Annotated in this window: 52 protein-coding genes (1 of these 52 running past the window's edge); 14 read left to right on the top strand and 38 right to left on the bottom strand. The window is 35.8% G+C overall.

Annotated elements, in window-relative coordinates:
- The 6 genes from mutL to C1638_RS10455 all read left to right on the top strand — a co-directional run.
- Positions 1–887 carry the final stretch of a DNA mismatch repair endonuclease MutL gene (mutL, locus tag C1638_RS10480; protein ID WP_109620755.1) on the top strand. The gene continues 901 nt to the left of window position 1, outside the view, so 887 of the gene's 1,788 nt are visible here — the last part of the coding sequence; its start codon lies beyond the left edge, outside the window; it ends in the stop codon at positions 885–887.
- A gap of 5 nt (positions 888–892) precedes the next feature.
- Positions 893–1,621 (top strand): rhomboid family intramembrane serine protease, encoded by a 729-nt coding sequence (locus C1638_RS10475; protein WP_109620754.1) that lies wholly within the window; start codon positions 893–895, stop codon positions 1,619–1,621.
- A gap of 9 nt (positions 1,622–1,630) precedes the next feature.
- Positions 1,631–2,620 carry an endonuclease/exonuclease/phosphatase family protein gene (locus C1638_RS10470; protein ID WP_109620753.1) on the top strand — a complete coding sequence of 330 codons (990 nt, stop codon included), beginning with the start codon at positions 1,631–1,633 and terminating at the stop codon, positions 2,618–2,620.
- Positions 2,621–2,694: 74 nt separating this feature from the next.
- Complete coding sequence (locus C1638_RS10465; RefSeq protein ID WP_109620752.1) at positions 2,695–3,666, top strand: endonuclease/exonuclease/phosphatase family protein; 972 nt, start codon at positions 2,695–2,697, stop codon at positions 3,664–3,666.
- Between the two features lie 4 nt (positions 3,667–3,670).
- A complete protein-coding gene (locus C1638_RS10460) occupies positions 3,671–4,042 on the top strand; it encodes a hypothetical protein (protein WP_109620750.1) in 372 nt (123 codons plus the stop codon).
- 24 nt (positions 4,043–4,066) lie between these two features.
- A complete protein-coding gene (locus C1638_RS10455; RefSeq protein ID WP_109620748.1) occupies positions 4,067–4,513 on the top strand; it encodes a hypothetical protein in 447 nt (148 codons plus the stop codon).
- A gap of 84 nt (positions 4,514–4,597) precedes the next feature.
- Here the strand turns inward: C1638_RS10455 and C1638_RS10450 are convergent, their stop codons facing one another.
- The 16 genes from C1638_RS10450 to mraZ all read right to left on the bottom strand — a co-directional run bounded on the left by C1638_RS10450 (position 4,598) and on the right by mraZ (position 24,001).
- Positions 4,598–6,112: a GH3 auxin-responsive promoter family protein gene (locus C1638_RS10450; RefSeq protein ID WP_109620746.1), complete on the bottom strand. Its 1,515-nt coding sequence runs from the start codon at positions 6,110–6,112 to the stop codon at positions 4,598–4,600.
- A 106-nt stretch (positions 6,113–6,218) separates the two neighbouring features.
- On the bottom strand, positions 6,219–6,629 hold the full coding sequence (locus C1638_RS10445; protein ID WP_076352812.1) for a BrxA/BrxB family bacilliredoxin: 411 nt from the start codon (positions 6,627–6,629) through the stop codon (positions 6,219–6,221).
- A gap of 456 nt (positions 6,630–7,085) precedes the next feature.
- Positions 7,086–7,532 (bottom strand): GatB/YqeY domain-containing protein, encoded by a 447-nt coding sequence (locus tag C1638_RS10440; RefSeq protein WP_109620744.1) that lies wholly within the window; start codon positions 7,530–7,532, stop codon positions 7,086–7,088.
- A 101-nt stretch (positions 7,533–7,633) separates the two neighbouring features.
- Entirely contained in the window at positions 7,634–9,547 is a 1,914-nt protein-coding gene (gene ftsZ, locus C1638_RS10435) for a cell division protein FtsZ (RefSeq protein ID WP_109620742.1), read from the bottom strand.
- A 78-nt stretch (positions 9,548–9,625) separates the two neighbouring features.
- Positions 9,626–11,011 carry a cell division protein FtsA gene (gene ftsA / locus C1638_RS10430; protein WP_109620740.1) on the bottom strand — a complete coding sequence of 462 codons (1,386 nt, stop codon included), beginning with the start codon at positions 11,009–11,011 and terminating at the stop codon, positions 9,626–9,628.
- Positions 11,012–11,099: 88 nt separating this feature from the next.
- Positions 11,100–12,077, bottom strand: a complete 978-nt coding sequence (locus tag C1638_RS10425; protein ID WP_109620738.1) for a cell division protein FtsQ/DivIB — start codon at positions 12,075–12,077, stop codon at positions 11,100–11,102.
- 65 nt (positions 12,078–12,142) lie between these two features.
- Positions 12,143–13,501, bottom strand: coding sequence for a UDP-N-acetylmuramate--L-alanine ligase (gene murC, locus C1638_RS10420; protein ID WP_109620737.1), 1,359 nt, complete (start codon positions 13,499–13,501; stop codon positions 12,143–12,145).
- A 72-nt stretch (positions 13,502–13,573) separates the two neighbouring features.
- The gene (murG, locus tag C1638_RS10415) at positions 13,574–14,671 is read right to left on the bottom strand and encodes an undecaprenyldiphospho-muramoylpentapeptide beta-N-acetylglucosaminyltransferase (protein ID WP_109620735.1); all 1,098 of its coding nucleotides are present in this window, start codon (positions 14,669–14,671) and stop codon (positions 13,574–13,576) included.
- Positions 14,672–14,702: 31 nt separating this feature from the next.
- The gene (locus C1638_RS10410) at positions 14,703–15,941 is read right to left on the bottom strand and encodes an FtsW/RodA/SpoVE family cell cycle protein (protein WP_109620733.1); all 1,239 of its coding nucleotides are present in this window, start codon (positions 15,939–15,941) and stop codon (positions 14,703–14,705) included.
- Positions 15,942–15,998: 57 nt separating this feature from the next.
- Entirely contained in the window at positions 15,999–17,324 is a 1,326-nt protein-coding gene (gene murD / locus C1638_RS10405) for a UDP-N-acetylmuramoyl-L-alanine--D-glutamate ligase (protein WP_109620731.1), read from the bottom strand.
- Positions 17,325–17,410: 86 nt separating this feature from the next.
- Positions 17,411–18,652: a phospho-N-acetylmuramoyl-pentapeptide-transferase gene (gene mraY / locus C1638_RS10400; protein ID WP_106917718.1), complete on the bottom strand. Its 1,242-nt coding sequence runs from the start codon at positions 18,650–18,652 to the stop codon at positions 17,411–17,413.
- Between the two features lie 44 nt (positions 18,653–18,696).
- The gene (locus C1638_RS10395; RefSeq protein ID WP_109620729.1) at positions 18,697–20,157 is read right to left on the bottom strand and encodes a UDP-N-acetylmuramoyl-L-alanyl-D-glutamate--2,6-diaminopimelate ligase; all 1,461 of its coding nucleotides are present in this window, start codon (positions 20,155–20,157) and stop codon (positions 18,697–18,699) included.
- A 65-nt stretch (positions 20,158–20,222) separates the two neighbouring features.
- On the bottom strand, positions 20,223–22,214 hold the full coding sequence (locus tag C1638_RS10390) for a penicillin-binding transpeptidase domain-containing protein (protein ID WP_109620728.1): 1,992 nt from the start codon (positions 22,212–22,214) through the stop codon (positions 20,223–20,225).
- Entirely contained in the window at positions 22,198–22,563 is a 366-nt protein-coding gene (locus C1638_RS10385; RefSeq protein WP_027372881.1) for an FtsL-like putative cell division protein, read from the bottom strand. The genes C1638_RS10390 and C1638_RS10385 overlap by 17 nt, the downstream gene beginning before the upstream one ends.
- A 39-nt stretch (positions 22,564–22,602) precedes the next feature.
- Positions 22,603–23,496 carry a 16S rRNA (cytosine(1402)-N(4))-methyltransferase RsmH gene (gene rsmH / locus C1638_RS10380; protein WP_109620726.1) on the bottom strand — a complete coding sequence of 298 codons (894 nt, stop codon included), beginning with the start codon at positions 23,494–23,496 and terminating at the stop codon, positions 22,603–22,605.
- A 46-nt stretch (positions 23,497–23,542) separates the two neighbouring features.
- Positions 23,543–24,001, bottom strand: coding sequence for a division/cell wall cluster transcriptional repressor MraZ (mraZ, locus tag C1638_RS10375; RefSeq protein ID WP_109620724.1), 459 nt, complete (start codon positions 23,999–24,001; stop codon positions 23,543–23,545).
- 272 nt (positions 24,002–24,273) lie between these two features.
- On the opposite strand from mraZ, the gene C1638_RS10370 reads away from it, so the two are divergent.
- The 3 genes from C1638_RS10370 to C1638_RS10360 all read left to right on the top strand — a co-directional run bounded on the left by C1638_RS10370 (position 24,274) and on the right by C1638_RS10360 (position 26,167).
- A complete protein-coding gene (locus C1638_RS10370) occupies positions 24,274–25,035 on the top strand; it encodes an alpha/beta fold hydrolase (protein WP_109620722.1) in 762 nt (253 codons plus the stop codon).
- A gap of 63 nt (positions 25,036–25,098) precedes the next feature.
- Entirely contained in the window at positions 25,099–25,725 is a 627-nt protein-coding gene (gene yihA, locus C1638_RS10365; RefSeq protein ID WP_109620720.1) for a ribosome biogenesis GTP-binding protein YihA/YsxC, read from the top strand.
- Entirely contained in the window at positions 25,715–26,167 is a 453-nt protein-coding gene (locus tag C1638_RS10360; RefSeq protein WP_109620718.1) for a GNAT family N-acetyltransferase, read from the top strand. Before yihA ends, C1638_RS10360 begins: the two co-directional genes overlap by 11 nt.
- 211 nt (positions 26,168–26,378) lie before the next feature.
- Here the strand turns inward: C1638_RS10360 and C1638_RS22330 are convergent, their stop codons facing one another.
- The 11 genes from C1638_RS22330 to C1638_RS22170 all read right to left on the bottom strand — a co-directional run bounded on the left by C1638_RS22330 (position 26,379) and on the right by C1638_RS22170 (position 34,279).
- Entirely contained in the window at positions 26,379–26,543 is a 165-nt protein-coding gene (locus C1638_RS22330) for a hypothetical protein (RefSeq protein WP_165826527.1), read from the bottom strand.
- A gap of 200 nt (positions 26,544–26,743) precedes the next feature.
- On the bottom strand, positions 26,744–26,941 hold the full coding sequence (locus C1638_RS10355; RefSeq protein WP_109620716.1) for a hypothetical protein: 198 nt from the start codon (positions 26,939–26,941) through the stop codon (positions 26,744–26,746).
- Between the two features lie 103 nt (positions 26,942–27,044).
- The gene (locus C1638_RS22175) at positions 27,045–27,356 is read right to left on the bottom strand and encodes a hypothetical protein (protein ID WP_123838367.1); all 312 of its coding nucleotides are present in this window, start codon (positions 27,354–27,356) and stop codon (positions 27,045–27,047) included.
- A gap of 66 nt (positions 27,357–27,422) precedes the next feature.
- Positions 27,423–28,490 (bottom strand): type I restriction endonuclease, encoded by a 1,068-nt coding sequence (locus C1638_RS10345; RefSeq protein ID WP_109621725.1) that lies wholly within the window; start codon positions 28,488–28,490, stop codon positions 27,423–27,425.
- Between the two features lie 10 nt (positions 28,491–28,500).
- Entirely contained in the window at positions 28,501–28,833 is a 333-nt protein-coding gene (locus C1638_RS10340; protein WP_109620711.1) for a YegP family protein, read from the bottom strand.
- Positions 28,834–29,022: 189 nt separating this feature from the next.
- On the bottom strand, positions 29,023–29,637 hold the full coding sequence (locus C1638_RS22620) for a TM2 domain-containing protein (RefSeq protein WP_228428119.1): 615 nt from the start codon (positions 29,635–29,637) through the stop codon (positions 29,023–29,025).
- Positions 29,638–29,782: 145 nt separating this feature from the next.
- A complete protein-coding gene (locus C1638_RS22325; RefSeq protein WP_165826526.1) occupies positions 29,783–29,935 on the bottom strand; it encodes a hypothetical protein in 153 nt (50 codons plus the stop codon).
- Between the two features lie 18 nt (positions 29,936–29,953).
- Positions 29,954–31,675 carry a hypothetical protein gene (locus C1638_RS10330; protein ID WP_109620709.1) on the bottom strand — a complete coding sequence of 574 codons (1,722 nt, stop codon included), beginning with the start codon at positions 31,673–31,675 and terminating at the stop codon, positions 29,954–29,956.
- Between the two features lie 68 nt (positions 31,676–31,743).
- On the bottom strand, positions 31,744–32,409 hold the full coding sequence (locus tag C1638_RS10325; protein ID WP_109620707.1) for a response regulator: 666 nt from the start codon (positions 32,407–32,409) through the stop codon (positions 31,744–31,746).
- 13 nt (positions 32,410–32,422) lie between these two features.
- Positions 32,423–34,063: a tetratricopeptide repeat-containing sensor histidine kinase gene (locus C1638_RS10320; protein WP_109620704.1), complete on the bottom strand. Its 1,641-nt coding sequence runs from the start codon at positions 34,061–34,063 to the stop codon at positions 32,423–32,425.
- A 54-nt stretch (positions 34,064–34,117) separates the two neighbouring features.
- On the bottom strand, positions 34,118–34,279 hold the full coding sequence (locus C1638_RS22170) for a hypothetical protein (protein ID WP_165826525.1): 162 nt from the start codon (positions 34,277–34,279) through the stop codon (positions 34,118–34,120).
- A gap of 399 nt (positions 34,280–34,678) precedes the next feature.
- Between C1638_RS22170 and C1638_RS10315 the strand changes: the two genes are divergently transcribed.
- Positions 34,679–35,494, top strand: coding sequence for a hypothetical protein (locus C1638_RS10315; protein ID WP_109620702.1), 816 nt, complete (start codon positions 34,679–34,681; stop codon positions 35,492–35,494).
- A gap of 42 nt (positions 35,495–35,536) precedes the next feature.
- On the opposite strand, the gene msrA is transcribed toward C1638_RS10315, so the two are convergent.
- From msrA to C1638_RS10265, 10 genes are all read right to left on the bottom strand, one after another.
- Complete coding sequence (gene msrA, locus C1638_RS10310) at positions 35,537–36,091, bottom strand: peptide-methionine (S)-S-oxide reductase MsrA (protein ID WP_165826524.1); 555 nt, start codon at positions 36,089–36,091, stop codon at positions 35,537–35,539.
- Between the two features lie 239 nt (positions 36,092–36,330).
- Complete coding sequence (locus C1638_RS10305) at positions 36,331–37,299, bottom strand: ROK family protein (RefSeq protein WP_106917700.1); 969 nt, start codon at positions 37,297–37,299, stop codon at positions 36,331–36,333.
- 79 nt (positions 37,300–37,378) lie between these two features.
- Positions 37,379–38,587, bottom strand: a complete 1,209-nt coding sequence (locus C1638_RS10300; RefSeq protein WP_109620698.1) for a PepSY-associated TM helix domain-containing protein — start codon at positions 38,585–38,587, stop codon at positions 37,379–37,381.
- A gap of 51 nt (positions 38,588–38,638) precedes the next feature.
- Entirely contained in the window at positions 38,639–40,753 is a 2,115-nt protein-coding gene (locus C1638_RS10295; RefSeq protein ID WP_109620696.1) for a TonB-dependent receptor, read from the bottom strand.
- The gene (locus C1638_RS10290; RefSeq protein WP_109620694.1) at positions 40,753–41,955 is read right to left on the bottom strand and encodes a PepSY-associated TM helix domain-containing protein; all 1,203 of its coding nucleotides are present in this window, start codon (positions 41,953–41,955) and stop codon (positions 40,753–40,755) included. Before C1638_RS10290 ends, C1638_RS10295 begins: the two co-directional genes overlap by 1 nt.
- Positions 41,956–41,995: 40 nt before the next feature.
- Complete coding sequence (locus tag C1638_RS10285; RefSeq protein ID WP_109620692.1) at positions 41,996–44,209, bottom strand: TonB-dependent siderophore receptor; 2,214 nt, start codon at positions 44,207–44,209, stop codon at positions 41,996–41,998.
- Positions 44,210–44,244: 35 nt separating this feature from the next.
- On the bottom strand, positions 44,245–46,440 hold the full coding sequence (locus C1638_RS10280; RefSeq protein ID WP_109620689.1) for a TonB-dependent siderophore receptor: 2,196 nt from the start codon (positions 46,438–46,440) through the stop codon (positions 44,245–44,247).
- A gap of 151 nt (positions 46,441–46,591) precedes the next feature.
- Entirely contained in the window at positions 46,592–49,666 is a 3,075-nt protein-coding gene (secA, locus tag C1638_RS10275; RefSeq protein ID WP_109620687.1) for a preprotein translocase subunit SecA, read from the bottom strand.
- A 125-nt stretch (positions 49,667–49,791) separates the two neighbouring features.
- Positions 49,792–50,013, bottom strand: coding sequence for a DUF2795 domain-containing protein (locus C1638_RS10270; protein ID WP_002662059.1), 222 nt, complete (start codon positions 50,011–50,013; stop codon positions 49,792–49,794).
- A gap of 136 nt (positions 50,014–50,149) precedes the next feature.
- Positions 50,150–51,178, bottom strand: a complete 1,029-nt coding sequence (locus C1638_RS10265) for a GDP-mannose 4,6-dehydratase (protein WP_109620685.1) — start codon at positions 51,176–51,178, stop codon at positions 50,150–50,152.
- Positions 51,179–51,266: 88 nt separating this feature from the next.
- On the opposite strand from C1638_RS10265, the gene C1638_RS10260 reads away from it, so the two are divergent.
- Together C1638_RS10260 and C1638_RS10255 are read left to right on the top strand one after the other, a co-directional pair.
- Entirely contained in the window at positions 51,267–52,064 is a 798-nt protein-coding gene (locus C1638_RS10260; RefSeq protein WP_109620683.1) for a DUF2797 domain-containing protein, read from the top strand.
- 34 nt (positions 52,065–52,098) lie between these two features.
- Positions 52,099–54,765: an AsmA family protein gene (locus tag C1638_RS10255; RefSeq protein WP_109620681.1), complete on the top strand. Its 2,667-nt coding sequence runs from the start codon at positions 52,099–52,101 to the stop codon at positions 54,763–54,765.
- A 123-nt stretch (positions 54,766–54,888) separates the two neighbouring features.
- Here the strand turns inward: C1638_RS10255 and C1638_RS10250 are convergent, their stop codons facing one another.
- Complete coding sequence (locus C1638_RS10250) at positions 54,889–55,239, bottom strand: hypothetical protein (protein WP_109620679.1); 351 nt, start codon at positions 55,237–55,239, stop codon at positions 54,889–54,891.
- A 174-nt stretch (positions 55,240–55,413) separates the two neighbouring features.
- Between C1638_RS10250 and C1638_RS10245 the strand changes: the two genes are divergently transcribed.
- Together C1638_RS10245 and C1638_RS10240 are read left to right on the top strand one after the other, a co-directional pair.
- Positions 55,414–55,608 carry a hypothetical protein gene (locus tag C1638_RS10245; RefSeq protein ID WP_076352774.1) on the top strand — a complete coding sequence of 65 codons (195 nt, stop codon included), beginning with the start codon at positions 55,414–55,416 and terminating at the stop codon, positions 55,606–55,608.
- 122 nt (positions 55,609–55,730) lie between these two features.
- Entirely contained in the window at positions 55,731–56,777 is a 1,047-nt protein-coding gene (locus C1638_RS10240; RefSeq protein ID WP_109620677.1) for a PA0069 family radical SAM protein, read from the top strand.
- Positions 56,778–57,671: the final 894 nt, after the last annotated feature.

Here is a 57,671-nt window from a genome sequence, read left to right as displayed (position 1 = left end):
CACAGAAAACAGAAGTGAAATTTGAGGATGAGCACCTTATTTTCGCGTTGCTTAGATCTACAATCAAAAGATCTTTAGGGATTTATAATGTTTCTCCAAGCCTTGATTTCGATAGAGATCCGGAATTGGATGAAATGATGAACAAACCAATTCCAAGCAAAGGAAATGGGGGTGGAAGTGGTGTTATAAAAATGCCGGAGATTATTGTAGACAGAGACTACAATCCATTTTTGGAAGAGAGAAACGTACGTCCGGAAGAGATTCAGAACCTTACGGAAATGTATCATCAGAATATTACTGCAGAGCCTTCAAAGATCAATTTATTTGAAGATGAAGATTTTGACGAAGACCTGATGAGGCTTCCTAACGGATATTGGCTTTTCAACAAAGGAGACATGACTCTTATGCTGGATCTTGGAAGAATGCACAGGTTATTGGTTTCTGAAAACAATAAATCAACCAGAAAATCAAATACAAACAGTCATGCACTCTTGTTTTCTCTGGAGTACCATATGAATGAAATAGAGAAGAATAAATATCAATCTATCAAAAAATATCTTCCGGAACTTGGGTTTGACATGAAAATTGCTCATGAAAGCGTACTGAGGATAGATTCTCTTCCTGAGGGACTAAAAGAAACACAGGCTATGAAGTTTTTGGAGAATCTTTTTGAAATTCTGGAATACAAAACAGAAGAAGAGTTTCTGGACTATTACCATAATCAGTGGAGTAAGATGCAATCGAAGTCAAGGTTTGATTTTATTTATAAAAAAGATGCGGAACAGGTTATCAAGGACTTTACGGCATTAGGTTTCCCGGAGTTTTTACCGGATGGGAAAAGATGCTTCTACGAGGTTCCGTTTAATGATTTTAAAAACAAATTCTAAAAAATATGTTTAATAATATACCACCAATTACAAGAAATATTATCATCATCAATGTTATAGTGTTTATTGTTACCTCTTTAATGGGAAATCAGATTATCGGTTATCTTGCCGGTTTTTATCCTTTTTCTCCCTATTTTCATTCTTGGCAGATTATTACCCATATGTTCATGCATGGTAGTATTATGCATATTTTATTTAACATGTTGACTTTATACAGCTTTGGGCCGATTTTGGAGCAGACATTGGGTGAGAAAAAATATTTAATCATGTATTTTTTAAGCGGATTAGGGGCTTTCTTCCTTTTTAATCTTTGGAACTTTGTTGAAGTTCAGCAGATTTCTAGTGGGTTGCAGGAACTTGGCTTCAATGTTGGAGCTTATCTTTCCGGTGCAAGTGTAGAATTTAACGGAAATGCGGCTTCCATCCTTAAACAGAAAGAATTATTAGAAAGCTTAAAAGATATTGTGGCAACACCCATGGTTGGTGCTTCCGGAGCAATCTTCGGAGTAGTGGCTGCTTTTGCAACATTATACCCTGACTCCAAAATTATGATGATGTTTATTCCAATTCCCATAAAGGTAAAATATCTGATGCCTATTGTGATTGTTGTTTCAGTATATCTTGGGATTTCCGGTAATGGAGGAGGAATTGCTCACTTAGCTCACGTTGGTGGAGCTTTAGTAGGGTGGATTTTAGCAAGAATCTGGAAGAAACATTTATATAGATTCAATTAATTTATTGTTGTGAAAATTTTCCGACTTATACTTTTGATCCTGCATTTAGGAATCCTTTTTCTATTGTTAGGAACCTTATTGAATGCCTATGTTCCACCTAAAATATTTCCGTGGTTTAATTTGCTTTCTCTGGGTTTTCCGATTCTGATCATTTCTTACATTATACTAACGATTTTCTGGGTTTTCAGCTGGAAGAAAAGAGCTTTTGTTTTCATGTTTGCAGGACTGGCTTTTATAAATCCGGTAAAACGATGGGTTAATTATTCTTCTGATAAAAAAGAAGAAGGAGATATAAAAATGGTTTCTTTTAATACTAGAAATGGTATTTTGGGAAAAAATGAAATAAAAGAATATCTAAATTCTCAGAATGCCGATGTGATTCTTTTACAGGAAGATACTGGAATCGGCTATAGTTTTGAGGGATATAACAAAGCAAACCTCCCAAGTGGCATTTCTGTCTTTACCACACACAAGATCATTAGTGAAAAGATAATAGAGCCTAAAGATGGAGAAAGAGTTCCTGCAATACAGGTTGACATAGAAATTAAAGGTAAAATTTACAGATTTATCGATGTATATCTTCATCCATTTAAGTTTGAGAAAGATATGGTTAGGCTTAATGGATCCTCAGATGATAACGAACAGAAAATAAAAGATGTTGTAAAAAGGCTTATTCCAACCTTTAAGAAGCATCAGGATCAAGTAGGATTAATCAGGGAGTCCATTGACAGTTCTCCATATCCTGTTATTGTAGCAGGCGATTTCAATTCCGTTCCCAATTCTTATGAGTATTATCAATTGTCAGAGGGGCTTGAGGATGCATTTTTAACCGCAGGAAGAGGAAGTGCAACTAGCTTTCATGATTATAAATTTCCGATAAGGATAGACTATGTTTTTTCTTCAAAATCACTAAAGGCCGTTTCCTATGTCGTCGACCGTTCTGTCAGTCTTTCAGATCATTATCCGGTAATTTCAAAATTTTCAGTAAGCGACAAATAATCATAAAAATAGTTAATGTTTGACTGCTTGGTAGGGTTTTTGCTTAAAAATATCCGTACCAAGACCGTTTTTTCATGAAGTCGAATCAGATATTACTATTTATACATATCGCTGTTGCTGTTTTACTCTTATGCACGCTGGGAAATGCATGGGTTCCACCTAACCTTTTGGGGAATCTTAATCTTCTTTCCCTTGGTTTTCCGTATCTGATACTGACACACCTACTTCTTACCTTAATCTGGGCTTTTAAAAAACAAAAAATTGCGATTGCTTTTGCTTTAGGGACCTTAGTTTTTTACAACCCAATAAGACGATGGATCAATTTTTCTCCAAAAACAGATAACGTAAAAACAATACGAGATATCAAGGTTTTAACCTTTAATGTTAAATATGGTGACTATGGATGGGATAAGGTAAAAAACTATATCAAAGAACAGGATCCAGACATTATTCTGGTTCAGGAAAAGGATACTAACCGTGCTTTAAGACAGGATCTGGTAAAATATCCCTCAGTGATTCTTAAAACAAAACATAAGATTCTAAGACAGGCTGAAATCATTGAAGATAATTCAAGAGGAAACTCTTTCTATGCAGATGTGGATATCAATGGAAAGATTATAAGAATTGTAAATGTTTATCTGGAACCTTTCCGACTTCATAAAACAATGTTTACAAAATTGGATGGCTTGGGAATAGGAAATGTTTCAACACTTCTTTCTCGTATGATTCCAACTTTCCAAGCTCATGAAGATCAGATCAAAAAGATCAGAAAAGTGATTGATTTCTCACCTTATCCTGTGATTTTAGCGGGAGATTTTAATTCTGTTCCCAATTCCTATGAGTATTATAGCCTTGGGAAAGATCTTCAGGATGCATTTTTAACTGCTGGAAAGGGGAGTGCAAGCAGCTTTCATGATTATAAAGTTCCTTTAAGAATCGATTATATTTTCAGTTCAAAATCTATCATTCCTTTGAGTTATAAAGTAGATCAATCTGTGAAATTATCGGATCATTATCCTGTAATTGCAGAATTTCTGCTAAATTAGTTCCATGAAAAATTTACTGCCTGCCATTTTTATTTTTATTCTTCTTCTTACAGCGTGTTCCAAAAAAGAAACGTCTAATGTTAATACTGAACAGGAGGTAAGAATAAATTATGATACCACTGCAGTGGATTCCTTTTCAACGGGTGCTGTTTCAGTGGATATTGCCCGCAAGATCAGAATGTCATCTCCTCAATACTTAGACTCTATAAAGCAGCTTAAAAAAGCTCAGGAAGAAGAGAAAAAGCTTAAAGCTGAGCTTGAGAAAGAGAACAAAAAGAAAGTAGAGGATGAAAAGAAAAAAACAGACGCGGAAAAGAAGAAAACTTCAGAAACTGCTCCGGTAAGTGAAACCAAAACCAAAACCAAAACAGAATAAAAAACATTCCTTAAAATATACAATATGAAAAAACAAATTCTTGCAGCAGTAGTGATTTCTATATTCACTGTTGCTTGTACAAAATCAACAACAAAAACAGAACAGGTAGAAAGTGCTGACGGATCAGTTACTACTACAACTACAACGGTTTCAGAAACATCTCCACACATCGTTGACTCGGCAAAAGTGAATGAAGCTAAGGAAAATGTAAATGAAAAATTAGATCAGGCCGGAAATAAGATTGACAATGCTGCGCAGAAAGCTAAAGATAAAATTGATGCTACTGCAGATAAAACCAAACAGGATCTTAATAAGGCGGGACAGGACATTAAAACTGAAGCCAATAAGGTAGGAAAAGATATTAAGAGCGGAGCTCAGGAAGCAGGGAAAGATGCAAAAGATGCCGCAAGAAAAGGAGCTGCAAAAGTAGAAGATGCAGCTAAAAAATTAAAAGATGATTTAAGTAAATAAAAGAAACCCGCAGTTGAACTCAACTGCGGGTTTTATTTTTAGTGTATAGATCAATAAAACGTTTTATTAATACGGAGCCGGTCTTTACTTATTAAGCTCTAAAAGCGGTTCTATATACTCCCTGTCATTACTTAACCTTGGAACTTTATTCTGTCCGCCAAGCTTTCCTTTGGATTCCAGCCAGTGGTAGAATAAATTATCTTTTGCAATATGTACAATTGGTCTTTTAAGGGTCATGTTGTTATATCTCTTTGCTTCGTAATCCGAATTGATGGTCTTTAGGTGTTGGTCAAAAGCATCAATAAAGTTATCCAGATTGTCCGGATATTGACTGAACTCAAATATCCATTCGTGGGCACCTCCCTCGTTATTTTTCATAAAGACCGGAGCGCCTGTAAAGTCTGTAATCTGAGCACCAGTATTTTCACAGGCCTTTGACAGCGCAGATTCTACGTTGGTAATCATTAGCTCTTCTCCAAAAGCATTGATGTAATGCTTGGTTCTCCCTGTTATTTTTATTCTGAAAGGGTTTATTGATGTAAATACAACTGTATCTCCAATCAGATATCTCCATAGTCCGCCGTTGGTGGTGATAACCATAGCATAGTTTTTCCCAATTTCCACATCCTCCAGACTTACTACCTTTGGATCTGAGAAATGAAACTGATCCATTGGTATAAACTCGTAGAATATCCCATAATCCAGCATCAGAAGCATCTCATCACTATTGGATCTGTCCTGTATACCGAAGAATCCCTCAGATGCATTATAAATTTCGTAGTAATTGATGTTTTTTCCGATGATCTGCTTGTATTGTTCCTTGTAGGGTTTAAAACTGATTCCACCGTGGAAAAAGACCTCTAAATTAGGCCACAGCTCAGAAATACTTCCTACACTGGTTTCCGTTAATACTCGTTGTAAAAGAACCATCATCCAGCTTGGGACTCCCAGAATACTTCCTACATCTTCATTTTTTACTTCTGAGGTAATTGCTTTCAGTTTGCTTTCCCATTCTCCCATCAAAGAAACCTTCTTGCTTGGAGTGGTCGTAATTTCTACCCAAAATGGGAGATTATCAATTAAAATGGCAGACAAGTCGCCAAATTTTGTATTAAAATCAGCATACAGTTCCGAACTTCCGCCTAAGCGTAAGTTTTTATAATTAAAAAGCTGATTTTCCGGATGATTATTAGCATAGATAGACACCATGTCCTTTCCGGCTTTCATGTGACAATATTCAAGGCTTTCGGCGGAAATAGGAATAAACTTGCTTCTTGCATTAGTTGTTCCCGATGATTTAGCAAAATGTTTAATCAGTCCCGGCCAGCTTACATCCTTGTGACCCTGGCGCGCCCTTTCAATATAAGGTTCAAAATCTTCATAGGTAACAATAGGGACCTTATTTTTAAAATCCTGATAGCTTGAAATAGAGTTAAATCCATGCAGTTTGCCATATTCTGTATCCTCTGCATGAAACAGTTGAGAAAACAATATACCTTTCTGTGTTTCAATGGGATGATCCATGAAATTTTGAATCTGGTCTATCCTTTGACGGATGAACCAGTTGACCACAGTATTGAAAAGTGCCTTGGTTGCCATTCCAACAAATATAATGATATTTGAATGTTTAGAGAATTTTTTTGTAAGGTTAAATAAAAAAACCGCTACAAAATTTGTAACGGTTTAATATTGAGTTTATTGTTTCTTAGCAGTACTCATCATAAGCAGCCTGAAGGTTTGCTGCAATAGCACCTGCAGGGTTTCCTTCAATATGATGTCTTTCTAGCATGTGAACCAATTCACCATCCTTGAAAAGAGCTACGCAAGGTGAGCTTGGAGGAAATGGAGCAAGGTGTTTTCTTGCCTCAACTACAGCTTCTGTATCAAATCCTGCAAATACAGTTGTTAAATGATCAGGTTTTTTATCTCCAGTCAAAGAGTAAACTACTCCTGGTCTTGCAGCCCCTGCAGCACATCCGCATACAGAGTTGATAACCAATAATGTAGTTCCAGACTGCTTTAACGCTTCTTCTACCTGCGCAGGAGATGTTAAATCTTGAAAACCTTTATCTGTAAGTTCAGCCTTCATAGGCATTACTAAATCTGTTGGATACATATATTTTGTTTTTTTATCGCTACAAAGTTAAACATTTCTTTACGTTTGTTCAATACATAAAAACTATCAATGGATTAGTCAATATAAAATTAATTGAATATTAATAATTTAACAATATTCATAAAAATGTGAATTAAAATTAGGAATAATAAAATATAATTATTAAATTTGAAATGATTCTGAAAAACAAACGACCATGAAAAAAACATTTAAGGCTTTCCCTCAAGCAATCAGCCACTTATTACCTACTCAAATATGGTTATAAGCTAATTTTTTTTTTCAATTTTATTCAAAACAGAATAACACACTGGAATATCCACAAAATGAAGCCCGAGACTCAAAAGTCCCGGGCTTCTTTAATCAAATCGATATGCAAAGGTTGTATATCCTTAGTTATGGTATGAGATCGCGTTTGCGAGATTAGGAACTAGTCCAAAACCCCAAACCCGGATCACATTATGAAAGGAGCTTCTTAACCATCTCGGAAATACTTTTTCCGTCAGATTTTCCAGCTAATGCCTTTGAGGCAGCTCCCATTACCTTTCCTAAATCCTTAATGGATTCAGCTCCGGTTTCAGAAATTATATTTTTAATTTCTGTTTCTAATTCTTCTGCTGAAAGTTGCTTTGGTAAAAACTTCTCAATTACTTTCATTTGAGCTTCTTCTACTTCGGCAAGGTCTTGTCTCCCCTGAGCAGAGAACTGTTCAAAAGAGTCTTTACGTTGCTTAATCATTCTCTGAAGAATAGCAATTTCCTGCTCTGCAGAAACTTCAGCACCTCTAGCTTCAGTTTTTAAAAGAAGAATTTGAGACTTTACAGCACGTAGAGAATCCAAGGCCACTCTGTCCTTTTCTCTCATTGCTGTTTTTATTGCGTCGCTTATTATATTTTCTAAACTCATATTATCTTTATTTGTATTAACGTAAAAAGTATTAATGTATTCAAGAACTAAGTCTGTAAAATCATTAATACATTTTACATCAATACATTAATACGTTTATTTTAGTCTACGTCTTTATTTAAAAATCTATTTTCTCTGATCTGCATAGAGCCATTGTTGTCAGACATATAAGTGTTGATATTCTGGTCTGATGCATTGGTTCCGTCAATCGAAATATTCTTTCTTTTGAAAGCAGGAATAGACTCGAATTCACTTGTGCTGTCAAAGCTTTGATAGCGAGAGTTGAATTCTTTTAATTTATTTCTTCTTTCTATCACTCTGTCCTGATCAATCGTTTTATTCACGAATGTGAATTCAGACTCTTCAGTTTTTGGAGTTTCGATTTCTGCTCTGGTTTCAAAAGCAGGTCTTGTTTCAGTTCTAGGCTCTTCTTTTTGGTAAAAGGTCTCAATCTTTTGAGCGGGTTCAACAACTGCGCTTACCGGAGCATTAAACTCAGCTTTAGGCTGTCCAAAATCTGTCTTAGGCTCATTTCTAACAGGTTCATTTACAAAGAAGCTGAATTCAACAGGCTTTTCCTGAGAAGAAGAATTGTTGAATGTATTTCCTGATTGAGGTTCATCTTTTTTATTTTCAAAATCAAATGAGAAAGACTGAATTTCCAAGTCGTTTGGGTCTTCGTCTTCTTCATCAATAGAGAATAAGCTGAAAGCGTCCTGACCATCTTCGTCCTCATTTCTCCATTCCTGTTCAGGGGTGCTTACTGTATTTTCCTCTTTATCAAAGAATTTTATTTCTGTTCTGATTTCCTCTTCTTCAATAATCATTTTTTTTTCAGTAGATGCCATATTGAACTTGGTCGTATCATGGTCTTCATCATCTAATCTGAAAAGGTTTTTTCCTCCAAAATCATGTGTTGCTTCAGGATTTGATGCTCTTTCTTCCCTTGTTTTAAAAGGAGACGATTTTTGGGCTTCAAAACTGTCATTAAGGCTGATTCTGATTTTTTCTGTAGGACCAGAGAATTTCTTGTTGTCATTAGAGAATCCTGTAGCGATAACAAGAACGCTTACTGCATCTCCTAATTCTTCATCAGCACCAACTCCAAAAATGATGTCTGCAGTATTTCCTGCTTCTTTCTGGATGTGGTCCATGATGATACCGATTTCGTCCATTGTTACCTCTTCTGCACCACTTCTGATTAGCAATAGTACGTTTTTGGCACCTGTGATTTTATTGTCATTCAACAATGGAGAATCAAGGGCCTTTCTTACTGCCTCTTCTGCTTTGTTTTCTCCTGAAGCTGTTCCTGTAGACATCAGCGCTGTACCAGAATTCTGAAGTACAGATTTAGCATCTCTAAAGTCAATGTTTACATCAAAGTACCCAGTAATAACCTCTGCCATACCTTTGGCTGCATTGGCTAATACTTCATCGGCTTTTGAAAACCCCTGCTTAAATCCAAGGTTTCCGAATTGCTGTCTTAATTTATCGTTATTGATTACAATTAATGAATCAACATTATTTTTTAATTTTTCAAGACCGTTTTCTGCTTGTTCTAGTCTTCTTTTTCCCTCAAAACTGAAAGGAACTGTAACGATACCCACGGTTAAAATCCCCATATCCTTTGCTACTTTAGCAATGACAGGAGCTGCTCCGGTACCGGTACCACCACCCATTCCGGCAGTGATGAACACCATTTTTGTGTTCTGTCCCATAGCTGCCTTGATATCTTCAATACTTTCGATTGCTGATTTTTCTCCTACTTCAGGGTCAGCACCAGCTCCAAGACCTTCTGTGATAGAAGTTCCCAATTGAACTTTATTGGCAACGGGGTTATTATCTAGAGTTTGAGCATCTGTATTGCATACCACGAAGTCAACTCCATGAATTCCTTTTTCGTACATGTGCTTTAGGGCGTTGTTACCACCGCCTCCTACACCGATTACTTTTATGATGGATGAATTTCCTTTTGGTAGATCAAATGAAAATCCTTGTGTACCTATATTTTCCATAACTATACTTTTAACAATTGATGAATGATGAGTGAAAGTTGATAAGTCAATTATCTGTTATCATTGATCATTTATACTTTATTCTACTTCTTCAAAGAATTTTTTTACTTTTTCCATAAGCGACTGTCCAAAGGTCAATTTCGCTCTTCTATTTTCCTGCTTTTGATCGGAAACAGTTTGCTCCTGAACGGGTGCTGCCTGCTGAATTGGCTGAACCGTTTCTGCCTGTACGGATGTTGTCTCAGGTTTAGGTTGTTCATTCACAATTTGTTCCAATTCTTCGTCAATATTCAGCCTCTTGTCTCTGATCTTTAAACTCTCCATCAGTAATCCAATAGAGGTAGCAAATTCAGGGCCTTTAAGGTACTGATTCTTATCGTTGGCAATATATTCATTTGCAAAACCGATTCTGCTATCAAAACCTGTTGTATAATTGGCTAGCTGACGAAGGTGTTTCAGGTTTGAACCACCACCAGTCAAAACGATTCCTGCAATCAGTTTTTTCTTTTGTTCAAAGGCTCCGTAAGCTTTCAATTCTGTATTGACCATTTCCAAAACTTCTTCTACTCTTGCATTGATAATCTGTGCAAGGGTTTTTAAAGAAATTTCTTTGTCTGGACGGCCGTGAAGCCCCGGAATTGTTACAAAAGTACTGTCTTTTTCTAATTCTGGCACAGCCGAACCGAATTTTACTTTCAATTGTTCTGCATGTTTTTCAATAATAGAACAACCTTCTTTGATATCTTCGGTAATAATCCCGCCCCCATAAGGGATAACACAGGTATGACGAATGATATTATCTTTAAAGATAGCAATATCTGTGGTACCACCACCAATATCAACAATTGCTACTCCTGCTTCTTTTTCTTCTTTGGTAAGAACGGCTTCGGAAGATGCTAATGGCTCCAAAGTAAGGGCCTCCATTTCTAGTCCGGCCTCACGAACGCATCTTGCTATATTTCTGATGCTTCCCATCTGCCCAACTACAACGTGGAAATTAGCTTCTAAACGTTTACCGTGCATTCCTACAGGCTCTTGAATTTCACCTTCGGAATCTACTTTATATTCTTGTGGAAGTACATGGATAATTTCTTCTCCAGGAAGCATAACTAGCTTCTTGACCTGATCTTTTAACGCTTCAATGTCATCATCTGTAATAAACTTATCCGGATGTTCACGCATAATATAATCGGAATGCTGCAGAGAACGAATGTGTTTTCCTGCAATACCTACCGTAACTTTGCGGATAGGAACTCCAGCACTGGATTGTGCTTCGGAAACTGCGGCCTTGATTGAATTAATAGTTTGTGAAATATTATTCACAATACCTTTATGAACACCAAGACTTTTAGCTTTTCCTACACCGAGAACTTCTATTTTCCCGTGTGCATTCCTTCTTCCGACAATCGCGACTATCTTTGTTGTCCCGATGTCCAGACCTACTGAATACTCTTGATTTTCCATTTTTTATATCGATTTGATTTTTTTCTACTTTTTCTATGATTAGGACTGCATCCTACTTTGTGTTAAATTGTCCTTTTGGAACTCTTTATTATTCTATTTTCACCTTTGCTTTTGGCTTTGGCTTGGACTGTGCCTGGGCCGTTGTTTTTTTCTCTGTTTTTTTTCCTTCCTTTTGTTGTGTTTTAGGTTTTGTCCTCTCTTTCGGTTTTACCGATGCTGAGCTTGTTTTTTTTGCTTCTGTGGCCTTTGGCTTAGTTTCCGTTTTTTTAACGGAAGCCAGTGCGGTAGGAACTTTAGCCAACTCTAGCTTTCCTGCTTTGAGGATGCTGTCGTTTTCCTTGAAATAGGGGTTTAAGGTAGTTACAATCTGGTTTTGATATTTTACAGAAACCATACTATATTTTTGAGGATCCTGATATACCAGATATTTTTCTACAAAGGTTTTAAATCCTTTTACCTTAAAATCAATATTATCTAAATCTCCGATCTCTACCCTATAATTTCCTTCGCTTGTCAGAAGGTTATAACTTTCTTTAGATTTTGAAATTCCAATGAAGAATTTCTTGCTGAAATCATCTTTATCAATTTTTCCAACCAATTCTGCCAGCTTCTCATATTCATCAGGCTGTATATTTCCTGTAACCAGCATACACGGATGCGAATAGGTTTTTGAAATAGGAAATTCAACTCCTTTCTCATCCACATAGAAGTCTCTTCCATCTTTGTTAAGTCTGAAAACAGGAACTCTCTGTTTGATATCCAGATTCAGCTTTCCGTTTAAGTTCAAATAGACATTGGCACTGTCAACGGCAGGAAGCGAATTGATCTTTTTTTCTAATGCAGGAATGTTCAGCTCACCAACTTTTCCTGATGGGTTTTCCTTTTTTACAATCTCCCTGATATCTTTTTCATCAACAAAGTAAACGGGAGTTTTTTCATTCATTTTTACAGAAATTTTATTGTCAGTAATCTGCAGGCGACCGAATCTCTTCAATGAGAAACTCAGCAACAATCCTAGGATGATTACTGTGACAACAATTTTTAATATTCTGTACTTATTTTTCATACATTCTTTGTATTCATGTATTTATGTAAAATGTATTCATGAATACGTAAATACATTATTATTTTTTATAATTTACTCATCCATTCACAAATAGGGTCATACAGGGTATCAATGTTTCCTGCACCTACTGTAAGGAGGATGTCAAAATCTTTTTCTTTTATTTTTTCAAAAGCATCGGATAAATTCGATACTTCTTTTTTATCTAATGTTACTTTCTCCAACAGCCAGCTTGAAGTAATTCCTTCAAAATTCTCCTGAAGTTCTCTTGCTGGATAAATATCCAGTAAGATCAATTCTTCACCTTTGCTAAGGCTTTCTGCAAATCCATCTGCAAAATCTCTTGTTCTGCTAAATAAATGAGGCTGGAAAACAACCAATAATTTTTTATCCGGATAAAAAGTCTTGATAGAACCCACTACTGCATTAATCTCTGTTGGATGATGGGCATAGTCATCGATATAAATTTTACCGTTTTCGTAAATATGTTTAGTATATCTCCTCTTAATTCCTTTAAAATTGGCAATTGCCTTTTTCAGCGTATCAAAATCTGCGCCCAAATTGTGCAAAATAGCCAATGCTACTGTTGCATTTTCTACATTATGGATTCCCGGGATTTCCCAAACAAAATCTTTTATTGTTTCTGTCGGAGTATGGAAGTCAAAATAAATCTTATCATGATCCATGCGTAGATTGTCTGAGTAATAATCTGCCTTTTCATTCACGGCGTAGGTTTGATGCCCTCTGCCGATTTCAATTCCTTTTCTTACAAATAGCTTTCTATCTTCCGGAACTAGTGCTGCAAATTGTCTGAAGCCCTCTTCAATGTGGCTTTTATCACCATAAATATCCAGGTGATCAGCGTCGGTAGAAGTTACTACTGCCCAATCCGGAGAAAGGCTCAGGAAGCTTCTGTCATACTCATCTGCTTCTACTACGGAATAGGTAGAGCCATTGTATAGGAAGTTTGATTTAAAGTTCTCGGAAATACCTCCTAAAAAGCATGAGAACGGCAAATTAACTTCTTTACATAAGTGTGAAACCAAGGTAGACGTTGTTGTCTTTCCGTGGGTTCCTGCTATAGCAATACAATCTGTATTTTCAGTAATTAACCCCAAGACCTTTGCACGTTTTAAGATCTCAAACTGATTTTCATTGAAATAATCTAAAATCCCAAGCGTTTTGATAGCAGGAGTGTAGATTACCAATGTGTTTTCTTGTTGAAGAGAAGTGATTTTTTCGTCAATAAGATCTTCGAAAACAATATCAATTCCTTCGTTCATTAGATTTTGAGTAAGCTTGGTATTGGTTTTATCATAGCCCAATACATTTTTTCCGGATGCATGGAAGTAACGTGCTAAAGCACTCATTCCGATACCCCCGATTCCAACGAAGTAAAAATTTTGATATGTTTCTAAATTGCTCATTCTTTTCCTTGTATTGATGTATTCATGTAAAAGTATTTATGATTTTCATTAATACATTTACAATTTTACTTTTTACATTAATTTAAATATCTCATCTACAATCTCTTTTGCCGCATTTGGCTTAGCAAAATATTTCAGATTGTCAGACATTTCCTTTCTTACACTTTCTTTTTCACAGATTTCTGATAATGTATTCCAGAATTTTTCCTGCATTTCAGAGTCTTTTACCATTTTGGCTGCATTTTTTTCAACCAGATTCATGGCATTTTTGGTTTGGTGATCTTCCGCTGCAAAAGGGAAAGGAACCAATAATACCGGTTTTTGTGCTACTGCCAACTCTGAAATGGCAATGGCTCCGGCTCTTGAAACTATAATGTCTGCTGCAGAATACGCCAGTTCCATGTCTTTGATAAATTCAAGAATCTGAATATTTCTGCTTTCTGCATCTTTTGTTTCTTCTAAAATATCTTGATAATCAAGCTTTCCTGTTTGCCAGATAAGCTGATAATTTTTGTCTAAAATTTCTTTTAAATGAGACTTCCAAGCGTTATTCAATGTTCTGGAGCCTAAAGATCCACCTACAGAAAGAATCGTAAGTTTGTCTTTATTTAATCCCATTTTTTCTTTTGCCTGGATGGTTTCCTGCATTCCTGAAATAATGTTCTCGCGAATAGGATTACCCAAAAACTTAATTTTTTCTACCGGAAAGCCTTCTACTTTTGGATAGGCTGTAAAAACGGCTCTTGCTTTCTTGCTAAGGATTTTATTGGTTACTCCTGCGTGAGCGTTCTGTTCCTGAATAAAAATTGGGATTCCCAACTTACTTGCCTCATACAAGGCTGGTCCACTCGCAAAACCACCAGTTCCCACGGCAAAATCCGGAGCAAATTTTTTAATGATCTTCTTTGATTTTGATAAACTTTTCAGAATTTTGAAAGGTAACCCCAAGTTGGATAATAAGTTTCCTCTGTCGATTCCGGCGATATCTATTCCTTCTATTTTGTAGCCAGCCTGTGGAACTTTTTCCATTTCCATTTTTCCGTTGGCTCCAATGAACAAAAATTCTGCGTCAGGAAATCTTTTCTTGATTTCGTCAGCAATAGCGATGGCAGGGAAGATGTGTCCTCCTGTTCCTCCGCCTGATAATAATATTTTTAGTTTTTTGCTCATTTAAATAATGGGACTTTGTCCTACTTTTTGGTTATGCGATATCGTTTATTTCTGCTATAGTTTGTTTTTTGCCCATTCCTTCTTCATCATAAATTTGAATTCTTGAGCTTATATTTAAGATAATTCCTAACTGTAAATAAGTCACCAGCATGGAGGTTCCTCCGTAGCTGATTAATGGTAAAGGCTGTCCTGTTACCGGGATCAAATTAACAGCAACGGCAATATTTACTGCTAATTGTATAAAGATCATTACCCCGAGACTGAGTACGAGCAACGATCCGAAGAATGCCGGCATTTTACTGGCGATCATTACGATCCGTATCATCATAATCAGATAGAGACTGATCAGAAATGCGGCTCCGATTACTCCATATTCTTCTACAATTACGGCAAAGATAAAATCGGAGGCAGACTGAGGAAGCATTTGCTTTAATGCACTTTTTCCAGGTCCCATTCCGGTAATTCCACCATGAACGATGGCTGCCTTGGCCTGCATTACCTGATAGTTCTTAGCTTTTACGCTTTCATCATCGGTATCTGCTGATTTTGCCTTGCTTGATGTAAAGGTTTCAATACGGCTCATCCATGTATGAACACGGTTTCCACCGATCATATTGGTGTTTAATGCGATTAGTAAAAACAATACAATGGCTATAAATGATGCTGAAATAAATCCCGCAATGTATTTCCAGTGAAGCTGTCCTATAACTAGAACAATCACAGAAACCATTAAGATCATTAATGCTGTAGATCCGTTATCTTTTGCAACCAGCACAAACACGAGAAGAATAGGTCCGAAAATATACATGATATTCTCTATAGGAAGCCTTTCTCTTGTGATCTTTTTGGTTAAATATCTACATAAATAGATGATTAACATTAGGAATGCAAAAGACGATGGTTGGAAAGAGATTGGTGTTCCCGGAATTTTTAGCCATCTGGAAGCACTGGCCCCATCAATGGTCTGACCGGTAAACATGGTAACAACTAATAAAACAACCATAAGGCCAAGCAAAATACTGCTGAGCTTTCCGATGTATTCATATTTTACGGTTCCTACGAGTCTCATGATTCCTAAACCTAAGACTACAAAGAACATATGTTTGATAACGTGTCCTGTAGTGGTTCCGTTATTAACGATATATTCCAGATTTGAACTTGCAGAATAAACTGGGAAAATAGAGAAAATGGAGATCACAAGAATGACCATCCAAAGTACTTTATCGCCCTTTAGAAATTCAACTCTGCTTTCTGTGTTCTGCTCGTCCATATTTTTTGTATTGATGTATGATGTACAAAGTAAAATGTACTTTTTACATCCGACATTTTATTTTAATACTTGTTCTTTAAACTGACGTCCTCTGTCTTCATAGCTTTTGAATAAATCAAAGCTTGCACAGCATGGTGATAATAAAACGGTTTCTCCATTTTTAGCTAGTGATTTTGATATTTTCACAGCTTCCTCCATACTTGAAGTATCGTAAATAAATTCCTTTTTTTCTTTGAAGAAATCTATAATCTTTTTATTATCAATTCCCAGACAAACGATTGCCTTTACTTTTCTTTTAACTAAATCTTCAATCTCGGTATAGTCATTTCCTTTATCTAATCCACCAACAATCCAGATGGTTGGGGTTTTCATGCTTTCCAGAGCGTAATAGGTTGCATTCACATTGGTAGCTTTACTATCGTTGATGTATTTAACACCCTCTATTTCGGTTACAAATTCCAGTCTGTGTTCTACTGCCTGAAAAGTCATTAGTGAATGTCTAATGCTTTCGTTATTGATTTTCAATATTTTACCAGCTATTGAAGCGGCTAAGCTATTAGCTACATTATGGTTTCCAAGTAAGGATAATTCTTCAACTTTCATTGAAAACTCATCTTTCATTTTTACCACAATTTGATCGTTATTAACAAAACCTCCTTCTTCCAGCTTCTCTTTTGTAGAGAAAGGGATCATTTTCGCTTTTATTTCTAGCTTTTCAAGAAGATTTTTACTCATTTCATCATCTTTGTTGTAGATGAAGAAGTTATCATTCTCTTGATTTTCAGCTATTCTGAATTTTGCCAGGGCATATTCTTCATAGTTGTAGTTGTACTGATCCAGGTGATCCTGAGATAGGTTCAACAATAAAGAGATATAAGGTCTGAAATTCTGAATATCATCTAATTGGAAAGAGCTTACTTCCAATACATAATATTCATGATTTTCATCTGCAACCTGTTTTGCAAAGCTGTATCCTATATTTCCTCCTAAACCTACTTTTAAGCCGTCATTTTTCAGGATATAGTAGATTAGGGAAGTGGTGGTGGTTTTTCCGTTGCTTCCTGTGATGGCAATAATCTTTGCGTCTGTAAATTCAGAAGCAAATTCAATTTCTGACGAAAGTCTTATTCCTTTCTCATGAATTTTATAGATAATTTCAGCCTTTTTCGGAATTCCCGGGCTTTTTACAATCCAATCTGCATTTAAGATTCTTTCTTCGTCGTGGTTTCCTTCTTCAAATTCAATTTCATTTTCGGTAAGAAACTGTTTATAGTTATCCTTAATGGCTCCTTTATCTGAAAGAAATACTTCCAGACCTTTCTTTTTGGCCAAATAAGCAGCTCCACATCCGCTTTCTCCTCCTCCTAAAACAACTATTTTCATATTTAATCTTTTTTGTAAAATGTAAAATGTAAAACGTACAATGCATTTGGTGTCCTTACATCAGTACTTTCTACTTTTTACAAAAATTATCTCATTTTTAGTGTGATCAGACAAACAATTGCCAATATTACTCCTATGATAATCATTCTGTTAACGATTTTACTTTCGTGAAATCCGTCTTTCTGATAATGATGGTGTAATGGTGACATTTTGAATAGTCTATTGTTTTGAGCATATTCCAGCCCGTATTTTCTTTTTCTGTATTTGAAAACGATAACCTGTAGCATTACGGATAGGTTTTCAATTAAGAAGATTCCACATAAAACAGGAATCAACAGTTCTTTTCTTAAGATAATCGCTAAAACAGCAATGACTCCTCCCAGCATTAAGCTTCCCGTATCTCCCATGAAAACCTGAGCAGGATAGGTATTGTACCAGAAGAACCCAATCACAGCGCCTACCATGGCTACGGCAAAAATGGTGGTTTCTCCCATATTCGGGAGGAACATGATATTCAGGTAGTCTGCAAAGATGATGTTCCCTGAAAGATAGGCGAACAGGGCGAGGGTGAGCAGTATAATGGCACTGGTTCCTGCGGCAAGGCCATCTATTCCATCCGTGATATTAGCTCCATTCGAAACGGCTGTTACAATGAAGATAACGATGGGTATAAAGACAATCCATGCCCATTCGTGGGCATCTTTTTCATTCATCCAAAACAGAATTCCGCTATAATCGAATTCATTGTTCTTTGCAAACGGAACGGTGGAAACGGTAATTTTTTCTGTAGGCATAAAGTTTTGCTCTACATTGTTTCTGTTCACCACTTTTGCATCTGCATATTTTCTTTTAACAGTGATGTCCGGGTGGAAATACATTGTAATTCCGACAATTAAGCCTAAACCAACTTGTCCTACTATTTTGAACTTACCGCTAAGTCCGTCTTTATTTTTCTTGATTTTCTTTAAATAATCATCCAAAAATCCAATAGCCCCCATCCAAAACATGGAAACGAGTAACAAAACAATATAGACATTGGTGATTCTTGTAAACAGCAATACCGGAATAATGGTTGCCAAAATGATGATAAGACCTCCCATGGTAGGAGTTCCTTCTTTTTGCTTCTGTCCGTCTAACCCAAGGTCACGTACTAATTCACCCATTTGCTTTGTTCTAAGGTAATTGATCACTCTTTTACCATAAACAAGTGCAATAATTAAAGAGAACAGTACAGCCATTCCGGCACGGAAGGAGATGTATTTCAACATTCCTAATCCCGGAACGTGAATTCCATGGTCAGTTAGATATTCGTATAGATAGTATAGCATGTTTCTTTTTAATTTAAATCTTTAAATGAGTTCAATCTTTCAATCTATTTAGACATTAATCTCCAAAGCTCATTGATCGTTTCTTTGTCATCAAAATGATGTTTTACACCATTTATCTCCTGATAAGTTTCGTGGCCTTTTCCGGCTACTAAAACAATATCTTTAGGTTCTGCAAACTTTATGGCCATTTTTATGGCTTCTTTTCTGTCCGGAATTGAAGTGTATTTGCTGAAGTTTTGAGGTTCAACTCCTGCTTCAATTTCCTTAATAATTTGTGCGGGATCTTCTGTTCTCGGATTATCTGAAGTGATGATAGCCAAAGTTGATTTTTTGGAGGCAATATTTCCCATTTCAGGTCTTTTGGAGTGATCTCTGTCTCCTCCGCATCCGAAAACTGTAATTAATCTTTCGTTTTTTGTTCTGATATCGTTGATGCTGTCCAGAATGTTTTCCAATGCATCCGGCGTGTGAGCATAATCTACAATAAAGAAAATTCCACCGTCTGACTTAAATGTCTCAAATCTTCCGGAAACTCTTTTCAACTTGCTGATAGCCTGAAGAATTTCATCTTGTTGAAATCCTAGCTCAGCAGCAATTCCGAAGACCAATAACAAGTTGTAAACATTGAATTTTCCTGTCAGTGTCGTCCAAAGTTCTTTTCCGTTGAAGTTCACCAACATACCGTTGAAGTCAACTTCCAGAAGTTTTCCATGGTAATCAGCCATCGTTTTCAAAGCATAAGACTTCTTTTTAGCCTTTGTATTTTGAAGCATGACATTTCCGTTCTTGTCATCTACATTGGTGATGGCAACAGCTGTATCTTCCAGTCCATCGAAGAATCTTTTCTTTGTTTTTAAATAGTCTTCAAAGGTTTTATGATAATCTAAATGATCGTGGGTAAGGTTGGTAAAGCCTGCTACTTTGAAGTGAAGTCCTTCAATTCTGTTTTGTGCAATTCCATGAGAACTTACTTCCATGAAAGCAAAGTCACAGCCTTTTTCAACAGCTTCAGCTAAGATTTTGTTGATGGTAATCACATCCGGAGTGGTGTGAGTTGCTGGAATAATTTCTTCCCCGATTCTAATTTCAACAGTTGAAAGTAACGCAGAAGTGTAACCCAGATTGGTGAAAACATCAAAAAGCAGAGTAGACACAGAGGTTTTCCCGTTGGTACCTGTAACTCCTATCAGTTTAAGTTTCTGAGACGGATTTCCGTAGAAGTTAGAAGCAAGATGACCTAAAGTCTTAGCCGAATCTTTTACCTTTATATAGGTTACGTTTTCTACTAATGTTTCCGGGAATTCTTCACATACAATGGTTGTTGCTCCTTTTTCAATAGAGGATGCTATGAATGTATGTCCATCCACAACCGTACCTCTCATAGCGATGTAAAGAGAGTTCTCTGAAACCTTTCTGCTGTCGAATACCAATTCGGAAACCTCACGGTTACTGTCGCCGTGAATTTCTACTACTGGAATTCTGTTTACTAATTCTGTTACTGTCATTTTTATCAATAGGATTTCATCCTATTTTTGTTAAATCGTCCTTTTGGGACGGGTTCTTCTAATTTTTAATTTTGCAGAGATAAATATATTCTCTGGTTCTTACTGATGGTAGTGCCTTCCAATGGGAATTGTTCTTTTATTCTTCCAACTCCTTTGTAGTCAACTCGGTAGCCTAAGTTTTCCAACTGTGGGATAACATTTTTTCCGATTAATCCTACTACACTAGGCATCTGCTTATTATTAACTGCTACTTTCACATTAGGTTCCACCATTTTGCTAAGGTTTACCTTTTTGTCAACAAGCATTTCTTTTTCAATATTCTGAGGTGTTTTCAGGAATGTTTTTCCTGCTATTTCCTTAAATACCGGTGCTGCTACCGGTCCTCCATAAAATCCTATTGAGGTATTAGGTTCGCTCACCATTACATAGCAAGTATATTTTGGAGCGTCCGCCGGATAAAATCCTGCAAATGATGCACGGTACTTCATAGGGCCGGGAAGCCAGTATTCAAACCTTGCGGTTCCTGTTTTTCCTGCCATTTTCAGGTTGGGGGTGAAGATACTTCGTCCTGTTCCTTTTTCAACAGCTTTGGTTAAGGCGCTGGTCATCATTTTAATGGCTTTTTCTGAGGCCATTTTATTTACCATTACTTCAGGCTTTGCATTGTACATTACCTTTCCGTCTTTCATGATTTTATCGATGAATAATGGCTTAAGCATTTTACCTCCATTGGCAACTCCATTGTAGAAAGTTGTTAGCTGTAGCAGGTTAACGTTCGAAGAGTAACCATAAGAGATGGAGGCTAATGTAGCGGCATTCCATCTTTTATTTTCTGGAGTTAAAATCTTAGGTTTTGCGATTCCAGGAAGTTCGATGTCCATTTTATCGAATAATTTCCAACGTTTTAAATGGTCAAGAAAAATCTGTGGTTTCTCTGCATAATATTTTGTAATCAGTTTGGAGGTTCCTACGTTGCTGGATTTAGCCAGTACATCACTGATGTCATAAGTTCCGCCACCGTGACCGTCAGAAATTCTCTGCTTGGCATAGGTCCAAACTCCATTTCCTACATTTACGGTTGTATTTTCATCGATGAAACCATCATCCATTGCTGCCAAAAGGGAAATAGTCTTGAATGTAGATCCCGGTTCAATGTTATCTTTTAAAGCGTAGTTGTAAGAATCTTCATATTCGCCATCTTCTGTTCTTCTTAGGTTAACCAGAGCACGCACCTTTCCGGTTTCAACTTCCATAACGATTACGGTACCGTGTTTTGCTTCGTAATGAATCAGTTGTTTCTCCAGTGCAGAGTGTGCAATGTCTTGAATTCTAAGATCTAAGGTGGTGTATACATCTTCTCCATCTACGGGTTCCTGAACTTTCCAGAAGTCAATAGGCTTCCATTGTGAAGAATTGATTCTCTGTTCTAACCTTTTCCCATCAGTACCGGTTAAATATTTTGAAAAAGCCCCTTCCAAGCCGGATCTAAGCTCTCCGTTGTCTATACCAATGGTTCCTGCTCCAATTTCAGTAGTGGCAAGTTCTCTTTTGTAGTTTCTGTCTACAATGAACCCTCCTTTATTTTTACCTCTTTTGAAGATCGGAAAGTTTCGGATTCTGTCGTATTGATCAAAATCAAGTCCTTTTACCAGAGTATAGTATTGGTTTTTCTTTTTCTTCTGTTCGTCAAATTTTTGTCTGAACTCTCCTCTGGATTTCCCGAACATTTTGCTCAAAGAATCTGTTAAAGCTCCAATGTTGTTGCTGTAGACCGTATCTTTCATCGTTTTGAAGTCAAGATAGATGTCGTAGCGCATTACGGTTGTTGCCAAAATGGAGCCGTCGGAAGCGAATAAATTACCACGGGCAGCCTTTAATGTGGCTTCACGATAGTTTTTATTAATGTAATCATCCTTAATCTCCTGAACATTGGTGTTCTGAAGGATTACGATCCTTGCCAAGAACATTACAAACACGCACAAAGCTACCACTGCAAAGAGGTAGCCCCATCGTAAAGTTTTTTTACGCTTATTGTCGTATTCATTTTGCTTTTGCATCTGTACTGTCCAGTTTTATTAGCAATTTATGAGGATGGTTTTCCAGTGTCATTAATGAGTCCCGGGCAACCTCTTTTCCCAGCTCTGATTCCATTTTTACCTTGATCAGCTTACTTTGAGCGTAAGCGTTTCTCGATTTATATTCTTCTGTTTCTTCCTTTAAGGCGTTTACAATTTTAATTTTCTTGTTGACGAGGTGATTACTGTAAATCATGGCCATCATCAAGATAAACAACAAGAGAAAATACTTGTAATGTATTTTGATCTCATCACGATTCAGAAAGTTTCCTTTTATAATGTCTATAAAAGTGAGTCTCTTCTGTGGGCGATTTGTTGTTCTTTTTGCCAATTTTATTTCAATTTGCTTCGCAGTGAATTCACTATTGCTTTATAATTTTATTCCGGTTCTCATTTTCGCACTTCTTGCTCTTGAGTTTTCTTCAATTTCCTTATCATCCGGGATAATTGCTTTACTCTTTATCAATTCAAATGCCTTTTGATAATTTCCGTAGATATCTCTTGTAGGCTCTCCCTCAAACATTCCGTTTTTCAGGAATCTTTTTACCAATCGGTCTTCTAAGGAATGATAAGAGATTACTACCAATCTTCCTTCGGGTTTTAAAACATTGTAAGCCTGAACAAGCATTTCTTTTAATACTTCAAGCTCTTGGTTTACCTCTATTCTTACAGCCTGGAAAAGCTGGGCATAGAATTTATTAACTTTATGAGGAGGGATGTAGCTAAAAAGCTTCTTTAAATCCTCAGTAGTTTCTATCGTTTTTGTTTTTCTATGATGAGCAATTTCTCTCGCCAGTTTTCTAGCTTCTCTTAATTCTCCGTAGTGATAAAAAATATCTGCAAGTTCTTCCTCTCCATATTCATTAATCACTCTTTTGGCATCAAGGTTCTGCATCACGTTCATTCTCATGTCCAAAGGAGCATTGCTTCTTGTAGAGAAACCTCTGTCTGCCTCATCAAACTGATGAGATGAAACTCCAAGATCAGCCAAAACGCCATCCACCTGAGGTGCTCCATACATAAGTAGTGAGTTTTCCAGAAATCTGAAATTCTGATTTACCAGTGTAAACCTAGGGTCATCAATTGTATTTTTAAGCGCATCGAGATCTTGGTCAAAGCTGAACAATTTTCCTTTCTCGGAAAGTCTGCTCAAAATCTCTCTTGAGTGTCCACCACCTCCAAAGGTGCAGTCCACATATATTCCGTCAGGATTCGTCACCAAATCATCAACACTCTGCTTCAACAAAACGGGGTTATGATACATGCTTAATTGTGTTTTTTGTTTAATATAATTTTAATAACCGACACCACTATTCTTCATCGAAAGAGCCCATCACATCCTCGGCAAGGCTTGCAAAATCAGTTTCATTGGTGGAGATCACTTTTTCGTAGGCATCTTTATCCCAAATTTCGAAAAGTTCTCCTGCGCTGGTGATCACCGTATCTTTCTGAAGATTTGCAAAACTCATCAAGTCTTTGGAAATCTGTAATCTTCCTGCGTTGTCCAATTCTACTGTTTTTACTCCTGCCGTAAACATTCGTATGAAATCAGCATTCTTTTTAATGAACCTGTTCAGTTTATTAATTTTGCCCATCAGTTTATCCCATGCATTCATTGGATAGACCTCCAGACAAGGTTGGAACACAGATCTTTTGACTACAAACGCTTTGTCTTCGAAGTTTTCCATCTGTTTGATTAAAGATGCGGGAACTTTTAGGCGGCCTTTGTCGTCAATTTTACACTCATATGTTCCAATGAAATTTTTCATTTGGGACAAATTTATATAATAATTTCCAAAATTTCCCACTTTTTCCCACTTTTTGACTCAATGTTAATAAGTTTTATTAAAGATTGAGTTCTAAGAATGTAATTTGCTGATATGTAGAGGGTTGTTAAAACTGTTATTTAAGCCATAATAAAGAGGTTTTTAAAAAAATAGTTAAAAAGGGGAATATTATATTATTTTTATCTTAAATTAGGGTAATCAAAATATTTTTGAGGTTTAATTTGTATTTTTGCAAGGCTTTATTAAGGCGTTTTATGATATTTAGTACAAAAAAAGAAAAGAAATACTCCTATATAGAGGCAGGGGAAGGACATCCATTAGTGCTGTTGCACGGGTTAATGGGTGGTTTGAGCAATTTCGATAAGATGGTAGATTTTTTTTCAGAGAGAGGATATAAGGTTTATGTTCCTCAGCTGCCAATCTATGATTTGCCAGTACTCAATACGAATCTTACCACTTTAGCAAAATATATCATCAAGTTTATAGAGAGCCATATTTCTGGCCCTGTAACGATTGTAGGAAACTCGATGGGAGGACACGTGGGACTTATTCTTACGTTGGCAAGACCGGATTTGGTAAAGAATCTTGTTTTGACTGGAAGTTCTGGTTTATATGAAAGAACTTTTGGAGACAGTTTTCCAAGGAAAAATGACAAGTCTTACATAAGAAAGAAGACTGAAGAGGTTTTCTATGATCCTAAAGTAGCTACCGAAGATCTAGTAGATGAAGTTTTTGGGGTGGTAAATGATAGGATGAAAGGAATAAAAACAGTAATGTTAGCAAGAAGTGCCATTAAGCACAATATGCTGAATGATCTTCCTAAGATTTTGACACCGACCTGTTTAATTTGGGGAAGGCAGGATAACGTAACTCCTCCGGAGGTAGCGGAAGACATGCATAAGTTTATTCCTAATTCGGATCTATTCTGGATTGATCACTGTGGCCACGCAGCTATGATGGAGAAGCCGGATGATTTTAATGAAATCCTGTACAACTGGATAAAAGATAAAGTTTAAATACATAATAAATGACCATTAAGAGCTTTTCTTAGTGGTTTATTTTTCTAAAATATTTTCAAAATGGTTATTAAGACAGCAACGTTTGTAAAAAGTAGTGGAAAATGGCAAGAATGTCCGGAACCTACTATGCCTGAATATGCTTTTATCGGAAGATCTAATGTAGGAAAGTCTTCGCTGATCAATGCAATGATGAATCATAAAGATTTGGCTAAAACTTCGGGAACTCCGGGAAAAACTCAGCTGATCAATCATTTTCTAGTGAATGAAAACTGGTACCTTACTGATTTACCAGGATATGGATATGCAAAGGTTTCAAAGTCCATTCGAAAAGACTTTGAAAAGTTGATTACGAATTATATTCTGAACAGAAGAAATCTGGTCAACCTTTTTGTATTGGTAGATTCTAGACACAATCCGCAGAAAATTGATTTGGAATTTATCCAATGGTGTGGAGAAAGTGGTGTTCCTTTTTCAATAGTCTTTACAAAGTCAGATAAGTTAAAACCGAGTGAGATTATTAAAAACTTCGAAAGTTATAAGACAGAGCTTCATAAGACATGGGAAGATCTTCCCGAGTTGTATATTACCTCAGCTGAAAAGAAAACAGGTGGTGATGATATTCTGAACTTCATAGAAAAGACGAATGACTTTTTAACTCAAAATAGTGTAAGCTTCGATGAGCAATAATATTATCTGGAAAATAAAAACCTTTGATGAGTTTACTGTTCCGGAACTGTATTCAATATTGAAAGCTCGTATTGATGTTTTCGTTATTGAGCAGAATTGTCCTTATCCTGATCTGGATAATTATGACCAAAAAGCGGTTCACATATGGGCTGAAGAAAATGGTGAGGTTCTTGCCTATTGCCGTATTTTCAATAAGGGAATAAAATATGATGAAACCTCTATTGGAAGAGTTCTGACCACTGAAAAGGCAAGGGGTAAAAGTTTGGGTAAACTATTAATACAATATGCCGTAGATACAATAGAAAATCGCTTTCGTACTTCTGAAATCAGAATTTCGGCTCAGGATTATCTATTGAGATTCTATACTGGATTTGGTTTTGAAGATACCGGAAATAAATACTTAGAAGATGATATTCCGCATACGGAAATGATAAGAAGATAAATTGAAACAGGCTATCCAATTTTTGGATAGCCTGTTTTATTTGTTATTTCTTTGGGGGTGTTTGGGTTGTTTCTCCACCAGTATCAAGATCTTCAGTAAGACCGATACTGTTTTGTATTGTCATTGGTGTTTGATTGATGCTAGTTGTGTTTGCGCTGCTATTTGGGAAAGAAAATCCTAATAACATGAGTATAAAGTGAACCATAAGTTATTATTTTTTAGGAGGAAGTATAGGAAGCGTTTCTCCTCCGGTATCTATTGATTCTTCAAAGTTTATATTCCCGTTGGCTGTTGTTATAGTTTGATTATTATCGACTGTATTCGTATTATTATTTGGAAACATTAGCCCAAATAACATTATTAGAAATTGTATCATGATATTGTTTTTTTAATTATCATCTATTTTTTAGGAGGAAGGACAGGTATTGTGTCTCCACCAGTATCCATTCCATCTCCTGGTTCCAGATTGTTTTGTATTGTTATTTGAGTTTGGTTGATGGTGGATGTACTCGTACTGTTGTTGGGAAATGTTATTCCTAAGAAGAGTAATATAAATTGAATCATTTTATTTAATTATTAAAGTTGAGTAAATGGTGGTGGTGTCTGGCCCGTATTACCACTAGTGCTTCCCCCGTTTCCGTGGCCATTTCCATTCCCGTTTCCACCTTCTGGTTCCAGGCTATTTTGGATCGTTATTGAGGCTTGATTACGATTGTGTGTATTTTCTTTGCTTGGGAATATGAGCCCAATAAGAAATAATAAGAGTTTAATCATGGTATTAAAGTTTTTATAATTGAAGTCTGCCGAAAATACAAAAAAAGCGAAGATTACCTTCGCTTTTTTTAGTTAATATATATGGAGTGTTTTTTTAGAAAAGTTAGTTGCAACCTGAACAATACGACCTGTCTACATATTGCTTGCTGTTTCCTGAGTAATAATAACAGCCGCCTCTTGATCCAACATATAATTGATTCCCATTATAACTGCAACCTTTGCTTTTTGAATAAGATCCTGAAGATGAATAGCTGGATCTTGTAGATTGGCTTCTGCTACTTTTTTTAGTCTTTCCTTTTCTTGGTTTTTTAGCAAAGAGCTCCTTTGTGGAAGACGAATTGGTGGTGGATGCGGAAAAGGTTGTCGGTAATAATACTCCGAGACTTAAAAGTCCAGTGAAGAATAATTTTTTCATAGTATTTGTTTTTTAGTTATATGAGATAGTTTTCGTGGTTATTAGTTTATTGTCTCTAAAACATAATTAATAGTTTTCTAGTGTTTTGTGAAGTGCCTCTCTGAAATGGTATATTTCATCGAGGTTGTTAAGCAATACTTTTTCTCCGGACTCCTTTCCATTATGAAAAGTTTCAATGTATTTATTGGCTGTATTGAAATGAAGCCTGCATAATGGTTTTCTATTGTTGTCATCCAATAAAATCCCAAAGTAGGAAAGGGTATCTCTATAGGCAATACGTGCCGCAGGAACCTTTTCTCTCATGATGGCTTTTACAATTTGGAATCCTTCGAGTTCTTCTTCGGTAGTAACAATTTTAGAATCGTTGTTTTCATCAATAGGCGGAGATATTTTTACATCCTCATCCTGTTTTTCAATTTGCTCATTAATGCTCAAAGCAGATTTAAGTCTAAAACTTATCGATTCATTGATGGAAGTCGTAAGGGCTTTCTTGGTATACTCTTTAAAGGAAATCATTCTGTTCGCTGTTATAGGCTTTTCAAAAAACCTACTCACCAAAAGCTTTACAATTTCATCAGACGGTGTTTCTATTTCTTTCTCAAACTCTTTTCTTATTGCCTTAATGTACTTTAAAGCTTCTGCGGAATCAAGAATACTTTCGAGGTTATAGTCCTTTTTTGTAAAGCTCTCAAGTATTTTGATAGAACTGTCTTTTAAGTCTTCAATATCGATGGTGAAAAAGGGTTTTTCATCCATAATATTAGGTTTTTCAAGATCCGTATAAAAATTATAAACAATACCATTGGTAAGAACACCGAATCTTGTCTTAGAAACGTGGTAATATCTGTGAAGCTGAGAATTATGAGCATCCGCATTCTCTTTCCAGTGTTTGCATTCTATAATAAAAATAGGCTCGTCATTGTTTTTGATAACATAGTCTACCTTTTCTCCTTTTTTGGTTCCGATGTCACATACATGTTCAGGAACAACTTCTGTAGGATTAAATATATCATACCCCAAAATCTGAATAAAAGGCATTACAAAAGCATTTTTAGTAGCCTCTTCGGTAGCAATCTGATCTTTTAATCCTACAACTTTCTGTTGTAATTGCTCAAGTTTAATTTTAAGATCCATGGTTTTGATTTTAAAGGGTTTCATCAATTATTTCTGCTTCAGGAGCATTGGTTTTTACAGAAGAAATTCCGTTTTCCATTGTGGTGGTGGAACTATATAGCTGGCTTTTACCAATGATTTCTCCGTTTCTGGCTTTCAGTACAAAATAGTCTTTATTATTAACCGCCAATCTTCTGTCGTACCTTGAATCTTCCTGAGAATTAAGTCTCACAGACTCTATTCCTTTATGACAAGATGCTTTTTGAACATAGCCCTCGCTAGTAAGAATAATTTCTCCGTTTTTAGCCTTAAGATTGAATTGATATTCATTATTTACTCTTCGAGTGATAACAAATTTTCCCATAGTTGTTTTTATTTATAGGTCAAAAGTATAACCCTTTATAAGCTATTCCTTACGGGAAACCGTAAAACGAAACCTTTCTTTGATATTTTGTACGTCAAGTTTTGTATAAAAAAAGCAGCAACCGTTTTCATGGTTGCCGCTTGAATATCTATTTGGAGCATCATTATTTGTTCCAGTTGTTTTTTTTCGTTAATGATTGTATTTTAAATCAAATTTATTTTGAGACATAAAAATGAATATAAAAAAATCTATCAGAGCAATAAAAGTGGGTATAAAAGTCCAGCTAAATATAAGATATATAAAACCAAGTAATGTTTGGCCTAAGTAAAACCTATGTATACCTAATCCACCAAGGAAAAAAGATAATAAACTTGCAATGTTTTTATCTTTTCTGCTTTTGGCTTTAACGTAAATATCCTTACTTTCTTCTTTTTTTGCTTTTAAAATATTAATTTCCTCCAGTGACATAGAAGTTAATCTAGCAATGTAATTGACTATGTTTACAATATGTTGATTGGCGTGGGTAACTTCATGGGGTTCATTGAACGTTCCCATTTTTCTTCTGATCTCAATACTAATTCCAGTTTTATTATCTGTAACAGAATTTAAAATAATATCAATATAAACTCCCAGGCTTAAAAACTCATAAGATTCATAGGTATATTGATTGAAAATCTCATTACAAGAATTAAATCTATATTTTGAATGTAAAATAGAAATGTTTTTTACACTTTCTTTCACTCTTTCCAGTGGAAAATCAACATATAGGGTTTTTGTAGGATTAGGTATTGCAAATACAGCCATGATAAATTATTTTTATTTATAGGCCAAAGTTAGGATCGCTTCAATGTTAATCCTTACGGTAAACCGTAAAAAAACCTTTCAAAAACTTGAAAGGTTTATAGGGTAGCAATAAAGATTATAGGTATTACTCTTGAATAATCTCTAGTTATGATCTGGGTTTTACGATCTGATTAGGAGGAAGAATATCCCAATTGGGGAACTTTGCGTTCTGTTTATCCTTTCTTGGATGATTTTCAGGTTGTTTATCTTCCGCCTTTATTTCTTTATTGTTTTCGGTGTTACTTTCCGGATTGCTCATCTTATGAATTGTTGGTGATTATGATGTAGTTCTTGAATTGGCTAAAAACTCCTCGGCTCGAATAGATTGAAGCATTGTTTTTACTTCTGAAGCTTTTGCATCTTCCATATCGTATTCTGCTTTGAAGTCTTTCAGTTCTGTAAGGCATCCTCTTAATGCTTCATCGGATTTTATACGGGATTCATTAACTTTTTTTCTTGCATCTGCTTTATTTGAACCTCCGGCCCAATACATTAATGCCAGAAATCCCGTACATACAGAAAAGATAAGATAGCCAAGAAATTTAGCCTTAGGATCGGTCAGATAACAAAATAAGCCAAATGCGTAAATGGGAATAGTGATCGCAACAATACAGCCGTTGCCGGATGATGCTTTCTTTACCTCATCTTTTAAAGTCTTATCCCAATGTTCTCCATGCGCTTTCAGTTGTTCTGCTTCATCTGTACTATCTGAAGATATTTTATAATTTTCAATAGCTAAATCTGCAGTGGTAACAGCACTCACTCTATACTCTGCTGTATAAGCTTCATGAGCCTCCACAATCCAAGGGCTGCTTATGGCTACTGCCAAAGGTTGGGTAGCATGTGTTCCTCCTGCCAACTCTGGAATAAAAGCTACGTTGGTAAGCATCTGAAGGAAGTTTGTTTTTTCTTCAAAAGCTTTCTCCTGAGAAGAATAATCAGAATTTGCAGATCTTTTATCCTTTTTTTGATCTATAATCAGCTGGTTGAGCTTTATCTTCTTTTGCAATTCAAACTCTTCATCATCAAAATTAGTAATCAGTAAAGACAAAATTTCATCTAATTGATTTTTTGATGTTTTTGACTCATCAACAGGAGTATTGAGTATATTTTTAATATAAGAAATCAGAAACTGATGAAGCTTTACTTTTTTCATAGACGACTTAAGGTCTGCCCAATTGGTACAGTATTTCTCAAGAAATGGATACTCTTTATGATCTAAACGGCCTTTAGACTGGAAGAATTTAAGCCATTCATTTTTCTGCTCATTAATATACTGATCCGTTTGTGTTAAAAGGTTAAGCCATCCATCTACGGTAGAAATAATCAGCTCTCGGGAAGCTTGGGGGAATGATCCGGTTGCCGCAGCCTCCAGAACCATCACAAATTCACGGTCAAGTCGATATGGGTCCTGATGCATCAGATATCTTTGTACCCATTGATGGCACGCCTCATCTCTGCCCAGTCTTCTCATAAGAAGCATGAAGAAGAGTGTTGTCTTATAATCATCTCTCCTTAATGCCTCATTCAGCGCCCTTTCAGTATCTTCACGATCATCTCGAACCCAGGCTACAATAGCAACCATTGCAGGAGCCAGCCAGTAATTGGGCGTTTTTATCATTAAGCTTTCAGCGGCGTCCTGCATAATCTCATGCCTTACAATTCCACTGTCCACAGCTTGTAAAATACCTAAGACAGTTCTTCTGATCTCTTCATAATAACCGAATTTGTTGCTAAGGTCCTGCTTTAAACTTTCCTGCATGTTTTCAGCAAGCTGAAGTTCCCTTTTTTCTTTATCCGCTTTGATAAAATCATCAATAATACCGGACATATCATTCATCCTCCCATCCAGAGCTTGCTGTTGGTTATTGATGTTACCTATTTCAGAATTGATATTTCCTAATTGAGAGTTGAAAGAATTCAGATTATTATTAAGGTAATTGATATTATTGTTAATCCCCTTAAGATTATCATTAAGTAAAGAGTCTTCCTGTGACATTTCCTTGTGTTTTAAAAAGATATTAGTTTTTTATCCTAGCAAAAATATGCAAATATCTTTTCAATGAATTAAATAAGCCCTAAATCTTTACAAAACGCAACAAGTTGTTCATTGCTTGTAATCTGAAGCTCTTCTTTCAGGCTATTCAGTTTTTTCTCCACACTGCTTAGACTATTGGGTTTGATATTGTTATTTTGAAGATAGGTAGGAATATTCTTTTGCAATACTCCTTGCGAGAGAAGAGAAACAAGGACAATATCGTACTCTGTAAATTCATAGCTGTTCAACTGTTTTACATCTTGTCTAAGATCAAGGGAAAGATAGTTTTTATGGTCATAAACAGAAGCGATGGCTTTTTTCAGTTCTTTAGAATCATTTCTTGCTTTACGAACGAAACCATTGATTCCATACTCTTTAAAAAGGGAATCTATAACACCAGATTTGTGCTCCGCAGAAAAAACTATAGTTTTCAGTGAAGGATGGATTTCCTTAATAGCCCTAATGAGTTCTTTGCCATCTTTAATATTTTGTTCACGATGATCTTCTTCATACTCAAGATCAGTAATCAATAAGTCATAAAGGTCTTTTTCGCGGATGGATTTTTGAATCTTTGCTAATGCATCATCACAATAGTAAACATAATCTACATTGGAAATATTAAGGTCTTCAAGTGTTTTTTGAACAGAAATACTACTGCTTTCGTGGTCTTCGGCTATTAAAATTTTTTTGAACATTCTTTTTTCTTTTTTAAGAAGTGGGAAATGAAATGTACACTTTCAGTCCCTTTTCGGTTTTAGTGTCAAAAATAACGGTACCCTTAATTTTTTCAATACGGGAAACCGTATTTGTTAACCCGTTTTTATGAATAATCTCTCCCGGAATACCAATTCCATTGTCTGTGTACTGAATTTGTATAAGGTTGTTATTCCTTTCAAATTTAAAAGCGACAAGAGTAGCCTGGCTGTGCTTTTTCATGTTCACCAAGAGCTCCCGGATTACCTGATAAACTTCGTTTTGGGTAGAATCACTCACATTGCTCCATATATTTGGACTATTTCCAGCCAGATAGGTTTTAACGATATCATTCTTAAAAGAACCGATAAGAACCGAAATTTTTTCATGAAACTCAATCTTATCATTAGAGTCAGCTTTATCATAAGAAATATCACGGGACTTTTCATAGACAAATTCCAGTTCATCAAGGGCTTTATCCCTATCAAAATGTTCCTGATTTTCAATTTTGGTCATTACCTGATAAATTCCGTTGGCTACCACATCATGAACCTTTTTGGAGAGCTTGAGCTCGTTTTCTTTTATTTTTGATTCGTTTTCTTTTTGTAACCTTTTCTTTCTTCTTTTATAGTAGAAGAAACCTCCGATTACAATAAAAGATAACGCTCCTAGACCTATATTTCTTTTAAAAATTTCGACTTCGTTTTTTGCGTTTTTTACCTTTAGCTGTTCAGATCCAAATCTTTCAAAAGCAAACTGACTTTTAGATTTGTTGCGGGCTACCTGTAAGCTGTCATCTAAATCCTGATATTGTTTGAAGAATAGCTTTGTGTTTTCGGGTGTTTCTAGAAGAATTATTTTTTGCAAAGCGACTAATTTATCGTCAGGAATTTTAATTTTTGAAGAAAGGGCAAGCATTTTTTTTGCATAGAATATAGATCTCTCTGGGTTATGATCTTTGAAAAAGTCAGACAGATGAGAATAAGTTGCATTTAATCCAGAAACATCATTCATGCTGTCTCGAATTTTTAATGCTTTAAGTAATTCTGGTTCAGCGTTATATTTTTTGTTATGTAAAAACTTTGTATAGGCTAAATTATCATAAGCCATAGAATATAAAATTGGGCGTTTTATCAAATTTGGGTAAGATAGAACTTTGTTAAAAGTAATTATTGCAGAATCAAATTTTTTTAAAAGAGTAAATGAAATAGCTTGATTATTAAGTTGCGTTAATTTGTAGATTGAATCTTGAGAAAAGGTAGCAGCTTTATTGAAAAAGGCAATTGCTTTGTTATAGTCTTTAAGTTTTTGAGAGGCTATTCCTAAATTATTATAGTTTGCAGAAAGTTCGGCAGAGTCCTTTTTTTTATCTAAATACTTAATTGCAGATAAAGCTGTTTCCTGGCTGCCATAGTAGTCTCCTTTCTCACACTGAATAATTCCCATGATGACCAGGCTATTTCCGGCAAAGGAATAATACCCCTTTTCAATCAATTCGTCCTTTGCTTTATTGAAGTAGGTGAAAGCACTGTCACTTTGTGAAGCATCATAAAAATCATAGGCTTTATCATAGGTTGCTCTGTCAATTTTAGAGATCTCTTTTCTATGACAAGAACAAAGAAGAAGGATGAATATGATGTGAATAAAGTTTTTCACGGTTTTCTTTCAAAAATAATAAAAAAAGCGAAAGAATTTCTTTCGCTTTGCTATTTACTTTCTTGGAGGCGGCGTTTGTCCGGTTTCTCCTGTTACAGGTCCTCCATCATCTGGAGTAAGTGGTACCGTTGAATAGGTTATTACTGTACCAGAATCCTGGTTATTATGAGTTGTTGTATCTGCGTTATTGTTTGAAAATGTTAAGCCTAGTAACATTAATATGAATTGGATCATCTTCTTAAAAATTTAAAAATTGAGCATTTCTGTAGTTGCCGGCGAAACTGATCACAGGTAGAGCTACACGAGTAAAAAATTTGAAGCGCTTCTAAATTTTTGGGAAGTGAACCTTCAAAAACGGAGGAGAAACATCTGCTTCCCAACCCGGAGTTTTACCTCCGTTTTATCTGGTGATTTTGAAATCAGTTTTGTAAATTTGTTTTTGTAATGTTTTGTTTGTCACTGATTTCTGAAGCAAAGATGCGACAAAGCGTGACGCAGGTGTTAGTCACGTTTTGGACTTTGAAGGACACGGAATGGACACGGGAGGCTTTATGGGAATCCGTAATGGGGTGTGATTAGGAATCGCCTATTTTGTAATGACCGAAAAAACTATATATGACCAAGAAAAAGCTACTAATTCATGAGGTGTTTAAGAAAGCACAAAAAGACTTTCCTGCCACGAGTACAAAGAGTGGTCTATCTTCTGCACTCTCTGATTATTTTGATGAGAACTTAAAATTTATGATTAACGAAAGATCGTTTGTCAGATATCATGATGCATCCATACGTGATAATAGAGACCCTGATATAAAAGATGTTTTAATTCTTGATAAACTTAGTCAGTATCTAGGCTGTACAGACTTTCTTGATTTCTCCAGAACATTTGTAAAGAATGATGAAGATGCCAATAAAACAACAGTGAAAATAAAAGTGGATGAAGATGAAGAGTCTTTAACAGAAAAGTTGTCTAATATTATTATCAATATAACAAATGAGCAGCATTTTAAGATGCCGGAATTTGTAAAGCAAAATGGATTGGGGATTGTTGGAATTTTCCTTATTGGAAGTGTTTTGATTGGAAATTACTCTGCAGGAAGCAAAAGTAAGAATAGCAGTGCGCCATTAAGTTTTTTCGGGGGATTTGCCAATGAGCAAAACTGTATGTTTTGGGAGGATAATGAGTATAAGTTGATGAATTGTGACGATAAGAATCCCCAGCGAAGTGCTATTCCTAAGGATACAATTCAGCTGAGGTATTTTAAAAGGATCACAAGAAAGGATACTCTTACGGTAGGTAACGCTTTGGGAAAGACATGGTACTCAAAATTCAATGGGAATGTAGAGTTTTTCACAATGGATGGTGTAGACCCGGATAATGGGCGGGAGCTAAGGGCTTCAACGGCTTATATTATTCAAAAATATGCTCAATAAAAAAAGCGAAAGAATTCTTTCGCTTTATACTTGATTGTTATATTACTCTGCATTCAGCATTCCCAGTTCACCAAAATATTTTTTAAATTTTTGGATCTTAGGGCCTACTACTGCACTACAGTAGGGTTGTGTAGGGTTTTCATTGTAATATCCCTGATGGTATTGTTCAGCAGGCCAGAACTTTTCAAATTGAGCTAATTCTGTTACATAGGTACCAGCCCACCTTCCTGATTCTTGAGATACTTTGATCGCTTCTTCAGCTTTTGCTTTCTCAGCATCATCTTTATAATAAATTACAGAACGGTATTGAGTTCCGATATCATTACCCTGTCTGTTCAGCTGGGTAGGATCATGTAGGAAGAAGAATACATCCATTAATTGTTCATAGGAAATGATAGCAGGATCGTAAGTGATCTGTACTACTTCTGCGTGATCTGTTTCTCCTGTACACACTTCTTCATACGTAGGATTTTCCTTATGTCCTCCGGAGTATCCTGAAATAGCAGATTCCACACCTTTCAAGATATTGAAACAGCTTTCTACACACCAGAAGCATCCACCGCCAAATGTGATTTGCTCTACATTATTATTGCTCATTGTAAGTTGATTATTTAGTATACTTATATCTTTCTTTTATCCACTCAAAAGCGAAAAAAAACTAATCAAAAGTATGAAAAACTTTAGGGAATCTAAATACAAATAAGTCTAATTTTTTATACAATTGAAGACAAAATTTGGTGTCAAATTTTAATGTACTATTTGTAAAAAGGGAAGTGTTTATCAATAAGAAACGCAGCCAATGTTGACTGCGTTGATGATTTATTTTATAAGTTCAGTTATTTTTCCCAAACCAAGGCGCTTGCTCCCAAGATAGCTGCATCTGCCTCGTCCAGTTCACTGAACACTAGTTTTACTTTATTTCTAAAGATAGGAAGGAGGTTTCTCTCCATATGAAGCTTGGCAGGCTTTAAGATAAAGTCTCCAGCCTTGATCACTCCACCAAATAGAAGAATAGCCTGCGGTGAAGAAAACATTACAAAATTAGCTAATGCTTCACCTAATTTTTGTCCCGTATATCTGAAAACTTCAGTAGCAATCGGGTCTTCTTTCATGGCACATTCATACACTGTTTTAGAATTAATTTCGTCTTCAGGGTATTGATTCAGCATAGATTCAGGAAATTCTGCTCTCATTTTCTTGGCAGTGATGGTAATTCCTGTTGCAGAAGCGTATGCTTCCAGACTTCCTTCGGATCCTGTACTCCAGTGCTTTCTTCCGCCTGGCTTTACAATAGTGTGTCCCAGTTCTCCGGCAAAACCATCATGTCCATAGATCAGATTTCCGTTGGCGATGATTCCGCTGCCAACACCTGTTCCCAGAGTAATCATGATGAAGTCTTTCATTCCACGTGCAGCTCCGAAAAGCATTTCTCCCAAAGCAGCAGCATTAGCATCATTGGTTACAGTACAAGGCAAATTGAATTTTGCCGTCATCAGCTCAGCAAAAGGAATAACACCTTTCCAGGGTAGGTTAGGGGCTAACTCTATGGTTCCTTTGTAATAGTTTGCATTGGGTGCGCCTACACCAATTCCGTCGAAGTGCTTTTCTGTACCATGTTTTTCCATCAAAGGAGCTACATGTTCATACAATGCATCGATAAAATCCTCTACTTTATCATAGGCATCAGTTTTAAGGTTTCCTTTATCCAGAACTTCTCCACGGTGGTTTACAATTCCGAACTTAGTATTGGTTCCGCCGATGTCAACTCCAAGGGCAACTTGTTTTGATAAATCTATTAATGACATTTCTATTATTAAATTCTAGGGGCTAAAATTATAAAAAAGATTGTATTAATAGATTATTAACTGGGTTTTATTTAATATGTTAAACTGGTTTTGCAGGTTTTTTCTTTTTTCTTCCCCACCAGATCATAAATCCAGTTACCGGAAGAGAGGCACAGATAATACTTACAATAAAGGCTATAATCTTTGTAGGAAGCCCTAAAATAGCTCCTACGTGAATGTCATAATTGGCATTCACAACCTTTTCACCAAAGTTTTTGTCTTTTGGATCGTGAGTGTGAAGTAGTTCTCCGGAATTTTCGTCAAAGATCAGGCTGCTGCTTTTGTGATATGAGTAGGTAAGATGTTTTACATATACCTCAAAGTTAGGGTGTTCATGGTCATCCATATGCTCGTGGCCTAAATCAATGGCAAAACCATAAGAATCTGGATATTTCTCCTTAACAGTATTGATGATCTTATCCAGTGTTGTTTCTGTTCTCAGTTCTATAGGAGCCTTTGTTTTGATGTGAGAGAAGTCAGGATATTTTGTTTCCCCTCCGGAGAATAGAACATAAATCATTGCCTGTACAACAAAGAATGCATAAAACAATCCGGTAATGGAAAAGATAAGCGCGAAAATTGAAGCATAAAAACCCAATACATTGTGAAGATCATAGTTCTTTCTTTTCCAGCTTTTGATATTTTTCCATTTAAAAGAAAAACGCTGCTTTCTTGCTGCCTTGTTTTTGGGCCACCATAGAATAATCCCGGAGATCAACATGATGATGAAGATAATAACAGGTATTCCCACAACATATGTTCCCCAGTCCTGCTTCAAAAGATAGCTCCAGTGAATCATCTTCACAATATTGAAGAACCCGTTTTTCTCATCATAAACCCGAAGTACCTTTCCGGTATATGGGTTTACATAGGCTTGTTTATAAATAGGAAATTCATCAAAATAATTCCAGGCATCCGTATTATGTTCATACCAGAAGAACATATAGGACATTTTTTTATCGATGGGAATATTGACCCAATGGATAGGGTACTTTTCCTTTACCTGATCGGCAACAGCCTTTTCCATAGCTCTGATGGGAAGGATCTGCTTCTGTTCAATATTCTGTTCATGATGGTAAATAACATCTTTTCGGGTGATGTTTTCTACTTCATCCTTAAAAACGTACAATGCTCCGGTAATAGAGATAATAAAGATTAGAAATCCTATTCCCAGCCCAAACCATAAATGCAGTTTGGCGGACCATTTTTTAAAGAAACCCGGTTTCTTTTTATGATGATTTTTCTTCATATTACAGTAAAAAGTAAAGCAAAGATATGCTTTGCTTTTTATTTAGTTTAATTAAAATTTATATTCAATCATGAATGTTCCTCTCAATCCAAGAGCATTTGTGAAATCACTGTCTCTTGCGGTCCACCATGAAATAGCAGGCTGATACACTTTGTTGAAAATGTTTTCAACACCTAATGATAGTCTCCAGTTATTGTTAACCTCATAGCTTGACTTGAAATTGAAAACGGTATACTCAGGAACATATCCTTCTCCATAACCATACAATCCCGTTTTGGCATTAGGGTCGAATCTGTTTTGCTGGAAAGAGTGCAGCATATCAAGGCCAATGGATAAAGTAGGAATAGGTTTTGCCTGAACATAGGCCAATACTTTAGGTGCAGAAATTCTGCTGTTGTTAATTTTTGTAGAATAATCACCATCATCTTTTACTGAGGTAATTCCCTCCATCCAGCTATAGCTTCCACCAAACTGAATCCATTTTGTAGGGGTAAAATGTAAAAATCCTTCAACTCCGTATACAATTTCGGGAGATCTCTGAATCATTAGTGCTCTGTCCGGGCTTTGTACAAACGAAGCTCCTAGTTTTGAGGTGCTCACATAGGATGTCAATTCATAATTAAGCCAGTTAGAAAGCTGCCCCGTAGCACCCAATTCATAGTTATTAACGATAATTGGTTTAGTTTCCAGGTTTTTAATAGTTTCGGAAGTAGAGTTTCTTAAGATTCTTCCCAGTTCATTGATAGAGTAGGCTTGAGAGAAACTCGCAAAAAGATTGATATAAGGCTCAATATTATAGCGAACACCAATATTTGCAACCAAAGCATTATAATCAAGTTTTCCACCGGCTACAGGAATACTTTTTGTGAAAGTTCCATCACTTTTAAGGGTAGAAAGCGTATTGAAGTCATCTACATTTACTTTGATGTTTTCGTAGCGAAGTCCTCCTTTGATGGTTAATTTTTTAAACAGATCAATTTTGGCCAATAAGAAAGGCGCAATATTGGTCATGCTCATATTAGGAGTCCAAAAACGTCCGTCTTCCAGCTTTTGTACAGTTTCATCATTCAGAATGTCAGCTCCGTAGATGATTTCTCCCTGAGAGTTGGCTGAATTCCAAAGCTGGGTATCAAAATTGAATCTTGCTCCTGCTTTTTTTGAAATTACATTAGACTGTCCACCATTGAAAAAGGTATCGCTGTATCCGTAAACGGTTTTGAAGTCCTGATAATAAAGATTGATATTCAAAGAAGTTCCTTTAAAAAGGTTCTTATTGTCATAGCTCACTCTGATGTTGTGGTTTTTCGGGGTTCCCTGAGGCGTTGTTTCCAAACCTTTTCCAATTCCCTCACCGATGGTAGGTGTGATGCCGTATTTCCCTGTTTTTAATCCTAAGCTCAGATCTGATCTTGAAGAATAGCCAATATAAGAGGCTTCGATTCTTTGGTTTTCATTGATGTCATAGCCTATTTTTAGCAACCCGTTGTAATTGTCCATCTTAGCAATGCTGTAGGTAGGGCTTATCATAACGCCATCTCCATCTTTTGTATATCCTGTTCTTTCATAGGCTAATGAAAGGGTATAATCAAATTTATTGATCTTTCCAGATAAAAGCTGGCTAGCTCTTACTCCTAAAGTACCACCATAAGGTTGTCCTGTAAAACCAATCTGTGAAATTCCAGAGATTTTTTTATCTGTTTTGTTTCTTTTCGTAATATAATTGATAATCCCTCCGTCTGCTCCGTTTCCATAGATGGAAGACGCTCCTTTGATCACTTCAATTCTTTCAATAGCTGAAGGGTCTATTGTCCTTAAATCTCTGGCTCCGTTACGAAGTGGGGTAGACTGTGGAACTCCATCAATCAAAACCAAAACCTGGCGTCCTCTTAAGGTTTGTCCGGAATTGGAAGTCTGTCCAGAATTGGTTCCTAAACTGGGAACGGTATATTGTAGGATACTCGTGATATCTGAATTGACCGTCAATTGAGACTGAATCTGCTTTTCTCCTACGATTGTAATAGAGCTTGGAACTTCTTTTATGTTTTCCTTTTTTCTGGAGGCAGTCATGACAACCTCGTCTACATTTTTAGTTTGTAAACTATCTTTTACCTGAGCAAAAACGGTAGTAGTTCCTAAGCAGGCAGCTGATAAAAGCACTTTTTTCATTATATTTTCTTTCCTTGTTTCTTTCTTTTTCCCCACCAAACCAAGAATCCGGTTACAGGGAGTGATGTACATATGAGGCCGGCAATAAACCAGATGATTTTTCCAATGATTCCGAAGTAGGATCCGGTATGGATATCATAATTGGCATTAGAGTATTTCTCGGCAGTAATGAGTTTGTGATGAGGTTTGTTGGCTAGTAGTTTTCCGGAATATTTGTCAAATGTCAGAATATTTCTTTCACTGTATCTTCCATCAAGCCCGTATACGGTTACCGGAAGGCTTTTCAGTTCTTTTCCTTTTTTATTCTTTCCGTTTAGATTAATTCTGAAGCTGGATGATTTTGCATATAATTTTTCTGTCTGTGCCGCAGCCAGATCAAAAACAGCTTCATTCTTCGCCATCAGGGAGTCCGGAGATTTTCTTTCTTTTTCTTTTGGAAGTTCCCAAGAGCCGGATAATGCAAATGTGAACGTATTTTTTACGTAGGGATAGGCAAAATAAAGCCCTGTAATACATAATAATAAAGCGATAAACGATGCATAAAATCCTAATATATTGTGAAGATCATAGTTTTTACGCTTCCAGTTTTTTACATTTTCCCAATTGAACCAAAAACGTCCTTTTCTGGCATTTTTATTTTTAGGCCACCATAAAATGATTCCTGTAATCAACATAATGATAAAAAGAACGGTTGGAATTCCTACGGTATATGGACCCCATTCTGAGTTGAGCAAAAGTCCCCAGTGGATATATTTCAGAATATTGAATACATCATATTTTTCATCGTAGACTGCAAGGATTTCTCCAGTGTACTGATTGACATAGACTTTCTTGTTGATGAGTACCTGCTGAAAATAGTTCCATCCCTTTTTGCTTTTTTCATAGTATTCAAACTGATAGGACTTGGTTTTATCCAAAGGGATTTCTACAGCACTGATAGGATACTTTTCATTAAGCTCCAGTGATACTTTTTCACGAAGCAGATTAATAGACAGTGGCTTTGTTCCGATGTCTTCTTTTTTCAGATGAATGGTTTCTTTGCGTATACTATTCTGTATTTCATCCTTAAAAACATATAAAGTCCCTGAAAGAGAGACTATAAATATGATGATACCAACGGACAAACCAAACCACAAGTGTAGTTTGGCAGACCATTTCTTTGCCGGAGAAACTTTCTTTTTATGGTGACGTTTATTTTTCATAGCAAAAAGTTAACCCCCGAGAGGGTTAACCTTTATTTTTTTAGAATTTATATCCAATTGATATTCTGAAATTTCTAGGGGCATCTGCCTGATAATAATAATAACCGGCATATGGCGAACCTGAGTATAAATATCTATTGAAGATATTAAAAACGTTCAGATTTACTCTGAATTTTGAATTTTCCCAAGAAGCACCTGCGTCAAATTTTACGTAGTCAGCCATTTGTAGGGTATTTGTACTTCCCCAATTCCAACTGCTTCTGTCTGCCATGTAGGTTCCTCCGAAGCTTAATCCAAATCCTTCAAGGATATTATCACTAAAAGTATAATTCAACCAACCGTTGGCTGTATGTTTTGCATATCCGGGAACTCTGTCTCCTTTTTTAGCGCTGGTTGTTGTTTCTGTATATTTGTTTTCTGTAAATGCGTAATTAAAAATAGCATTGAATCCTTTTACAATCTCTCCTTTAAGGTCAAATTCTACTCCCTGAACTCTGGTTTTTCCCAATAGAATAGAGTATTTTCCATTTGGATTATCCGTAAGATCCGGATCTCCTGTAATTTCATTATTTTTATTGATATTATATAATGAAAGGGTAGTGTTCCATTTTCCTGCGAACCAATCTTTCTTAACACCTACCTCGATATTGCTACCTGTTAATGGTGAAGCCGTTGTTCCATTTCTGAATAGCCCTGCCTGTGGTACGAATGACTGATCATATAATGCATATGCAGAAGTATTTTGATCAATGGAGTAGCTTAATCCGATACGAGGGGTAATTCTGTTGGCTTCAGCTTTTGTTCCGTAATTTACTTCTTTTACGTTTGTGTAACGAGCTGCTAATGTAAGTCTTAAGGCATCGTTAAAGAAACCTAATTCATCCTGAAGATATAAACCTGTATACCTTTGATCTATTGTGCTGCCGGCTCCGGCTCTTACAGAAAGAGGAGTGCTCTTATCAAAAGTCTTGTAGGCTGTAGTATTATTAGGGCCGGAATAAGCTAGGTTGCCCGGAATATTAATGTCATAGTTACTGGTATCTATATTATACCAATATCTGTAATCTTTATCTTTATTGTTTACTGCGTCATAATCACCATTGGCATTATATTTATCTAAATTGTATCCTTGTGACCAGTCTGCCATATATTTTTTGCTTCCTAGGTCAAGACCTGCTAAGATCTTGTGAGAAACACTTCCTGTTTTTACAAATCCGTTTAGAAAAACCTGCCCGAATTTCATTGTATTGTCCGCTTCCCAGTAATTTAGACGACGAATCATATGATTGCCCTCAAACATACTTGGCCAAAGGTCGCTTCCCATTGTGTATTCGTTCACATACGTTAATTGGGAAGTTAATTTCCAGTTTTCGTTGAATTTATGCTGTAAATTAACATTAATGGTATTATTATCAACCTTTGTAGGGTCAATACCTGCGTCTGTAAGTGTGTATCCAACCGGTTTTGCTTTATAACCCTGAAAACTGAATACATAGGCAGAACCTACTTCAGACATTTTTGCCTTTTGGTAGATATACTCTGCAGTTAAAGTTGTTTTATCACTAAGTTCCACTTTCAACGATGGATTAATGATGTATCTGTCATTGAATTCGTAGTCTCTGAAACTGTTCTTATTCTGAGCCATTAGATTCAATCTGAAAGCCACTTTATTGGTGATTTTAGTATCTATATCAGCCTCACCTCTGTACATATTGAAACTGCCTAGCGTTATTCTTGCTGTTCCGTTAAGAGCATTTCCGGTAGGTTTTTTAGTAACGATATTGTAAATTCCGCTTGGTTCTCCATTTGACATTAAGAAACCTGATGGTCCCTTGATAAACTCAATATGATCTACGTAGCTCATATCCTCACTTAAAGGTCCCCAAGTTGACGTTACATTAACTCCGTTCATGAAAGCGGCAGCTCTAGCTCCTCTCATATTCACTCTCGTATACATATCCCCCCAGTGTTCCAGCCTTTGGGCTCCGGCAACGTTTCTTAATACACCGTCACTTAAAGTAGTGACTTGCTGGTCTTCTAGGGCTTTGTTGGTGATGATTGAAATGTTCTGAGGAATTTTGATAAGCGCTTCATCCAATCGAAGAGAAGAAGAACCCTGCTTTTCTACATATCTTTTATAATATTTTCCGTTGACAACTACTTCTTCAATATTATTAGATTTAATCGTGTCTTTTTCCTGAGCAAAAATTAACATGGAAGTTAATAATGCTGCTCCTATCGTCAGTTTTTTCATTGTTTATATAAGGGGTAGTAAATTATTGTAACAGTTTAGAATTTATAAGTTAGGGTCCCCACAGCATTGATGAGTCTCTGTGGATTTGCCGTTGTATACCCAATCCAGTAATGTTGATTGGTAAAGTTGTCTACCTTTACCCCAATTCTGAATTTTCCGGCGTCATAATATGCACTGGCATTTAGGACAACGTATGATGGTAAAGTAAATACTTCTTCAGTTTTAGCCGTCGTATTGAAAGTATTTACAATTTTATTTTCGCTGGCATAATTTCCTCCAACTCCGAATCCTAGCCCTTTAAGTTTTCCATCTAAAAACTGATAGCTTGCATAGAGGTTAGCCAAATAAGGTGATCCGGAAGTATTTGGTCTTCTGTTGAGAACAGATTCATCAGACTGTGTGTATTTTGAATCATTGTAGCTAAATCCGGCAATTGCGGTAAAACCTTTTAGTAAATAAGCGTTGATTTCAAGCTCAACACCTCTGCTTACAATTGTTCCATCCTGCACTTGTGCATTAGGAGTATCTACAGTAGGAATGTTTCTTAAGACATCTTTTACTCGGATATTGTAATAACTGAAAGTAGAAGATACTTTTCCGTTAAATAGATTGGTCTTAATACCTCCTTCCATTTGATTAGCCTGTTCCGGAACAGGTGTTCTTGTTGCCTTGGAAGCATCTGTATAATAATTCAGGTTTTTAAAGCTATTCTGATAATTTCCAAAAACAGAAACCTTATCTTTTATAAGCTCATATACAATTCCTAGTTTAGGAGAGAAAAACGTCTGATTTAATTTTTTGTTTTGCTCAGGATCAATCGCGTTTGGTTTGCTAACGTAATTGTCAACACGTAATGCCATTAATACATTAAGGTTATTGGTAACGTTTAATACATTTGAAATATAAACAGCATAGTTCTCCTGAATTCCTTTGATAAGATATGGTTTTTCATTTCCTGCTATGGCATTGTATTGTGCCTGTAATGCAGTACCATTAAAATTAGTATAATCAAAACCGGGCTGATGTAATGGAACAGGAATGGAGTTTCCTCCTGCATCTTTATCAAAACCATTGACATCATAGAAATTCTGATCATTGTTTACTCTTAAATAATCAAACCCTAAAACCACTCTGTTTCTTAGATTTCCAATACGGAAGTCTCCATTAAAGTTTTGTTGAAAATTGAAAGACTTTTTTCTGCTATCTCTTGTAGATTGATCACTTCTGTACATGCTGGTTGCATCATCTCCGGAAAAATATAAATAAGGCATAAATCCGTTAGAATAACTGGATGATGTACTAAAGTTTGTAGAAGATGTAATAGAATTTGAAATTTGATAATTAACCTGTCCGAAAAAGTTGATACTTCTTCCGGTGTTGGTAAGGTCTTTCCCTAAATATGAATTTTTATAATCAAGATTAAGGTCTTTTACATTCTTTACCTTTTGCAGATATTCACCAGAGTAGAAGAAAAACGTCTGGTCACTCATATTTTTCATTTGGAAAAGCTCCATATCAAGATTGATGCTCAAACGATCTGTAGGTTTATAGCTTAAACTTGGAGCAATCGCCAAATTTCGTCTGAATCCCTCTGTCTGGAAAGTTCCTTCGTTTGTATAGGCAGAATTTAAACGGAATAATAGTTTCTTATCTTGGGTAAGAGGAGTATTGATGTCTACTGCGGCCCTGTAGGTGTCATAGCTACCACCAGATAAACTGATATTTCCTCCAAAAGTCTGATAAGGTTTTTTGGTAACCCTGTTGATTACACCTCCATAACTTGAAAGCAGACTTCCGAATAATGTTCCTGAGGGGCCTTTCAATACCTCCAGTTTTTCCAGATTAATGGCGTCAATCGTTCCTGTTACAGCTCCTAAAACACCATTTCTTAAAGAATTGGCAGATACAAAACCTCTTAAACTTACATAAGCGCCACCATCACCCGCTCTTCCGTTGGAAGTCCACATAGGTTGTAGACCTGGAATGTTTTTGAGAGCATCGTCTGCTGTATAAATTCCTTGATTTTCTAAAATGACTTTATCTATACTTGAAAAAGATTGTGGATTTTCAATAGCCTTTAGAGGCATTTTATTTGAATATTCACTGTCTTTTTTTATATATGAGTTAATGAGAACTACTTCTTCAATGCTTTTTGTATTGGTAGAATCTTTTTCTTGAGCGAAGGTCAATATTGGACCAAGCATTGAAGCACAGATCAGTACATTTTTCATGAAAGTCAAATTTTCTGCAAATATATTATTTTTAAGTATTCTAAATAAATAATATGCTTGATATTTATCATGAAAATAGTATATATTGAATAGCAAAAAACCGCTCCGGCAATGCCAGAGCGGTTTTGTTATCATATTAGTAATTGTTTTCTTAAGCTGGAATTTCTCCTTTGTATAAGAAAGAAACAATTTCTTTGTTCAATTTATCCATCATTTCGCTGAATAAGTGGAAAGATTCCTGTTTGTAAATAACAAGTGGATCTTTCTGCTCATAAACAGCCCCTTGAGAAGATCTTCTTAAATCGTCCATTTCACGAAGGTGAAGCTTCCAGTTTTCATCAATGATTGATAAAGTAATGTTCTTTTCAAAATCGTTGATTAAACTTTCACAGTGAGTATCGTATGCTTCTTTCAGATCAGCTACAATAGTCATTGTTTTGTGCCCGTCTGTGAAAGGAACCTGAATCATTTTAAACATTGAACCTTGATTTTGGTATACATTCTCAATGATTGGGAATGATTTTTCCTTTAATAGGTTCAGCTTCATCTTATAATCCTCCTGAGCAGCATTGAATAAGATATTAGTTAAATCCTGAACAGTTTTATTATTAAAATCATTCATAGAAACCGGAGATTCCATTGTGAACGTTTTAATGATTTCGTATTCAAAATCCTTATAATTTCCAGTAGCTTTTCCTTTCGCAACGATAGAATTAGAAACATCGAAAATCATATTTGTAATATCATATTTCAAGTGGTCTCCAAATAGAGCATTCTTTCTTCTCTTGTAGATTACATCACGCTGCTTGTTCATTACGTCATCATACTCAAGAAGTCTCTTTCTTGTTCCGAAGTTGTTTTCTTCTACTTTTTTCTGAGCTCTTTCAATAGACTTACTGATCATGGAGTGCTGAATAACTTCACCATCCTTATGACCCATTCTGTCCATCATTTTAGCAATTCTTTCGGATCCGAATAAACGCATTAGGTTGTCTTCAAGAGAAACATAGAACTGAGAACTTCCAGGGTCTCCCTGACGTCCCGCTCTACCTCTCAACTGTCTGTCAACACGTCTTGAGTCATGTCTTTCTGTACCGATAATTGCAAGACCTCCTGCTTCTTTTACCTCCTTAGAAAGCTTAATATCCGTACCACGACCTGCCATGTTGGTTGCAATAGTTACAACTCCCGGCTGTCCTGCTCCTGCAACAATCTCAGCTTCTTTCTTGTGAAGCTTCGCGTTCAGTACCTGGTGTGGAATCTTTCTTAATTGAAGTGCCTTTGAAAGCAACTGAGAAATTTCAACAGACGTAGTACCTACAAGTACAGGTCTTTTTGCTGCAGTTAATCTTTCAATTTCCTCAATTACAGCGTTATATTTTTCTCTATTAGTTTTGAAAACTAAATCTTGTTTGTCATTTCTTAAAATAGGACGGTTGGTTGGAATTACCACAACATCTAATTTGTAGATTTCCCAAAGCTCACCTGCCTCTGTTTCAGCAGTACCTGTCATCCCCGCAAGCTTATTGTACATACGGAAGTAGTTCTGAAGGGTAACTGTTGCAAAAGTTTGCGTTGCAGCCTCAATTTTTACATTTTCCTTAGCTTCAATAGCCTGGTGAAGACCGTCTGAATAACGACGTCCCTCCATGATACGTCCTGTTTGCTCATCAACAATTTTTACCTCACCATCGATAACTACATATTCATCATCTTTTTCAAATAATGTATAAGCTTTCAATAGCTGGCTCATGGTATGAACACGTTCTGATTTTTCAGCAAAATCAGAGAAAAGTCTTTCTTTAGCCTCGAATTCCTCTTCTTTAGATAAGTTTTTAGCTTCTACTTCAGCAATTTCAGTCCCAATATCAGGAAGAACGAAGAAATTAGCATCAGAGTTACCCTGAGACATATATTCAACACCCTTGTCTGTAAGGTCAACCTGATTGTTCTTTTCTTCAATAACGAAGTAAAGATCCTTATCTACAATCGGCATATCACGGTTGTTATCCTGCATGTATTGCGCTTCAACTTTCTGAAGCAATGCTCTGTTTCCGCTTTCCGATAAGAATTTGATTAATTGTCTGTTTTTAGGAAGACCTCTGTAAGCCTGAAGCAATTTGAATCCTCCTTCTTTTGTGTTTCCTGCAGCGATTAGTTTTTTCGCTTCATTGAAGATTGCGGAAACTGTTTTTTTCTGAACTTCAACAATTCTGTCGATTGAAGGCTTTAGAACATCAAACTCCTGTCTGTCTCCCTGAGGAACCGGACCGGAAATGATTAATGGTGTTCTTGCATCATCTACCAATACAGAATCCACCTCGTCTACGATAGCAAAGTTCAATTCTCTTTGTACCAATTCTGTAGGTGAAGTCACCATGTTATCTCTCAAATAATCGAAACCAAATTCGTTGTTGGTTCCATAAGTAATATCTGAGTTGTATGCTTTTCTTCTTCCGTCTGAGTTCGGTTGGTGGTTATCAATACAGTCAATAGACATTCCATGAAACTGATAAAGAGGTCCCATCCATGCGGAGTCTCTTTTTGCAAGGTAGTCATTCACTGTTACAACGTGAACCCCTCTTTCAGGAAGTGAATTTAAGTAAATAGGTAGTGTTCCTACCAAAGTTTTACCCTCACCGGTTGCCATCTCTGCAATTTTTCCGCTGTGAAGAATAATACCTCCGATAAACTGAACGTCATAGTGGACCATATCCCAAACTACAGGAGTTCCGGCAGCATCCCATGAGTTTTTCCAAACAGCTGTGTCTCCTTGAATTTCAACGAAATCTTTCCCTGCAGAAGCAAGTTCTCTATCCCAATCACTTGCCGTTACACGGATTTCTCCATTCTGAGCCCATCTTCTTGCGGTTTCTTTTATCAATGCAAAAGCTTCCGGAAGAACCTGAACCAGGACTTTTTCTTCAATTTCGTATGATTCTTTCTTTAAAGACTCAATTGTTGAGAAAAGAGCTTCTTTCTCGTCAACGTTTGTTGAGTTTTTTATCTGCTCTTTAATCTGTTCTATTTGAGCTGTGATCTTACTGGTTGCAGATTTTATATTCTCTTTAAACTCAGCAGTTTTTTGTCTCAAACCATCATCCGACAATTGTTGGATGTTTGGTTCTACAGCCTTGATTTTTGTTACAACTTTTTTTACTTCTTTTAGGTCCTGCGCTTTTTTGTCTCCCAAAAACCCTTTAAGAACTTTGTTTAAAAAACTCATAAATTTTTTGCTTTATGCTTAATGCAAGATGCTTTAAGCGTTTTAAATGACACGCTTATCGTGTAAGTTAATATATAAAAAGGGCAAAAAAGCTCTAAGCACGCAGCCTAAAGCTTATCGCTTTATTAATATTCGTCCTCGTTCCAAAGGAAATCCTCGTCCGTAGGATAATCACTCCATACTTCCTCAATAGATTCATAAATTTCTCCTTCATCTTCGATTGCCTGAAGGTTTTCAACTACTTCCATAGGAGCACCAGTTCTGATTGCGTAGTCAATAAGCTCTGCTTTTGTCATTGGCCAAGGTGCGTCACTTAGATATGAAGCTAATTCTAATGTCCAGTACATAATTTTCTAATTTTTTGCAAAAGTATAAAAATAGGTTGTATAATAAACTTTTTTATACTTGATTTTCAATTCTTTTTATAATTTTTTCTTATAAATGACTGTCACCAACTGCAAGGCAGCCATGTCAGTAATTTACTTAATGTCGTTTTCTCAAAAACCATTCCACAAATTTTTTTATGCCATTTTGGAAGTCTGTGGAGGGTTCATAGCCTATTAAACCCTTTGCTTTTGTAATATCTGCATTGGTTTTTGTGACATCACCCGGCTGCATTGGCAGATTTTTTCTGACAGCAGTCACGTTCATGGCATTTTCTATGGTTGCAACCATGTCGTTTAGGGTGATCACCTGATTTTCTCCCAGATTAAGGATTTCATAGACATCAGAATTCTTTTCCAGATAAAGAATAGATTTGGTCACGCCATCAATAATATCATCAACATACGTATAATCTCTTGCTGTATTTCCATCTCCGTAAAAAGGGATTTCTATTCCCTCAGAAATAAGTTGAGTGAATTTGTGTATGGCAAGATCTGGGCGTTGTCTTGGTCCGTATACTGTAAAGAATCTTAGCTGGATCATATCAATATGATAAAGCTTATGATAAACATGTCCCAGAATTTCTCCACATTTCTTGGTAGCAGCATAAGGAGAAATAGGATTATCTACATTATCGGTTTCTGAAAACGGAGTCTTTTCATTATTGCCATAAACACTTGATGAGGAAGCACAAATGAATTTTTTAATATTAAAATCCTTGCAGAGTTCCCAAAGGTTCATGGTACCGCGAACATTCACTTCTTCATACTCCAAAGGCCTTTCGATAGAAGGGCGAACGCCGGCTAATGCTGCCAAGTGGATCACCATATCAATAGAATGGCTTTTAAAAATATTTTCAAGTCCTTTTTTATCTCTAATATCTTGATAATAAAGGGTGTAATTGTGAGAGTTAGAGAAGGAAACTAGGTGCTGAATATCAGTCTCTTTGTCAGAGAACTCAAAATCCGAAATTTTATCAATTGACTCTAAAGTGTTTTTAATTTTTATCTGATAGTTGTAGAAATCATCAAAATTGTCAATGTTTATGACAGAATGTCCATTTCTTAATAATCGTTCAATTAAATGGGAACCAATGAACCCGCTGCCTCCTGTTATAAGATAAATCATCTGTGGTTTTATTTATACAAAAATATAAATTTTACTTTTTGAAAAATATAATCATTAAATTTACGTAAAAAAGTAATATAAATATAATATGCAGTTTCAAGGGCAAATATTAAAAATGACAAACTACGATGGAAAACCTATCCAATATTATCTCAATCTTTCAGGGGATTTGATCCACATGAATGAGTTGTTTGGAAAGGAGTTAAGCATTAAACATGTCGGATTCCAGTGCGTAAATTGTGGTGAGAATAAACCTATTTACAGAATGGGATTCTGCAAGAGTTGCTTTTTTGAAAGTCCCTATGCAAGTGATACCATTATCCGTCCGGAGCTTTCCACAGCACATTTAGGGGTGGCAGAGCGTGATCTGGAGGTTGAAAAACAAATTCAGCTTCAGCCCCACACCGTTTACCTTGCTTATACTGGTGATGTAAAGGTGGGAGTAACCAGAAATACTCAGATCCCAACAAGATGGATCGATCAGGGAGCAACCTTTGCATTACCCATTGCAAGAACAGAAAATCGTTATGAAGCTGGGATGATAGAAGTTGCACTAAAGGATCATTTACAAGATAAAACAAACTGGAGAAAGATGCTTCAGGATGATTTTGAGGGAGAGATAGACCTTGCGGATTTCAGACAAAAGATTAAAGAGTATTTTCCTGAAGATTTTCAAAAGTTCTATAGTGAGGGAGAAGAAGTGTGGAAATTTGATTATCCTTTTGAAAAACCAGAAAAGGTAACCTCATTTACCTTAGATAAGAAACCTGAATTTACAGGGAAACTTGTTGGTATTAAAGGTCAATATCTTGCATTTGAAGGGGGGAACTTTATCAATGTAAGAGGACATGAGGGCTATGTAATCGAATTGGCTATAAAAAATTGATCCTAATTTAAGATACATTAAACCAAATCACAATATGAAAAAATGGGTTAAAAGACTATTAATAAGTTTCGGAATTCTGGCAGGATTACTTCTTGCTGCGAATTTCGGACTGAATATGTGGCTGAAAACCCAACTTCCAAACTATATAAAGAACAATACAGACTACAAGGTTTCCTATAAAAATCTTGATGTGGATCTAGGAACAGGTAATATCCTTGCGACAGGAATTTCTGTTAATAGTAAAGATCCGCAAAATACCAATGTTTTAGGTCTTCAGGGGACGGTTGATACCTTAAAGATTAGCCGCTTCGGAATCTATGATGCTATTTTCAACAAAAAAATAAGCTCTTCCGATCTCTTACTTGCCAAACCCAACTTAAATGTAATTCTGGCTCGGCCTATTGATCGTAAAACAGGTAAGAAAAAGAATCCGTTTTTATTCGAAAATATAAGGATCAATGATGGATCTGTAGCTATTTTCAGACATACCAAACAGAAGTTGCTTTCTGTACAGAAACTCAATCTATTTGTAGAAAATCTACAGATGACGGAAGAATCTGTGGAGAATAAATTACCTATTGTCTTTGATAGATACAGTATAAAAGGAGAAAGCTTTTTCTTCAGACCGGATAATATATATGCTGTTACTATTCAATCCATTAATACAGCTGACGGACAAATGTCAGTTAAAAATTTAAAGCTGCTTCCACTGTTGTCCTTTGAGCAGTTTAAGAAATATTATCCTAAAAAAACTCAGCTGTTTGAGTTTTCTATTCCTGAAATGAATTTCAAGTATGTGATCTTAAATAAAAATAAAATTTCTTTGGCAGATGCAGACTTCCAAAATCCTGTTGTTATCGTTTATAATACCGGAGTAAAAAAAGCTAAAAAAACAGAGAAGTCATTAAATTTTGAGATTAATTTAGAGAATATAAGACTGAAAAATGCTATTGCTCAAGTCAATAAACCCGACGGAAGCAGACTTTTATCTGCTGGAAACCTGAATTTGAATATCAATAAGCTGATATTTAACAAAGAAACCTCAGAACAGGTTATTCCAATAGGATATAAGGATTTTACGTTCTCAGGAAAGGATATTACCTATTCCAATCATCAGAATATTAGTATTGGAAGTGTTGCATTGAAGCCTACCAATGGAGAGCTTAGGAATATTTTATTCTCTCCAAATTCTGTTGCTAATGGAAAAACAACATTGGATTTAAAATCTAATCACATTGCCTTTAATATTAATAAACTAGAATTCATCAATAAAAAACTGAATCTGGATATCAAGGATTTCCTTATTGAAAATCTAAACGGAACCATCAAGGCAGGAGAAAATAAGCCGAAGAAAAATGCTGATTCAGGGATCATAGGATCTGTTATCATAAGAAAGACTTCATTAAAAAATTCAAATCTTATTTATGATAAAGGAAAGGAACCATTGGCATTCCATGATCTGAATGCTACGATAAACGGTATCGAAATAGCACCAAAAGGCAATAATCAAGGTCTTTCTTTTAAAGTAAAGGATTATTTTCTGACCACCCGTAATTTTGCTTATAAAACTCAGTTTTATAATATCAGCCTAGGTCTTTTAAAATTGAATAAAAATAAAGTCCAGATCAATAATTTTGCAATGAAACCTCTCGTTTCGAGAGCTCAGTTTATCAAAATGATACCTGTAGAAAGAGATTTGTATGATTTAAAGATGGCACAAGTAACTGCTGAGGGAGATTGGGATCTGTTTTCCAACAATAAATCCATCAATGCTTCTCATGTTACAATTCAATCTGCAAATGCCAATATTTTTAGAAGCAAAATTCCAAAAGACGACCCAAAGGTGAAAGCTTTGTATTCTAAGATGCTTAGATCCATTAAAATCCCCATGAATATTAATAATCTGGATCTGAAAAACTCGGTTTTAGTCTACGAAGAAGATACTCCAGAAAGTATGGGGCCGGGGAAACTAACGTTTGGCAACTTTAATATGAACGTTAAAAACCTGAATTCTGGCAAAGCAAAAGGAAAACCTACTAAGGTTGATATTAAGATTAATTGCTCATTCATGAATTTGTCGCCACTTTCCGTCAACTGGAATTTTGATGTTGCAGATCAAAATGATGCTTTCACTATTTCAGGTAAAACGACTAATCTTCCGATGAATGGGATTAATCCATTTATCAGGCCCTATCTTCATGTGACGGCTACTGCCGGAACTATTCAGGAAATGTTTTTTAATTTTAAGGGAAATCCAGCCGGTTTACATGGGACATTCAACTTAAAGCATAAAGACTTAAAGATTGCTGTTTTAAATAAACATAATCATGAGAAAAAAGGCTTTTTGACGGCAGTTGCGAATGTTTTCTTAAAGTCAAATTCAGGAAGTTTTCCAGAATCAGTTGCCGTAGAAAATGTAGAACGCGATCCTACAAAATCCTTTTTTAATCTATTTTGGAAAGGAATTGAACAAGGCTTGAAGAAAACTCTGATTGGGAAAAATGTTGAAAAAACAGAGGCAAAAGTAAAGAATGCCGTTTCAACAGTAAAGGAAATGAAGCAGTCGGTAAAAGAGATTAAGAAAGAAATAAAAGACTCAAAAAGTAAAGAAGCTACTCCGAAAGCTACAGCAGAAGTTGAGAAAAAGAAAGGTTTTTTCAATAAAATATTTAAAAAGAAAGAGGAGACTGAAGAAAAATAATCTTTTAAACCATTAAATGTATTAATCCTTAACTTATTATGTCAATTATTAATAGAACCTGTTGTTTTGTTTTTTAATCAAAACGATCTTAATGGTTTAAAAAATTAATATTTGTATTATCTTTTAATAATTGAATTCATCACTATCCAAAACAGGAATATTTCTAAGGAATTCATCAAATTTTTCACCAGGATAATTGCTGTCTGCACCATAGGAATCAATGATCATTCCACGGTTTCCTGCACCATCTTTTAATACATATAATACAGCATTGTCATCCGGATTGCTGTCTCCTTCAAAACGATAAGTTTTTAGGATCACCAATTCAGAGGGTTGGTAGACTTTATCAGAATTTTCAAATTTCATTTCACAGTTCTCATTCATTCTGAATTCTCGCTTAATCCCCCTTTCAGAGAGCGTTTGCATGACCTGGCTTAAAGTTGTCATTTTATCGCTGCTTTCTGTATTTTCCATAATAATATTTTTGTTGTTAAGTGCAATAATTAAACCATTGCTTTTCTAAAGATAAGAAAAATAACACATTAGAGTTTTCTTGAAAATGGAGGTTAATGTTAACAAAATTTATAATTTAGAAAAATAAAATAGGTACACTTTTTGCAATGCTAACGATAATAAATCAAAGAAAATATGAAAAAAGAAGTTGGAGTTTTGCTGGCAGGAGGAGTTGGTCTTTTGGCAGTATTAAGCTTAATAGGATTAAAAAAGATATTAACTAAAAAAGACAAAAAATATAGTGATACCTATTCGGATTATCACAGACACTTTGATGAAAAGAACCACGACGATGAAACACACGGAGTGGAATTTTACGCGCTGAAGTAGTAAAAAAATATATTTAATTATGTTTAATCCAACGCTTTTGAAAGTGTTGGATTTTTTTTGTGGAAAACTTTAATGTTAAAGTTCATTATTTTATAATAATTCCATTCTAATTTTACATCAGAATGAAAAACGAAAACTTCATAAAAGGTCAGGGTGCTCAGCGGAACGTAGTCAATCGTTTCGACAAGTATACCTATGAGCCTGAAGATGAAGATTTCGAAACCATAAAAACTACTTTCACCGAAGTTTTCCCGAAAACGATTGTCAATCAGGTTAAAAGTGAAGATCTTCCAATGGAATATTCCATGAATCCTTATCAAGGATGTGAACATGGTTGTTCCTATTGTTTTGCAAGACCTACCCATGAATATTGGGGGTATAGTGCCGGAATTGATTTTGAAAGAAAGATCATGGTGAAGAAAAATGCACCTGAATTATTGGAAAAGTTCTTTCAAAAAAGAGGATATAAAGCGGCGCCAATTTTACTGTCTGGTAATACAGACTGCTATCAGCCGGCTGAAAGACAATTCGAAATCACCAGAAAGCTACTGCAGGTTTGTCTTGATTACAGACATCCTGTCAATATTCTGACAAAAAATGCAATGGTCTTAAGGGATTTGGATATTTTAAAACCCATGGCGGAGCAAAACCTTGTTTCTGTTTCATTAAGTATTCCTACTATTAATGAAGATTTGAGGAGGAAAATGGAACCAAGAACAAGTTCCGCAAAAAATAAACTAAATGCCATAGAAATTCTCACTGAAAATAATATTCCCGTACATGTCATGGTAGCACCTATCATTCCGGGACTCAACAGTGATGAGCCTTTAACGATCCTTAAAACAATTGCTGATGCTGGAGCTTTAAGTTTTGGATATACCATAGTTCGGTTAAACGATACAGTAGAGCCTGTTTTTGTTAACTGGATAGAATCTCATTTTCCAGACAGGGCACAAAAAGTGCTTAATCTCATCCGTTCCATGCGCGGAGGAAAACTAGGAGATAAAAGATATTTTGAAAGACAGAGAGGAGAAGGGAATATTGCAGACATGATTCATACAACCTTTAAAATAGGAAAGAAGAAGTTCTTCGAGGGAAAAGAGTTTCCTAAGCTTTCCACCTCTAATTTTACTGGAACACGAGATCAGCAACTGAGATTGTTCGATTGATATGATTTCTTAAAAGGCTTATCTATTATATATAGTATAGGTGGATTTGTCATTTCCAACCGTTTTTTATTACTCGTATATCATATATTTAGTATATCCTATTTCTTAGGAGCTATTCCTGCTATCCATTTCTACTCCTCGCTGCAGCGCATTCCAAGCCTCAAACCCACCCACTCTCCAATGTAAGCTGTGGGGTAACCATTCCTATCAGGGCTAGGGGAGGGAATTATAAATTATAAATGATGATTTTCGGGTTTCGTGTTTCGTGTTCCTGTTTTTTGGTTTTGAAGTTACAATTCTAGGTTTTAGGTTATGAATAGTTGTATTCCGTATCATCAACTTTCTCTCTTATCTATATTATACCATCATCCTCTGTGCAAATCCGTGCTCATTGTGGTTGATGATCCTGTCAACGAATAATCATTATCCTCTCCAGATAATCATCCAGACTGTAAAAATTCAATAGAAACGGGTTTTAACCCGTTTAATAAAAAGAAAACGTTCTTGTTGGCTTTAGCCCAAACGTAAATAAAGAATATTTGTTTTTAGAAAAACCTCTGCTATTATATATAGGTATACCTTTCATTATACATTATACATTATACATTATACATTATACATTTATCCCATCCTCAACCCCTCCCAAAACACTCTCCGACCCTCCAACTCTGATACTCATCCGTCACCCATGCATTCTCTCAAACATTTGTTTAAAATTTTTCTCTCTGCGTTCCAGTGTCTTAAGGTAAAATATGAACTGGATATGAATTTTATGTTAAATAAGTTTGCGAGTTGTGGTATAAGTTTCTATCTTTGCCCCACTGAAAACGAGAGTACATTCAGTAGCGCAGAAAGCCTTTAGATAGGCGTAAACATAATAGACTACGAAAGAAC

Origin of the sequence: Chryseobacterium oncorhynchi (assembly GCF_002899895.1) — a bacterium.
Classification (GTDB): Bacteria; Bacteroidota; Bacteroidia; order Flavobacteriales; family Weeksellaceae; genus Chryseobacterium; species Chryseobacterium oncorhynchi.
Note: the sequence above shows the minus strand (reverse complement) of the source record. Positions and strands in the feature narration are given on the sequence as shown.

Coding starts and splice junctions, on each gene's coding strand:
- C1638_RS22175 (WP_123838367.1), bottom strand. CDS start 27,356: ATGAAAAAATTATTCTTCACTGGACTTTTAAGTCTCGGAGTATTATTA.
- C1638_RS10280 (WP_109620689.1), bottom strand. CDS start 46,440: ATGAAAAATGTACTGATCTGTGCTTCAATGCTTGGTCCAATATTGACC.
- C1638_RS10325 (WP_109620707.1), bottom strand. CDS start 32,409: ATGTTCAAAAAAATTTTAATAGCCGAAGACCACGAAAGCAGTAGTATT.
- C1638_RS10395 (WP_109620729.1), bottom strand. CDS start 20,157: ATGACAGTAACAGAATTAGTAAACAGAATTCCAGTAGTAGAAATTCAC.
- C1638_RS10295 (WP_109620696.1), bottom strand. CDS start 40,753: ATGAAAAAAGTGCTTTTATCAGCTGCCTGCTTAGGAACTACTACCGTT.
- C1638_RS22170 (WP_165826525.1), bottom strand. CDS start 34,279: ATGTTACTAGGCTTAACATTTTCAAACAATAACGCAGATACAACAACT.
- C1638_RS10425 (WP_109620738.1), bottom strand. CDS start 12,077: ATGAAAAATAAGTACAGAATATTAAAAATTGTTGTCACAGTAATCATC.
- C1638_RS22330 (WP_165826527.1), bottom strand. CDS start 26,543: ATGATACAATTTCTAATAATGTTATTTGGGCTAATGTTTCCAAATAAT.
- C1638_RS10300 (WP_109620698.1), bottom strand. CDS start 38,587: ATGAAGAAAAATCATCATAAAAAGAAACCGGGTTTCTTTAAAAAATGG.
- C1638_RS10340 (WP_109620711.1), bottom strand. CDS start 28,833: ATGGGAAAATTTGTTATCACTCGAAGAGTAAATAATGAATATCAATTC.
- C1638_RS10305 (WP_106917700.1), bottom strand. CDS start 37,299: ATGTCATTAATAGATTTATCAAAACAAGTTGCCCTTGGAGTTGACATC.
- C1638_RS10265 (WP_109620685.1), bottom strand. CDS start 51,178: ATGATTTATCTTATAACAGGAGGCAGCGGGTTCATTGGTTCCCATTTA.
- mraY (WP_106917718.1), bottom strand. CDS start 18,652: ATGCTATACTATCTATACGAATATCTAACTGACCATGGAATTCACGTT.
- yihA (WP_109620720.1), top strand. CDS start 25,099: ATGGTTATTAAGACAGCAACGTTTGTAAAAAGTAGTGGAAAATGGCAA.
- C1638_RS10465 (WP_109620752.1), top strand. CDS start 2,695: ATGAAGTCGAATCAGATATTACTATTTATACATATCGCTGTTGCTGTT.
- secA (WP_109620687.1), bottom strand. CDS start 49,666: ATGAGTTTTTTAAACAAAGTTCTTAAAGGGTTTTTGGGAGACAAAAAA.
- C1638_RS10285 (WP_109620692.1), bottom strand. CDS start 44,209: ATGAAAAAACTGACGATAGGAGCAGCATTATTAACTTCCATGTTAATT.
- C1638_RS10455 (WP_109620748.1), top strand. CDS start 4,067: ATGAAAAAACAAATTCTTGCAGCAGTAGTGATTTCTATATTCACTGTT.
- C1638_RS22325 (WP_165826526.1), bottom strand. CDS start 29,935: ATGAGCAATCCGGAAAGTAACACCGAAAACAATAAAGAAATAAAGGCG.
- C1638_RS10250 (WP_109620679.1), bottom strand. CDS start 55,239: ATGGAAAATACAGAAAGCAGCGATAAAATGACAACTTTAAGCCAGGTC.
- murC (WP_109620737.1), bottom strand. CDS start 13,501: ATGAGCAATTTAGAAACATATCAAAATTTTTACTTCGTTGGAATCGGG.
- C1638_RS22620 (WP_228428119.1), bottom strand. CDS start 29,637: ATGGCTGTATTTGCAATACCTAATCCTACAAAAACCCTATATGTTGAT.
- C1638_RS10355 (WP_109620716.1), bottom strand. CDS start 26,941: ATGATTAAACTCTTATTATTTCTTATTGGGCTCATATTCCCAAGCAAA.
- ftsZ (WP_109620742.1), bottom strand. CDS start 9,547: ATGGAAAATATAGGTACACAAGGATTTTCATTTGATCTACCAAAAGGA.
- C1638_RS10445 (WP_076352812.1), bottom strand. CDS start 6,629: ATGTATCCAACAGATTTAGTAATGCCTATGAAGGCTGAACTTACAGAT.
- rsmH (WP_109620726.1), bottom strand. CDS start 23,496: ATGTATCATAACCCCGTTTTGTTGAAGCAGAGTGTTGATGATTTGGTG.
- C1638_RS10290 (WP_109620694.1), bottom strand. CDS start 41,955: ATGAAAAATAAACGTCACCATAAAAAGAAAGTTTCTCCGGCAAAGAAA.
- C1638_RS10410 (WP_109620733.1), bottom strand. CDS start 15,941: ATGGACGAGCAGAACACAGAAAGCAGAGTTGAATTTCTAAAGGGCGAT.
- C1638_RS10260 (WP_109620683.1), top strand. CDS start 51,267: ATGCAGTTTCAAGGGCAAATATTAAAAATGACAAACTACGATGGAAAA.
- C1638_RS10255 (WP_109620681.1), top strand. CDS start 52,099: ATGAAAAAATGGGTTAAAAGACTATTAATAAGTTTCGGAATTCTGGCA.
- C1638_RS10360 (WP_109620718.1), top strand. CDS start 25,715: ATGAGCAATAATATTATCTGGAAAATAAAAACCTTTGATGAGTTTACT.
- C1638_RS10245 (WP_076352774.1), top strand. CDS start 55,414: ATGAAAAAAGAAGTTGGAGTTTTGCTGGCAGGAGGAGTTGGTCTTTTG.
- C1638_RS10370 (WP_109620722.1), top strand. CDS start 24,274: ATGATATTTAGTACAAAAAAAGAAAAGAAATACTCCTATATAGAGGCA.
- C1638_RS10450 (WP_109620746.1), bottom strand. CDS start 6,112: ATGGCAACCAAGGCACTTTTCAATACTGTGGTCAACTGGTTCATCCGT.
- C1638_RS10270 (WP_002662059.1), bottom strand. CDS start 50,013: ATGTACTGGACATTAGAATTAGCTTCATATCTAAGTGACGCACCTTGG.
- C1638_RS10345 (WP_109621725.1), bottom strand. CDS start 28,490: ATGGATCTTAAAATTAAACTTGAGCAATTACAACAGAAAGTTGTAGGA.
- C1638_RS10440 (WP_109620744.1), bottom strand. CDS start 7,532: ATGAGTTTAGAAAATATAATAAGCGACGCAATAAAAACAGCAATGAGA.
- C1638_RS10475 (WP_109620754.1), top strand. CDS start 893: ATGTTTAATAATATACCACCAATTACAAGAAATATTATCATCATCAAT.
- murG (WP_109620735.1), bottom strand. CDS start 14,671: ATGAGCAAAAAACTAAAAATATTATTATCAGGCGGAGGAACAGGAGGA.
- C1638_RS10390 (WP_109620728.1), bottom strand. CDS start 22,214: ATGCAAAAGCAAAATGAATACGACAATAAGCGTAAAAAAACTTTACGA.
- mraZ (WP_109620724.1), bottom strand. CDS start 24,001: ATGAAAAATTTCATTGGAACATATGAGTGTAAAATTGACGACAAAGGC.
- C1638_RS10240 (WP_109620677.1), top strand. CDS start 55,731: ATGAAAAACGAAAACTTCATAAAAGGTCAGGGTGCTCAGCGGAACGTA.
- C1638_RS10460 (WP_109620750.1), top strand. CDS start 3,671: ATGAAAAATTTACTGCCTGCCATTTTTATTTTTATTCTTCTTCTTACA.
- ftsA (WP_109620740.1), bottom strand. CDS start 11,011: ATGGAAAATCAAGAGTATTCAGTAGGTCTGGACATCGGGACAACAAAG.
- murD (WP_109620731.1), bottom strand. CDS start 17,324: ATGAAAATAGTTGTTTTAGGAGGAGGAGAAAGCGGATGTGGAGCTGCT.
- C1638_RS10330 (WP_109620709.1), bottom strand. CDS start 31,675: ATGTCACAGGAAGACTCTTTACTTAATGATAATCTTAAGGGGATTAAC.
- msrA (WP_165826524.1), bottom strand. CDS start 36,091: ATGAGCAATAATAATGTAGAGCAAATCACATTTGGCGGTGGATGCTTC.
- C1638_RS10315 (WP_109620702.1), top strand. CDS start 34,679: ATGACCAAGAAAAAGCTACTAATTCATGAGGTGTTTAAGAAAGCACAA.